The following is a 55,793-nucleotide window of genomic DNA, read 5'->3' on the forward strand; positions in this document are numbered from 1 at the left end:
CCATCCATTGCGGCGGCATTCCGATGTCGATCGGTGTGCAGACCGACATGTGCACCCCGGCGCTGGCCCGCTTCGGTTCCGATGAGTTGCGCGAAGAATTCCTTCGTCCGGCCATCAGCGGTGAGCAAGTCGGTTGCATCGGGGTCTCGGAAGTCGGTGCCGGTTCCGATGTCGCCGGCCTCAAGACCACCGCGCGCAAGGATGGCGACGACTACGTGATCAACGGCAGCAAGATGTGGATCACCAACTCGCCGAGCGCCGACTTCATCTGTCTGCTGGCCAACACCTCGGACGACAAGCCGCACATCAACAAGTCGCTGATCATGGTGCCGATGAACACGCTGGGGATCAGCCTCAGCTCGCATCTGGACAAGCTCGGCATGCGCAGCTCGGAAACCGCCCAGGTGTTTTTCGACAACGTGCGTGTGCCGCAGCGCAACCGCATCGGCCACGAAGGCGCCGGTTTCATGATGCAGATGCTGCAGTTCCAGGAGGAACGCCTGTTCGGCGCGGCGAACATGATCAAGGGCCTGGAATACTGCGTCGACAGCACCATCGCGTACTGCAAGGAACGCAAGACCTTCGGCAACGCGCTGATCGACAATCAGGTGATCCATTTCCGCCTCGCCGAATTGCAGACCGAAATCGAATGCCTGCGCGCGCTGGTCTATCAGGCCACCGAGCAGTACGTGAAAGGCCAGGACGTCACGCGCCTGGCGTCGATGGCCAAGCTCAAGGCCGGGCGTCTCGGGCGCGAAGTCAGCGACAGCTGCCTGCAATATTGGGGCGGCATGGGCTTCATGTGGGACAACCCGGTGGCCCGTGCCTATCGCGATGTGCGGCTGGTGTCGATTGGCGGCGGCGCCGACGAAATCATGCTCGGGATCATCTGCAAACTGATGGGCATCCTGCCGGGGAAAAAGAAATGAGCACCCTGCCCGACTGCCAGACTTTGCTGCTCGAGCAACATGGCGGCGTGTTGCACATCACCCTCAATCGCCCCGACAGCCGCAATGCGATGAGCCTGCAAATGGTCGCGGAACTGCGTGCAGTGTTCGCGGCAGTACGTGAGGAGCGGCGGGTTCGCGCCTTGGTGCTCAGCGGCGCCAGCGGCCATTTCTGTGCCGGCGGCGACATCAAGGACATGGCCAACGCCCGCGCTCAGGGCGCTGATGCCTACCGCGAATTGAACCGCGCTTTCGGCGCTCTGCTGGAGGAAGTGCAGCACGCGCCACAAGTAGTGATCACCGTGCTGCAAGGTGCGGTGCTGGGTGGCGGGCTCGGACTGGCCTGCGTCAGTGATATCGCCATCGCCGATCATCAGGCGCAGTTCGGCCTGCCGGAAACCAGCCTCGGTCTGCTGCCGGCGCAAATCGCACCGTTCGTGGTGCAGCGCATCGGCCTCACCGAAACCCGCCGACTGGCGCTGACCGCTGCGCGCTTCGACGGCCATCAGGCGCGGCGTCTGGGGCTGGTGCATTTTGTCGAACAGGATCCGCAGGCACTGGCCGAACGCCTCGATGAGGTTCTGCAGCATGTGTTGTGTTGCGCACCGGAGGCGAATGCCATGACCAAGAAGTTATTGCTGGCCAGCGCCGGGCAACCGTCGAGTGAATTGCTGGACGAGGCGGCGCAGTGGTTCAGCGAGGCGGTGACCGGGGCCGAGGGGGTCGAGGGCACCATGGCTTTTGTGCAAAAGCGTAAACCGAAGTGGGCCGTTTAAAGCATCGCGAGCAGGCTCACGCCTACAAGGGGATTTGCGTCGTTCACAAAACCTGTAGGAGTGAGCCTGATCGCGATGAGGCCAGCACATTCACCGCCACAATTTCAGGAACAAGACCATGCCCGCCATCCACAAGATCCTGATCGCCAACCGCGGTGAAATCGCCTGCCGCATCCAGCGCACTGCCCAGGCCCTGGGCTATCGCACCGTCGCCGTGTTCAGCGACGCCGATGCCCAGGCTTTGCACGTGCAGATGGCCGATCAGGCGGTGAACATCGGCCCGGCACCGGTGCAACAGTCCTACCTGAACATCCCGGCGATCCTCGACGCCGCGCGCCGTACTGGTGCCGACGCGATCCATCCCGGTTACGGTTTCCTCTCGGAACATGCCGGATTCGCCCGCGCCTGCGAAGAGGCCGGTCTGATTTTTATCGGTCCCAGTGCCGACGCGATCGAGCTGATGGGCAGCAAGCGTCTGTCGAAAATCGCCATGCTCGACGCCGGTGTGCCGTGCGTCGCCGGCTATCAAGGCGCCGCCCAGGACGACGCAACGCTGTTGCGCGAAGCCGAACGCATCGGCTATCCGCTGATGATCAAAGCCAGTGCCGGGGGCGGCGGACGCGGCATGCGTCTGGTGCACAGCAGCGACGAGCTGCCGGCGCAATTGCGCACGGCGCGCTCCGAGGCGTTGAACGGTTTCGGCAGTGACGAACTGATCCTCGAACAGGCGCTGATCGAACCGCGGCACGTCGAGGTGCAACTGTTCGGCGACTGCCATGGCAACCTGATCTATCTGGGCGAGCGCGATTGCTCGGTGCAACGTCGCCACCAGAAAGTCATCGAGGAAGCCCCCTGCCCGGTCATGACTCAGGCGTTGCGCCAGACCATGGGCGAAGCGGCGCTCAAGGCTGGCCGCGCGGTGAATTATGTGGGTGCCGGCACGGTTGAGTTTCTGCTCGATACCCGTGGGCAATTCTACTTTCTGGAAATGAACACCCGACTGCAGGTCGAGCATCCCGTCACCGAACTGATCACCGGGCTGGATCTGGTCGCCTGGCAACTGGCTGTCGCCGAGGGGCAGCGACTGCCATTGACCCAGGATCAGGTCACCCTCAACGGCCACGCCATGGAAGTGCGTCTGTATGCCGAAGACCCGACGCAGAATTTCCTGCCGCAGACCGGGCTTATCAAGGCCTGGGAACCGGCATTGAGCGCGGGGGCGCGGATCGACCATGGCTTGCTCGAAGGCCAGTCGGTCAGCCCTTTCTACGACCCGATGCTCGGCAAACTGATCGCCCACGGTGCCACCCGCGAGGAGGCGCGGCGCAAGCTGCTGCGTGCGGTGCAGGACAGCGTGCTGCTCGGCGTCCAGAGCAACCAGCGTTTGCTGGTCAGCCTGCTGCAACATCCGCAATTCATCCGTGGCGAATTCAGCACCGCGTTCATCGCCCAACACTTCACTGACCACCCTTGCCTGCACGCCTACGCCCCCGGCGCCGAGCAACTGGCCATTGCTGCCGTGCTGTTTTACCAGGCCGGAGCGCAGGCGCATCGCGCATCGCTCAAGGGCTGGCGCAACAATGCCGGGGTGCCGCTCAATTACCGCCTCGGCCTCGAAGATCAGGACTGGACGCTGCAACTGCTGGCGGGCAGCGATGGCCACTTCACCGTGACCGTCATGCAGCGCTCGCTGGCGTTGCAGGTTATCGATGGCGACGAGCGCTCGAGGACACTGGAAATCGACGGCCTGCGCCAGCGTCACGCCTATCGGCTGGAGGGCGAAGCGCTCTGGTTGTTCACCCATCCAGGCAACCTGCGGCTGGAGGATCGAACTCATGCACTGATCAGCAGTCAGAGCAGCGTCAGCTCCGGCACGCTGAAGGCGCCGATGGACGGTGCTATCGTCGACGTGTTGGTCAGCGAAGGCAGCCCGGTCAGCAAGGGTCAGTTGCTGGTGGTGCTGGAGGCAATGAAAATGGAGCACCCGCTCAAGGCCGGCATCGACGGCGTGCTCAAGCGGATGCAGGTCAAGGTCGGCGATCAGGTAAAAAATCGTCAGGTTCTATTGCAGGTCGAGTGAGTCGCCAGGCGCAAACGCAAGGTTTGACTACGCTCTGATCTATCAGGACGCGTAAATCAGGAAACCTGCGATGCCCCATTGGCTGGTGATTGATCTGGAGGCCACCACGGATGAAGGTGGCTGGCCGGTTACGGAAATGGAAATCATCGAAATCGGTGCCACGCTGGTCGATCGTGCCGGTCGCGAGCAGGATCACTTTCAACGCTTTGTCAAACCGACACGACGGCCGTTGCTGACGCCGTTCTGTCGTGAGCTCACGCACATCACCCAGGCCAATATCGACGCTGCGCAGCCGTTGACCGAGGTCTGGCCGGCCTTCGAACGCTGGCTCGCGCAACACCAGACGCGCCTCGAAGGCTGGGCCAGTTGGGGCGACTACGACCGCAAGCAGTTGCTCCAGGAATGGCAGCGCCTGCAACTCGACACCGTGTTAAGCCGGGTGCCACACATGAACCTCAAACAGCGCTTTGCCAAGGCCCGGCGATTGGACCGGCCGTTGGGGCTCAATGGTGCGCTGCAACTGGCTGGCATGCAGTTCAGCGGTCAACAGCACCGAGCACTGGAGGACGCACGCAATACCGCGCGGTTGTTGCCGTTGGTGTTGCCACTCTAGCGTCAGGGCGGGAACTCGCCGCAGGTGACGGCGCCAGGCGCCTTGTGCATACTGGCCAGCCTTTTTAACCCTTTTTTTGCCCTTTTCGAGAGGAATCGCCCATGTTCAAAGTCAACGAGTACTTCGACGGCACCGTCAAGTCGATCGCTTTTGGCACCGCTGAAGGTCCGGCGACCATCGGCGTCATGGCCCCGGGCGAATACGAATTCGGCACCGCTCAGCGTGAAATCATGCACGTGGTCTCCGGCGCACTGACCGTCAAACTGCCGGACAGCAGCGACTGGGAAACCTTCGCCGCCGGCAGCCAGTTCAACGTACCGGCCAACAGCAAGTTCCAGCTGAAAGTCGCCGTCGACACCGCTTACCTGTGCGAATACCGCGGCTAACGCTGCAGGTTTCCCCGGCGCAAAAAAATGCCCGTGTCCATGGACACGGGCATTTTCATTTCAGGAACGGTTACTCGAGGATTTCCACCGGCATTCCGACTTCCAACTGACCATTACTGTCATTGACCAGGTTCTGGCCGAACATCGCGCCATCGGCCTGGGCGCGGTATTTCTGCAAGGTTGCCAGCGGTTCGCGATCAGCACTGCGCTCGCCAGTCTGCGGATCGATGGTGGTCAGAATGCAGCGCGAGCAAGGCTTCACCACCCGAAACTCGACATCGCCGATACGGATCCGCTTCCAGCCATCTTCGGCGAACGCCGCGCCGCCTTCGATCACCAGATTCGGCCGAAAACGCAACATCTCCAGCGGTCGCCCGACCTTTTGCACCAGATCCTGCAACGACGCCTCGCCGATCAGCAACAGCGGGAAACCATCGGCGAACGCGACCTGATCGTCCTCATGGCCATAACCGGACTGAGTCATGCGGGCGCGGTTCAACGGTACCTGCACCAGCCGGGTAGGTTTGCCAATGAAATCGCTGAGCCAACGGGCCGCTGCGTGACCGGCATCCGGTACGCGCAAGGTGTCGCGCCAAATGGTCACGCCGCGCAGGTCGGTATCTTCCTCCGGCAACGGCACATCCAGTGCCACATGCCCGGGCGCGCTCAGGGTCAGCCCGCCCTGGGCATTCCACAGCGCCGACAGCTGACTCATTTTCGCCTCGGCCCGCTGCGTCAGAAAGCGCCCGCTGGCCTCGTCCACCAGCATCCAGCGTCGATCCCCTTCAAGGCCCAGCTTGTCCAGGCCAATCGATTGCAGAATCTCCGGCTTGCCGGATTTCAACGGGTAACGATAAAGCGCGCTCAGACGCAGCATGGCCAGCTCCCTGGTGCCTAAAAAAACTACCCTATACGAGCTTTATCTGTGAATCAAAGCCTGATGCACGCCCCTGCAAATATTGTTGTGGCGAGGGGATTTATCCCCGATGGATTGCGCAGCAGTCCCGCTTCGTTGATTCAAGTGGGGCCGCTTTGCAGCGCATCGGGGATAAATCCCCTCGCCACAGGGTTTCGTCAGGCCGGCACTTCATCCAGCATCAGACGCTGACGCACCACGTCGACCAGCTTGTCCGGCTGGAACTTGGAGAGGAAGTTATCGCAGCCGACCTTCTTCACCATCGAGTCGTTGAAGCTGCCGGACAGCGAGGTGTGCAACACCACGTACAGGCCACGCAGCCGTGGGTCGTTGCGGATTTCGGTGGTCAGGCGATAGCCGTCCATTTCCGGCATTTCCGCGTCGGTGAACACCATCAGCAGCTTGTCGGTCATGTGCACACCGGTATCGGCCCAGGCCTTGAGCATGTTCAGCGCCTTCAGACCATCGCTGGCAATGTGCATTTTCACCCCGAGCTGACCGAGGGTGTCGCGCAGTTGCGAGAGCGCAACATTGGAGTCGTCCACCAGCAACACTTCGCGGCCACGGGCACGTTCCAGCACCGGATCGTCGAGTTTGTCGCGCGAGACCTTGGCGTTGTACGGGACGATTTCGGCGAGGACTTTCTCGACGTCGATGATTTCCACCAGTTGCTCGTCGACCTTGCTGATCGCAGTCAGGTAATGCTGGCGACCGGCGCTGGTTGGCGGCGGCAGAATGGCTTCCCAGTTCATGTTGACGATGCGATCCACGCCACCGACGAGGAAGGCCTGCACCGAACGGTTGTACTCGGTGACGATGATGGTGCTGTTCGGGCCCGGCACCAGCGGACGCATGCCGATCGCCTGGGACAGGTCGATCACCGGCAGCGTCTGGCCACGCAGGTTGACCACGCCGCAGACAAACGGGTGGCGCTGGGGCATCAGGGTCAGCTTCGGCAGTTGCAGAACTTCCTGAACCTTGAACACGTTGATCGCGAACAATTGGCGTCCGGCCAGTCGAAACATGAGAATTTCCAGGCGATTCTCACCCACCAGTTGCGTGCGTTGGTCTACCGTGTCGAGAATGCCGGCCATCAATGACTCCTGGGCTTGTTCTGATGAATTCATTAAGAGGGGTTATCGGCTGTTTATGGCGAATCTTGATCCCCGCACAAATCACTATCAAAATGCCACACACGGGCATTGATGTCACATTAACATCATGCTTTACTGGCTCGGTGATTTCATCTGCTACATTCTCTTCTGGCGCGACCACGGTTTGCGCCACAGGTTCCCGCGCGTAAGGGAATCCCCTAGTAACAATCAGGCCTAACCTGATGTTCGCAATATCCAATAGCCATTAATGTGACGCCATTCTCATTGCATGAACGGAGTCAGGCTATTGTGTGCGATCGCAGTTCGGTGGAAACGCATCCTCTCGAAACCCTCAGCTTGTGCACTTGCACGCCGGGGCGCGATCTCGCGACGATTCACGATCGTCGACACACACGGCATTCCCTCATCAGACATGACGCTGTGGAGATAAGCATGCCAATCGACCGTAAAGACTGGGCGCAACGCTTTCCCGAATTTCTCGTCGAGGCAGAAACACTCCTGGCCAAATCCGAAGAATGCCTGAGCCACCTGCAACTGATCAGCAACGACAAGGACGCGATCGACTGCATGCTCAACACCCTGCTAAAACTCGCAGGCCGGGCTCAAGCGTTGGCGCTGGAAGCGGTTTCCGGGTTTTCCCTGCACATTCACAGCTTGCTCAACCATGCGCCGGATCATATCGATCTGCACGCTCAGGCACTGGATGCGCTCAAAGACTGCTTCACTCTGATGGCCTGGCAAATCGAACTGGTTGATCAGAACACCGGCCAGTTGAGCCTTGATGACAGCGAACAGACCTCTCTGATCGAAGCCTTTGCATTTCAGGTAGGCCAAAGCCAGTTTCAGCCGCCGCTCTCGACCCGATCGCTGTCGCTCACGCCCTACTCGGAGCGTCAGGCCTGATTGGCCACTGTTAATACGCAAACCGAGGCTGTGGATCCGAATCGCCGAATGTCGCAATTGAATAGTTCATACCTGCCAGCGACAAGGCGAATCAAATAATCACACCTGACCGAAGCGGATATTTTCCCGCAACCTCAGGGTTTTCCTGTGCCCGCATAACGAGCAACTTCGAGTGACATCGATATCTATCGAGCGCAACAAAGCGACTTTTTCCATTATGGAACTCGCGTCCAACAGGCGTCTTTCCTGACTCATTGGACATATATGGCAACGCGACCAACGGTATCTTAAGTGGTATTATGCCGGCCGTTAGTTGCTTTCAATTAATGGCACATTGATTCAATGACAGGTATCCACCGATACTTGGCGGTCAAGTATCGTTCACTGAACCTGGTTAAAATCAATAACATAATTGACAGCATTTTCAGACAGAGATCTGCCCGCCACCGGCCGGTCTGCCCGCAGCGAACATCCATTGGCTCCATCCGTTATGTACGCCAGTCTCAAGTCAATCAGCACATGGCCACCCTCCCGGGAAAATGCACGCCGGTTCACACTTATATTGTGTGTCATCGCAACCGTCGGCAGCCTGCTGACCTATGGTTTTTCAGCGCCACTGTCACTGGGTTTGCTGCTGTTGAATATCGCAGCCACTGCCTGTGTCTGGGTGCAATATCGACTGTCACGCAAATCGATCAAGTTCCAGCCTCAAGAACTCGCGGACCGTCTGCTCGAAGTCCAGGAGAACGAGCGGCACCGGCTCAGTCGCGAACTGCATGACGATATCGGCCAGTTGTTGACCGCTGCCAAGCTGCAAAGCGAATGGCTGAAGAGACGTCTGCCGCAAGACCTGCAAGAACAGTGCTCGACGCTTTGCGAAACGCTTGAAGAAACCCTCAACAAAGTGCGCGATGTTTCAGCCATTCTCAACCCGCGCCAACTGACCAGCCTCGGCCTGGAGGCCAGCCTGCGCGCGCACTTGCTCAAGACCCTGGCGAACACCCCGGTGCACTGGAGCCTCGATTGCCAGCAACGGCTCACTGGCATCCCGGAAGAAATGGCGGTCGCGGCCTTTCGCATTACCCAGGAAGCGGTCACCAACATTCTGCGTCACGCGCAGGCAAAAAACCTGCTGATTCGCGTACAACGCCTGCCGCAAGGTCTGACGTTGTTTATCAGTGACGATGGACTGGGATTTGCGCCTGCCGCCGATCCGGGCCGCGAAGGACAACGTGGCATGGCCGGGATGGCCGAACGAATCGAACAGTTGGGCGGCACGTTGAACGTCATCAGCGAGCCGGGCAAAGGCACTCAAATCGAAGCACTATTCCCCTGGGCGCCCCGTGCACTCGAGCGGGCCAGTACGAATAAGGTTATGCGTTGACTTGTAACTTACTTCTGGTGGATGACCACTCGCTGATCAGGGCCGGCGTACGCGCTCTGGTGCTCGATATTCCCGGTTACGCGGTCATTGGCGAAGCCAGCGATGGCTCGCAGCTGCTCGAAATGGTCGAGCAACTGACGCCCGACATCGTCTTGCTGGATATCTCGATGAAGGAAACCGGTGGCCTGGAAGCCCTGCAACGGCTCAAGCGGGTACGTCCACAAAGCAAGGTGCTGATCCTGTCGATGCACACCGACCCGGCGCTGATCATGCAGGCACTGGAGTCCGGTGCGCACGGTTATCTGCTCAAGGACACCACCGCCACCGAGCTTGAACATGCCCTTGAAGCGCTGCGTAACAACGAGCGCTACCTGAGCCCGGCGATCGCCCATACGGTGATCAACCAGGCGCTGACCCGCACGCAGAAAAACCAGCCGGAAGTGGCCGACTCGCACAACCTGACGGCCCGTCAGCTGGAGATTCTGCGATTGATCGTGCGCGGCAAATCCACTCGGGAAATCGCCAACGGCCTGGGCCTGAGCATCAAGACCGTCGAAACCCACCGCTCGCAGATCATGAAACGCCTGCAGATTTACGACGTGGCGGGTCTGGTGCTGTTCGCGGTGCGCGAACAGATCATCAGCCTCGACGACTGATCGACCGAGCACCGCCCAACAGCGGCGAGTGCTCCGGCAAATGCACCTGCAAAGCTGCCGGGCGCGCCTCGAAACGCAGGCTTTCACCCTCCAGCGGCTCGCCGTCAAGGTTGATGTAGAGCCCCTCGGCAACTTTGATTTCGACCCAGGGCAAGCGGGCTCGCACAAACATATTGTCGAGGCCGAAACCATCACTGAGCAGATTCTTCAGCGTGCCGACCAACTCTTGTGGCGCCGGCAGGATGCTGATATCCAACAGACCATCGTCGGCAAATGCCTGCGGACACAATACGTGTCCACCGCCGGCCTGGCGGCCATTGCCGATGCCCAGCGCCAGCAGTTCACCGCTCCAGTGAAAATCCGGCCCATGCAGTTCGCCGTAGGCCGCGTGCAACTCGCTGAACCGCGACAGGCCGGTGAACAGATAGGCGGCCCCGCCGAGCACTTTTTTCAGATCCTCAGACGTATTGGCCGTGACCTGGCTGCCGAAACCGCCCGTCGCCATGTTCAGGAAGATCTGCCCGCCGACTTCGCCCAGGTCGATGTCTCGCGGCGGCACATCCAGCAACTCAAGCGCCTCGGCCGGCTCCAGCGGGATCCCCGCTGCGCGGCAAAAATCGTTGGCGGTCCCCAGCGGCAACAGCACCAGGCTGGCCTGATGCGGATGCGCGGCGAGCGCTTCGGCGATATCGCGTAACGTACCGTCCCCGCCGCCGGCGATAATCTGCCTGTACCCGTCCGCCAATGCCTCTTGTACCAGACGCTGAGCGTCACCAGCCTCCCAAGTCAGGCGCACCGCCAACTCCCAGCCCTGCTTGCGTTTGCCTTCGACGGCGGCGCGAACCGCCTCATTGAGTGCCTGCTTGCCATGCAGAATCAACAGCGCCCTGCGTTCACTCATAACGATTACTCCCCACGGCTGAATCGGTCTGAAACATCTTGACCACTGGCGCACGCAAAAAAGCCGCAAGAATCACTTTTAATTCAAGCGACTGATCTGTTGCGTCCTACACAGCGGTATTTTTTCTTACAACATGTGAGGAATCGGCTCAATTGACCCGCCGCGATCATTGATTCACCGTGTGCAGGTGGTATCAATCTTCGATTTAACAACACAAGGATGTGCAGGTCATGAGTGGATACACCCTCGTAGCGGGTAACAGTTTGAATCATGGAGAGGTTAGCGAGCTTACATTTGAAACAGCCGACGGGCATTTCCATGCACAGCCATGAAGCCAGAATCTCAACCAGTCCGGTGGACTCTCTCACCGAAAGTCGCGTCAGTCACAAATCCGATTTCAAAAAGAGCGCCAGAACCACTGGAGAAGTTGATATGGAGCCGCGCGTGACCGAACTGGAAACCCACCTCAAATACATTCGCCGGGATATGGATGAAGTCCGCGGCGATGTCAAAACCATCAAGCACCGCCTCGCCTATTCGGCGGGTGCAACAGCGGTGGTATTGGGGCTGCTTGGGTGGGTCGCCAATAGCCGGTTCGATCAGTTGGTCACACTGATGAGCCATTGATTGGGGAATGCAGGCTTCGACGCTGATCGGTCGAGCCTGCACTTGGAGGGCGGGGATCAGCCGAGCAGATCACTCAGAGGAATGAAGACAACTCGATCCTCCTCGACCAGCGTGCGTCCTTCCAGCACTTCTACCAATCCATCTGCCCAGGCCGCGCTACGCAGTACTCCTGAACTTTGATTGCGGTAGACGATTGCTCGCCCCTGCTCGAGTCGACCGCGCAAGTATTCACGCCGATTGCCCGCGACAGGCCAGACGAAGCCGGCCGGAACCGTGAACTTCAGCGGTTCGACGTCCTGCACACCCTGACGCCGTAACAGGTAAGGCCGTGTGAGCAAAGCGAAGGTCACCAGCGTCGAGGCGGGATTACCGGGCAGACCGATGACCGGCACATTGCGAAAATGGCCGAACGTCAGCGGTTTTCCTGGTTTGATTGCCAGTTTCCACAGCGCCAGTTCACCTTCTTCCCTCAACGCGATGCCAAGAAAATCCGCTTCGCCAACCGAGACTCCTCCCGTCGAGAGAATCAGGTCGACATCCTGCAACTCGCCCAGACGTGCACGGGTGGTATCCAGATTGTCCGGAAGAATACCGGCATCGATCACCTCACAACCCAGGCGCTGCAACCAACTGCACAACACCACCCGGTTGCTGTTGTAGATCTGGCCTGGGCCCAACGCCTGGCCTGGCTCGACCAGTTCATCACCGGTTGACAGCACCGCCACCCGCACCTTGCGCACCACATTGAGTCCGGCGCAACCCAGCGACGCCGACAAACCTTGCTCGATCGGCCCCAACCGCGTCCCTGCCGGCAGGATCAACTCACCGACGGTGGTTTCCTGGCCCTGCGGGCGAATGTTCTGGCCAACGGTCATGGTTTCGGTAAAGCGCACCCGGCCATCGTCCTGAACCTCGGCGTTTTCCTGCATCTCCACGCAATCCGCTCCGGCAGGCACAGGTGCACCGGTGAAGATTCGTGCACAGGTGCCGGGTTTCAAAGGCTCGGGCGCCTGCCCGGCGAACACTTTCTGGCTGACCGGCAAAGGCTCGCCCGTCCAGTCAGCGAGATTCAGCGCATAACCATCCATGGCACTGTTTGGCCAGGGCGGCAGGTCAAGGGTCGAAATCAAGTCTTCGGCCAGCACTCGCCCTTCTACCTCAGCCAACGGCAGGAACTCACGCTCGACAATCTGTGCGGCGTCGGCCATTGCCAGCAGGCGGGCCAGCGCGTCTTCGACAGGCATCAGGCTGCCAGTCTTGCCCGGCTTACCCACGGGATTCACAAGGCGCCGCCTGTTTCAGGTGCGGTACGAAGTTGCAGGGACGATGCCGCGAATCCAGTTGCTCGGCCAGAATGCCGTCCCAACCGGTGCGTACTGCGTTGGTCGAACCTGGCAGGCAGCACACCAGCGTGCCATTGGCCAGCCCTGCCAGTGCCCGCGACTGCACGGTCGAGGTGCCGATGTCGGCCACCGATATCTGGCGGAACAATTCGCCAAAGCCGTCGACCTGCTTGTCGAGCAGACATGCCACGGCTTCCGGTGTGCTGTCACGCCCGGTGAAACCGGTGCCGCCGGTAATCAGCACGACCTGCACCACGTCCTCGGCAATCCAGTGGGCAACTTGCGCGCGGATCTTGTACAGGTCATCTTTGAGCAAGACCCGTTCGGCCAGTCGGTGGCCGGCAGCGGTCAGGCGGTCGACAAAGACCTGGCCTGAGGTGTCGGTTTCCAGGGTTCGGGTATCGCTGACAGTCAGCACCGCAATATTCAGCGGTACAAAAGGTACATCGGCCTTGGCTTTCATTAGGCTCGTCCAGTTGTAGGAGAAACAGCCCGGTGTTATATCACAGCGCCTGAATTTTTCGCCGCCCTGCTGGAGAGCTGCCATGACCTTGAACACGCCACTGCCCCCCTGCTCCATTCTGCTCCTGGCGGGCGGACGCGGCCCGCGCATGGGCGGCCAGGACAAAGGCCTGGTCGAATGGCAAGGTGAACCGCTGATTGCGCATTTGCAGCGCCAGGTACGGCCACTGACCGACGATCTGATCATCTCCTGCAATCGTAATCGCGAGCGTTATGCCGAATACGCCGACCAACTGGTGAGCGATGAGGAAGGCGACTTTCCCGGCCCGTTGGCCGGCATCCTCGCGGGACTCAAGGCCGCGCGTTTGCCGCACGTGCTGATCTTGCCCTGCGATGTGCCGCGCATCGACGCCGCGCTGTTGCACGACATGCGTGCAACAGCCGGCAAGTTTCCTGACAAACCTTTAATGTTGCGTCATGACGACCACTGGGAACCCCTGCTGTGCGTGATTCCGGTGGCCCTTTTGTCTGCGTTCGAAACCGCCTGGAACGCCGGCGAACGAAGCCCCGGCCGGGTCATGCGCAACCTCGGCGCCACTGCCCTGCAATGCCCGGACAATGACCCGCGACTGGCCAACCTGAACACCCCTGAACTGTTAAATGCGCATAACACTGTGTCAGACTGAAATCATTCAAGGAACTCTCACGCCTTGTATACGTCTCAAGCTTAGTAACCAAAAGTATTCCCATTCGGAGACACACCCATGACTCAACGGACCCTCGCCACTTTCATGCTCGCACTGGGCCTGGCAACTCTCGCAGGTTGCTCCTCGCCAACAGTGATCACCTTGAATGACGGTCGCGAAATCCAGGCCGTCGACACCCCTAAATATGACGAAGATTCGGGTTTCTACGAGTTCAAGCAACTGGATGGCAAACATACCCGTATCAACAAGGATCAGGTTCGCACCGTTAAAGAGCTGTAAGCTTTACGTCGACACCGGATACAGAAAAGCCCGCATTGCTGCGGGCTTTTTCATGGGCGCGGGAAAAGTAGGTGGCGTCACCACTGCAGGGTGATCTGGCTCTCGAATGACCGTTCTTCGCCCGTCACCGGGTCAACAAACCGCAACCCCTGCGCCAGCAGCTTCAATGGATTGGCGTAGTCATCCTCAACGTCTTTCAACACGTCAGGGTAAAACGGGTCGTTGCAGATACTCGCCCCGAGTGCGGTCATGTGCACCCGCAACTGATGCTTCTTGCCGGTCACCGGGTACAGCCCATAGCGCCACAGACCGCCGTTCTTTTCCCGGACCTCCACCGCCGTTTCGGTATTGGCGACACCGGCCCCTTCCTGCATGCGGAAGAACGGTTCGCCATCGATCAGACGACTTTTGTGCACCAGGGGAAATTCCAGTTCCGGCAGCGCACGGGCGATCGCTTCATAGCGTTTATCGATCTGCCGGGTCGGGAACAGCGACTGATAAGCCGAACGGGTCTGCGGATTGGCCGAGAAGATCACCAGCCCCGCCGTGTGCCGGTCGATGCGGTGCAACGGCACCAGGTGCGGATTGTCCAGGCGACGGATCAGTCTGCGCAGCAACGTTTGCTCGACATACTCGCCGGCCGGCGTCACCGGCAGAAAATGCGGCTTGTCCGCCACCACCAGATGTTCGTCCGCATAGAGTATCGACTCGAGCACCGGGATCGGTTTTTCATCCGGCACTTCACGGAAGTAGTGAATGCGCAGACCTTCCTTGTACGCCAGGTCCAGTGCAATCGGCTGGCCCTGACCATCCAGCCCCCGCCCCCGGGCGATCCGGTCCAGCCATTGCTCGCGACTGATCGCACTGAAATGCTCACACAGACAATCAAGCACGGTGAGCCAGGCGCCTGGCGGCAGATAAAGGGTGCTGGCCTGATTCTGAGCAGCGGAAAATGTTGGTGTGGACATACGGAAATTCGAACCCTCAATGCAGGTCGGCATTATCCAACACTGAACGATACGAACCTAGTGCAGATTCCGCCGCCAGCCTCAGGCCGGGATCGACTTGAGCGCTGCGGCTTCGGTGAACTCCTTGAGCCAACGCAGCACGTCGACCGCTTCCCAGCGCCCTGGGTCATACAAGGCGTACAGCAACCCCTGATAGCCGACAACATCCAGTTGTCTGTGATAACCGGCACGCTGGAACAGCGCTTCGATTTCGGCAAAACAGGTGTTGAAATGCAGCTTGTTGAATGGCGTCTTGCCCTCCGTGACCAGCCCGTCCAGACGCAGCTCAAGGACCGCCTCGCGCACCACGTCAACCGACATCCGGTTCACGCTGTTCTTCAACTGTTCGACATTGACCACGGTTCGTCCCTCTGACTGCCGGTTTCACCTGCTCAAGTCATGAAAAGCAGCAGGTCAACCCAATTACTGTATAGACATACAGTAACCGAATAAACCGCAGAGTGCCAAGGGTAGGATGCACGGTCGCGACCGGCGGAAAGCAGTGGTGCGTCACCGAAGAAACGGCTCAGCGCAAGAAAGCCACCACCTGGTCAGCATTGAACGGCCAGCCCAGCTCTGCTCCGGTATCGACCCGGCGCAGCAGCGGAATCCGCAGGCTGTAAGCCTCGAACCAGGATTCATAGTCGGCGATATCCACCAGTTCCACCAGCAGACCGTGCTCGACAAAAGGCATCAACTCGGCTTCTGCCAACTCACACAGATGGCATCCAAGCGTACCGAACAACTGACATTCAGGAGGCATGATCGCTCAACCGGAAAAATGAGAGTTCATTCTAGGCCCGCCTCGAAACCCCGTCGAGCCGCTACTGTCCAAAGGACCGGACGCGACACCAAATACGTAAACCCTGACGCAAATCAGTCCGCAGAAAAGCCAATCAGGCGATGCTCCCGCGCTTTTTGCCTCTACGCTTGAACAGCCAGAGCCTGACATCGGAGTGTCTTGTGTTTGCCAACCTGTTGATCATCCTCGCCTCATCCCTGGTGATGATTGCCCTGTTCCGCCGCCTGCGCTTGCCGCCAGTGCTGGGCTATCTCTGCGTGGGCCTGATGGTGGGGCCGACCGCATTCGACTGGGTCAACGAGAGCGAACACCTGCCTGACGTGGCCGAACTGGGCGTGGTGTTCCTGCTGTTTTCGCTGGGTCTCGAATTCTCCCTGTCGAAAATGATTGCGCTGCGCCAGGTGGTATTTCGTCTGGGTAGCCAACAGGTGTTGCTCAGCACCGGGTTGCTGGGGCTGGTGTTGATCCTGCTGGGCATGCCGGTGACTCCGGCCCTGCTGCTCGGCGCAGGGCTGTCGTTGTCCTCGACGGCGATTGTCACCAAGGAGTTGAGCAGCCTCGGCGAAGTGTTCAGTAGTCACGGGCAGAACGCGGTCGGCGTATTGCTGTTTCAGGACGTGGTCGCGGTGTTGCTGCTGACGCTGGTGCCGGTGTTCGCCGGCAGCAGCGCGCAAGCCTGGTACTGGGCACTGCCGCTGACCCTGGCGAAAACCGTGGTGCTGTTTTTCGGTTTGCTGCTGGCCAGCCGCTGGTTGCTGCCACGGCTGTTCCATGAAGTGGCCGCTTCGCGCTCGGCGGAATTGTTCGTGCTGCTGGCGCTGGTGATTGTGCTGCTCACTGCATGGCTGACGCACCTGTTGGGCCTGTCCCCTGCCCTCGGCGCATTTCTGGCCGGCATGTTGCTGGGCGAGAGCCACTATCGCCACCAGATCGAGGCCGACATCCGGCCTTTTCGCGACATTCTGCTCGGGGTGTTTTTCGTCAGCATCGGCATGCTGATCGATCTGCAACTGTTCGTCAGCCACAGCGTGCTGATCATCGGCCTGACCCTCGGCCTGATGCTGATCAAGGGCACGGTCGTGGCGCTACTGGTGAAGTGGCGCGGCAGCGATCACGAAACCGCCTGGCGCAGCGGCCTGGCCCTGGCGCAGGGCGGTGAGTTCTGTTTCGCGTTGATGGCACAGATGCAGCAAAACCAGATGCTGCCTGCCGAGCTGGGCGGCCTGCTGCTCGCAGCAACGTTCTGCTCGATGCTGCTGACCCCGTTGTTGCTGCGCGCGGCACCGAAGATTGCCTTGCGCCTGCACCGCAAGCCGAACCAGGAAGCGCAAATCGAAGAGATCAGCGCGCTCAACGCCGACCTCGACAAGCATGTGGTGATTTGCGGATACGGGCGGGTCGGCCAGTCCATCGGCCGCTTCATGCGCAATGCCAATCAGCCTTACATCGCACTGGACAACGATCCCGTGCGGATCCAGGAAGCCGCTGTCGGTGAAAGCAATGTGCATTACGGCGATTCCTCCCGCGCCGATCTGCTGATCGCCGTCGGACTGTTGCGCGCACGGCTGGTGGTGATCGCGGTGGATCAAGGCGAGGTTGCCCTGCGCATTCTCAAGGAAGCCCGCCGCCACAATGATCAGGTGCCAATACTGGTGCGCACCCGCGACGATAGCCAATGGGCGGAACTCAAGGCTGCCGGCGCCACCGAAGTGGTGCCGGAGCTGTTGGAATCGAGCCTGATGCTCGGCTCCCACGCACTGATCATGCTCGGTCTGCCGGCGCGCCAGGTACAAGAACGAGTCGATCAGGTGCGCAGTGACCGTTATCGCCTGCTGCACGGGTTTTACCCCGGCACCAACGATGAGGAAACCTAATCCTGACTCACCGCGCCGATCTTGTGCAGCGACAGGTCGGCGCCGTAATACTCTTGCTCCTGACTCAGGCGCAGGCCGTGCAACGCCTTGATCAAACCGTAGACGGCGAATCCGCCGATCAACGCGACCACTACACCCAGCGCGGTACCGATCAACTGGCTGATCAGGCTGACGCCCCCCAGGCCACCGAGCGCGCTCTGGCCGAAGATGCCGCAGGCGATCCCGCCCCACACCCCGCACAGTCCGTGCAGCGGCCAGACGCCCAGCACATCGTCGATGCGCCATTTGACTTGCGCCGCGGTAAAGCACCAGACAAACAGCGCACCGGCAATCGCGCCGGTGACCAAGGCCCCCACCGGATGCATCAGGTCGGAACCGGCGCAGATCGCCACCAGCCCGGCCAATGGGCCGTTGTGCAAAAAGCCCGGGTCGTTGCGCCCGACGATCAGTGCCGCCACCGTGCCGCCGACCATCGCCATCAACGAATTGACCGCGACCAGGCCGCTGACGCCCTGCAAGGTCTGCGCGCTCATCACGTTGAAGCCGAACCAGCCGACAATCAGAATCCACGAACCCAGCGCCAGAAACGGAATGCTCGACGGCGCAAACGCCACCAGACGCCCGTCGCGATAACGCCCGTTGCGCGGGCCGAGCAACAACACTGCCGCCAGCGCCAGCCAGCCGCCCATGGCGTGAACCACCACCGAACCCGCGAAATCATGGAACGCAGCGCCAAACCGCGCCGTCAGCCAGGCTTGCAGACCGTAGTTGCCGTTCCAGATCATGCCTTCGAAAAACGGGTAGATGAACGCCACGATCAGCGCCGTCGCGCACAGTTGCGGAACGAATCGTGCGCGCTCGGCGATGCCGCCGGAAATGATTGCCGGGATCGCTGCAGCGAAGGTCAGCAGGAAGAAAAACTTCACCAGCCCATAACCGTGATCGGCACTGAGTACCGCCGCCGGTTGCATGAAGGTCACCCCGTAAGAGATCCAATAGCCTATAAAGAAATAGGCCAGGGTCGAGACCGCGAAGTCGCTGAGAATCTTCGACAGCGCGTTGACCTGGTTCTTCTGGCGAACCGTGCCGACTTCAAGGAAGGCGAAACCGGCGTGCATCGCCAGTACCATCACCGCACCGATCAGAATGAACAACGTGTTGGAGCTGTGAACCAGCGTGTCCACAGCGCTTTGCAGATTTTCCATAAAGAGGCAGACCTGAAGGCTAAAAAGGCACCAAAGCGGTTCGCGCGGACAATTCATGCACCAAGTTGCGCCTTTGCGGGCACCGCGCTGGAGCTGCGATGAACCGCTTTGGCGCACACGGTCGATGTCCTGACACGAACCAGGATTATTTGAGTTAAGGTTTTCCTGCATCTACGCCCGCCAACAGCGCACGGCGGCAGCAAGACGCACCACGACATAGCAAAAGCTGTACCAGTCATTTGTACTGAACCTTCGCGCAAGGCTCATACTCGAACGCTTCAGACGTCACTTACGGAGATCCACCCATGCCCAGCATCAAGGCAAAGACCGCTCAAGAAATCCTGATGAACGACTTCCAGACTCTGGTCGCCGACACCGAACGGTTGCTCGAGCACACCGCGACGCTGGCGGGCGATCAGGCCGATGAGCTGCGCGAACAGATCCACGACAGCCTGCTGCGCGCCCGCGAAACCCTGAAGCTGACCGAAGACACTCTGCGTGATCGCGGCCAGGCCGCCGTCACCGCCACCGAAGACTACGTCTCGGCCAACCCTTGGCAGTCGGTGGGCATCGCCGCCGGGGTAGGATTTCTGATTGGCCTGCTGGCCACTCGGCGCTGATCATGTCGATCGGCGAATCCGGCCCGGGGTCGGGCACCACCTCCTCCACGCGGCGTCTGGGCGCCGCTGTTCTTGGTTTGCTGCACAGCCATGTCGAACTGTTCGGCATCGAGTTGCAGGAGCAGAAAGCACGCACCGTCAGCCTGTTGCTGTTTGCAGGTCTGGCGCTGGTGTTTGCGCTACTGTTGCTGGTCGGTCTGTCGACACTGGTGCTGATCGTGTTCTGGGACACCTACCGTCTCCCCGCCATCATCGGCCTGTGCGTGTTCTACACATTGGCGGCCGCTTTCTGTGGATTGCGTCTGAAGGCCGCGGTCTTCGATGAATCCTCGCCCTTCCACGGCACCCTGGAAGAGTTGGCCAACGATCGGGAGCGCCTGTTGCCATGAGCCTACCTGAACTGCCACACAACAGCTCGCGCCGGGAAATGCGCAAGGCGCTGATCCGCCTGCGCATGGAAATGCATCGCCAGGAAATCCGCCATGAAGCCGGACAAGTGCTGCAACCCCTGCAGCGCATGCGCGGCATGACGCAAAACCTGCAAGACGGTTTCGGCATCAAACACGCGCCGCTGTGGGGCGTGGCGGCGGTCACGCTGCTGGGTTTCATCACCGGCAAAGGCGCGAAAAGCGGTGGCGTCGGCGGTCTGACCCGGCTGATTCGTCTGGGCACCAGCCTCGGGCCGCTGATCAAACTGGTGATGCAAAGCTCAAGCAAACGCTGAGCCCGCGCATCTGGCTGCATTCTTGCAATACCCGCGGGATTGAACCGCTTTATCCGGAGGTTCAATCCCGCGCGCCTACCCGGTTGACGCGGTTCCCCCAGAACAAGAACGACTAAGGAGGCCCCGTGATCGACGGGCAACCGCTCGCCTGCTTTCAGCCTTTCATCGATACCGCCACCGGACGTATTGCCGGTGTCGAAGCGCTGGGACGCCTGCGCCAGGCTGACGGTCAACTGGCCTCGGTCGGCCCGCTGTTCGCCGACTCGCGCACACCCGCCATCGCCCTGCGGCGCCTCGACCGCCAGATCCGCGACAACGCCCTGAGCCGACTGCATGAAGCTCCCGCCGAGTGGTTTCTCAGCTTGAACATGTCGCCGCGCTGGATCAGTCGCCTGCGCGCGGATCAGCCCCTGCCCAGCTTCAAGCAGATGCTGCGCCACGGCGTCGATCCGCAACGCATCGTTTTCGAGATCACTGAACTGGGCGGCAACAGTCAGCGCCTGGCCGAAGTGGTCGCTCGTTATCGCGAGGCTGGTGCACGGATCGCCATCGATGATTTTGGTGCCGGTTATTCGCAGCTTGATCGGGTGCTGGCCTTGCAGCCGGACATTCTCAAACTCGACATGCGCCTGTTTCAGGCCGCAGCGTTGGGCGGGCCGAGCAGTGACGTGGTCAAGGCTCTCGCGCAAATGGCCGAGAAGACCGGTTGCTGGATCATTGCCGAAGGCGTGGAAACCGAGGCACAACTCAATTTCGCTCTGGAATGCGGGTCGCGTTACGTCCAGGGCTTTTTGTTCGCCCGGGCGCAGGAAGCCTTCTATCCGACTGACGCCTTCGTGCAGCGCTTTGCTGAACTGCGCCAGCGTTATGTGCGCCAAAAACTGGCCGAACGTGGGCGCTTGATGCAGATGCGCCAGCAACTCGGCGAGCTGATGGCGATCCTCCAGGCCTGGGCTCAGGCCCACGCACCACTCAGTGCGCTGCCACAGCTGGATGCTTTTCCGTGGCTGCTGCGGTTCTATCAGTGTGATCGCCACGGCACGCAACTGACGCCGAACCTTGAGTGGCGCCAGAGCGCCTGGGTGGCCGACAACCGTTACCTGGGGCACAACTGGTCATGGCGCCCGTACTTCTATCATTTGCTGGCCGAAGGCTGGGAGGAGCGCCGCCTGACCCTGTCCAACACCTACCGCGATGCCACCAGTAACCAGTATTGCCTGACCGCCGGCCAGTTCTTCGATAACGGCGAACGACTGCTGCTGATCGATATTGATGCCGCGGGTCTGTAGTTCCGCTTGCAGCTCAGGGCCCGAACCGGGAAGCTAGGGCAACAGTCATCCCAGTCACCGACGGAGAGAACCAGCCTTGGATTGGCAGACCCTGCTCAACCGCGAACGCCTTGGAAAACCGCTGCACAGCCCACAAGAGCTTGGCCGCAGCCCGTTCCACAAAGACCATGACCGCATCATCTTCTCCGGCGCCTTCCGGCGTCTGGGACGCAAGACCCAGGTGCATCCGGTGTCGAGTAACGATCACATCCACACGCGCCTGACCCACTCGCTGGAAGTCAGCTGCGTGGGTCGTTCGCTGGGCATGCGCGTCGGTGAAACCTTGCGCAGCGCCCTGCCCGACTGGTGCGATCCCAGCGACCTGGGCATGGTGGTGCAGTCGGCCTGCCTGGCCCATGACATCGGCAATCCACCTTTCGGCCATTCCGGTGAAGACGCGATTCGTCACTGGTTCCAGCAGGCGGCCGGGCGCGGCTGGCTCGACGCAATGAGCGAAGCCGAGCGCGGAGACTTCCTCAATTTCGAAGGCAATGCGCAAGGCTTCCGGGTACTGACTCAACTTGAGTATCACCAGTTCGACGGCGGCCCCCGCCTCACCTACGCCACTCTCGGCACCTATCTGAAATACCCGTGGACGGCCCGCCACGCCGACTCGCTGGGTTACAAGAAACACAAGTTCGGCTGCTACCAGAGCGAACTGCCGCTGCTCGAGCAGATCGCCCACAAACTCGGCCTGCCACAGCTGGAAGACCAGCGCTGGGCGCGTCACCCGTTGGTGTACCTGATGGAGGCTGCCGACGACATTTGCTATGCGCTGATCGACCTCGAAGACGGCCTGGAAATGGAGCTGCTGGAGTACGCGGAAGTCGAATCGCTGCTGCTCGGTCTGGTGGGTGACGATCTGCCGGAAACCTATCGTCAGCTCGGCCCGCTGGATTCACGTCGGCGCAAACTGGCGATCCTGCGCGGCAAGGCCATCGAGCACCTGACCAATGCCGCCGCCCGGGCATTCGTCGAGCAACAGGATGCGCTGCTGGCCGGTACCCTGCACGGTGACCTCGTCGAACACATGCACGGCCCGGCCAAACGCTGCGTGCTGAATGCCAAGGACATCGCCCGCAAGAAAATTTTCCAGGACAAGCGCAAGACGCTGCACGAAATCGGCGCCTACACCACCCTGGAAATCCTCCTCAATGCCTTCTGCGGCGCAGCGCTGGAGCAACATGGCGGTCGCACGCCGTCGTTCAAGAGCCGGCGTATTCTCGATCTGCTGGGCAACAATGCCCCCGATCCCCACGGACCGCTGCACACTTCATTTCTGCGCATGATCGACTTCATCGCCGGGATGACCGACAGCTACGCCAGTGACATGGCGCTGGAAATGACCGGGCGCTCCAGTCACTGACAGTGACGCTTTGCTCGACCGGCCAGCACGACTGCCCGGTCGAGCGGCTTGCCAATTAAACTGGTTCTGCAGTGTTTGATAATCCATTGAACAACGAATAAAAACTCAAACCAGCACGCTGAATACGCGACACTCGCAAGCGACTTAAAACATCCAGATAAACAAACAACCGCAACACTTCCTTACGCGGCACAGAGTTTGATCGTAGTAGATTTCTCTTTAGTGTGTAGGACTTATCCTATATTGCCGCTAGAGCCATACGAGTTCATGCGGCCGCTCATTTTTCTGAGCTAAGGTGCGCGCTTTATTCGCGCACGTATGGGATTTGATTATGAACTCCGTTTTTATTGTCGATGATCACCCCGTCATCCGACTCGCCGTTCGAATGCTGCTCGAACATGAAGGTTACAAGGTTGTCGGCGAAACCGATAACGGGGTCGATGCCATGCAAATGGTCCGCGAATGCATGCCTGACCTGATCATCCTCGATATCAGCATCCCCAAACTCGACGGCCTGGAAGTCCTCGCACGCTTCAACGCCATGGGCACGCCGCTCAAGACTCTGGTACTGACCGCGCAATGCCCTACGCTGTTCGGTATTCGCTGCATGCAGTCCGGCGCATCCGGTTATGTATGCAAGGAAGAAGATCTGAGCGAACTGGTGAGCGCCATCAAGGCTGTTCTTTCCGGTTACAACTATTTCCCCAGTCAGGCATTGAATCCGGTACGCAGCGATGACGCGCGTTATGCCGAACTGGAATTGTTCAAGTCTGTCAATGACCGCGAACTTATGGTCTTGCAGTTATTTGCACAAGGTCGCACCAACAAGGAAATTGCCAAGGGCATGTTTCTCAGTAACAAGACCGTCAGCACCTACAAAAAACGCCTGATGCAAAAACTCAAAGCCAGATCCCTGGTGGAACTTATCGAGATGGCCAAACGCAACGCGCTAGTGTGAGAGCCTGAATGCCCAGTCGTTTAAAGATCTATCTCGCTGGATTGTGCGCGAGCCTGTGCCTGACGAATCAGGTAAATGCCGAACTCGTTACGGCTCAAGATTACGTGCTGCGCAGCCGTTCGGGTCACGAAACGCTGTCCGTGTCCCTGGAACCGGCGCAACGCCAGTGGTTGCAGACTCGCAGCGAACTGGTACTGGGCACCTCCGCACCGGATTATCCGCCCTTCGACATGACCGCCAGCGGTCGCGATTACGAAGGCTTCACCGCCGACTACGCCGGCCTCCTAGGTCGGGCCATCGATCGGCCGATCCGGGTCATGCGTTTTGCCTCACGGGACGCGGCCCTGCGAGCGCTGGTAACAGGTCAGGTCGACATGCTCGGTACCGCCAACGGTTTCGAAGCGAGCAACGCAAAGGTCCTGCTTTCCATCCCCTACGCTATCGATCAGCCGGTACTGGTCACGCGCGAAGGCGAGACCCGCACACTCACCGAAGGCCTGGCCGGACTGCGGCTGAGCATGGTCTATCACTATTTGCCGCAGGATGAGGTCAAGGCGTTGTACCCCAAAGCCATCCTGACGTCTTACCCCTCTTATCAAAACGCGATCAACGCGGTGGCTTTCGATCAGGCCGACGTGTTTCTCGGCGACACCATCTCCACCCACTACATGATCAACAAGGGCTATCTGAATAACATCCGCATGGCCAATTTCGGCAAACAGGAAGCCCACGGTTTCAGCTTTGCCGTGCGTGCAGACAACTCGCAACTCCTGACCATCATCAACACCGTGCTCCGGGCCGTTCCGGCCAGCGAACGGGACAGCATCGCCAAACGCTGGAGCGCCGGCAGCGACATTCTGTTGACCGACCAGAAGCTGCAATTGACCCATCATGAAGAGCAGTGGCTCAAGCAACATCCGGTGCTGCGTGTCGTGGTGAACGAAGCGTTCGCCCCGATGACCTTTTTTGACAGCGACGGCAATCTGCGGGGCATCACCGCCGACCTGCTCGAATTGCTGCGCCTGCGCACCGGCATGCGTTTCGAACTGGTGCGCAGCCGCAGCGACGGCGACATGATCGAGCAGATCAATCAGCATCAGGCCGATCTGATCGCCGCGTTGCTCCCCAGCCCCCAACGCGAAAAGACGCTGCAATTCAGTCGGCCCTATCTGGAAAACTCGTTTGTCCTGCTGACTCGCAAAGCCGCCGACAGCCCGACGCATCCGACCCAGCTCAAGGACAAGTACCTGGCAATTGCTCAAGGCAATCCCATGGCCGATTACCTGCGCCGCGAGTTCCCCAATATTCACCTGACCGAAACCGCCGACACCTTTGGTGCCGCGACCCTGCTCGCCGAAGGCAAGGCCGATGGCGCCGTCACCTCGCTGGTGATCGCCAACTATCTGATTGCATCGCGGGTCTTCGAACACCCGTTGCAGATCACCACCACCCTGGGCACCCGCCAGGCTGCCTTTTCACTGGCCACCGCCCGCGACAACACCGAACTGGGGTCGATCCTCGACAAGGCGCTGCTGAGCATCACCCCCGAGGAGCTGGGGGTCATCAACAGTCGCTGGCGTGGTTTTTCCAACGCTGCGCAAGGCAACTGGAATCACTATCAACGACTGTTCTACCAACTGATTGGCGCGGCGTGTTTGCTGTTGGTGCTGTCACTGTTGTGGAACGCCTACATGCGGCGCCAGATCAAGCAGCGCCAGGCGGCCGAGCGGGCCTTGAACGATCAGTTCGAATTCATGCGCTCGCTGGTCAACGGCACACCGCACCCGATCTACGTGCGTGACCGTCGTGGCCTGCTGCAAAGTTGCAACGACAGCTACCTGGAAGCCTTCAATGCCAAACGCGAAGACGTGATCGGTAAAAGTGTCATGCAAGGCACCCTGAGCAATGCCTTCGAAGCGCAGGCCTATCAGGCCGATTACCAGCGGGTGGTGGCCGAAGGCACGCCATTGGTGCTGGACCGACCGCTGCACATCGGTGGCAGGCGTCTGACGATCTATCACTGGATCCTGCCGTACCGCGACTCCAGCGGCGATGTGCAAGGGATCATTGGCGGCTGGATCGATATCAGCGAGCGCCGCCAACTGTTCGATGAGTTGCGCACGGCCAAGGAACAGGCGGACAACGCCAACCGCGCAAAAAGTACTTTTCTGGCGACCATGAGCCACGAAATCCGCACACCGATGAACGCCATCATCGGCATGCTTGAATTGACACTCAAGCGCATGACGCAGCAACACCCGGACCGCACATCCATCGAAACTGCCTACTGTTCGGCCAAGGAACTGCTGGGCCTGATCGGCGATATCCTCGATATTGCCCGGATCGAGTCCGGACGCCTGAGCCTGAGTCCGGAGCGGGTCAATCTGGTCGAAACGGTGACGTCGGTGGTCAGGATCTTCGATGGCCTGGCCCGCCAGAAAAACCTCGCCCTGCCGTTGACCGTCACCCCTCCGGGTCTGGAAGCCGATGTGGAGCTGGACCCGTTACGCTTCAAGCAAATCCTCTCCAACCTGATCAGCAATGCCATCAAATTCACCGAGCGCGGACAGGTGCGGGTCACGCTGGACGTACTGCCCAGAGGGGCTGGCAGTTGTTCGCTTGTTCAGTTGACGGTTCAGGACACCGGCGTCGGGATCAGCATCGAAGATCAACAGCGTCTGTTCGAACCTTTCGCCCAGGCCGAAAACGGCCGTCAGCAGGCCCGCAGTGGCGCGGGACTGGGACTGGTCATCAGCCGCAACCTCTGTGAAATGATGGGCGGCCAGTTGCAATTGAGCAGCCAGCCCGGGATCGGTACTCAGATCAGCCTGTCACTGCCGCTGCAAACGCTACCGTGCAAGGTGGCCACAACGAAATCCGAGCCACCGATCCGCGCATCCTTTACGCCGCTGAATATTCTGGTGGTCGACGATCACCCCGCCAATCGTCTGCTGATGTGCCAGCAACTGGAGTTTCTCGGACACCGCTTCAGCCTTGCCGAGGAAGGTCGAAGCGGGTTTGAAAAGTGGCAGGCCGGCGAATTCGACCTGGTGATTGCCGACTGCAACATGCCGCTGATGAACGGCTACGAACTGACTGCCGCCATCCGCCAGCAGGAACAGCGCACCGGGCGCCCCCCTTGTACCGTGCTGGGTTTCACTGCCAACGCGCAGCCTGAAGAAGTGCAGCGCTGCAAGCAGGCCGGCATGAACGATTGCCTGTTCAAACCCCTGAGCCTCAGCGCGCTGAGTCAGTGGGTCAACGGGTTGCAGCCCGTAACGCCAGAGCCCGCATTCAATCTCCAGGGTCTGCATCAGTTGACTGGCGGCAATCCGCTTCAGGCCCGGCGCCTGCTCAGCGAATTGCTCAAGAGCAGCCGTCTTGACCGCCAGGAACTGTTGGCCCTGGCCCCGCACAATGACCGTGAAGCATTGGCAGTGGTTGCACACAAGATCAAGGGGGCTGCGCGGATCGCCCAGGCCTCGCGCCTGATCGCCTGTTGCGATGCCCTCGAACAAGCCTGCACGCCAACGTCCCCCATCCCCGTCATCGTACGCTGTGTCCAGGCCACTGACTGCGCCATGGTCGAACTGGAGCAGGCACTGCAGCAACAACTGGAGTCGTTTGAAAAAAGCACAATGACCGAGCCTTAACTATGCTTGGACGCTGAGCAGTGTGTTTATCTCAATGGAGAGTCAGCAATGCCCAGCCCACTGCGCCCGGATCAACGCCGGTTCCCGTTGCACGTGCATATCAGCGTCATGTTCACCTTTCTGCTATTGCTGACGGGCATCGTGCTGGGCCTGTTCAATTATCGCCAGACCACCAAAGTCATCCTGTCGAGCAGCGAAAACCTGTTCAATCGCATTGAACAGGACGTGCGCCTGGACCTGCATGCCACTTACCAACCGATCCGGCATTTGCTGAGCCTGCTGGCGGTCAACCAGGCGGCCGAGGCGGCGGATCTGCAACAGCGTCTGGCACTGCTCAAGCCTTTCAGTCAGTCGCTCAAGGACAACACCGACCTCGCCTCACTGTATCTGGGGTATGGCAACGGCGACTTCTTCATGGTGCGCCCCTTGCGCACCAGCGCCCTGAAAACACTGCTCAAGGCGCCGCCGACAGCGGCCTACCAAGTCTGGAGCATCGAGCACGATGCCAGCGGCACCGCGTCTTCACAGTCGTTGTTCTTCGACGAAGCGTTGAACCCGCTCGGTCGTCAGGACAACCCCGATGATCGCTACGACCCGCGCACCCGCAACTGGTACAGCAACGCCCTGCAACAAGGCGATCAGATCACCACCGAACCCTACGTGTTTTTCTCCACGCACAACGTCGGTACCACCCTGGCCCGACGCAGCAGCGAAAGGACGGTGATCGGTGCGGATCTGACTCTGGCCGCGCTCTCGGCCACCTTGACCAAACACGTGGTCACCCCCTCCACCGAAATCGTGCTGTTCGATGCCGATGGCAATGCCGTGGCCTACCCGGACAGCAGCCGGCTGATTGTCGACGACAGCAGCGCACGCCTGGCCAAGGCCGCCGACCTGAGCCCGACTCTGCGTGCATTGCTGTCCTCGGCGCACCCGGACAAGCGACTCGACGTTGATGGACGCCACTGGATCGTTGCCCGCAGTAACCTGCAGGAAGGTGGGCCAAAAGGTCTGCAGATGGCCCTGCTGGTGCCAGAGGACGAGTTGCTCGCCGACGCTTACCGCATGCGCTGGCAAGGTGCGCTGATCACCTTGGCAACATTGTTGTTGTGCCTGCCGCTGGGCTGGCTGATTTCACGGATTCTGGTCAAGCCGCTGCATGCGCTGGTCAAGGAAGCCGACGCGATCCGCAGTTTCGATTTCAACTTTCCGGTCACCCGCCGCTCGCCAGTGCTGGAGGTCGACCAGTTGAGCGTGTCGATGGCCCGCATGAAGGACACGCTTGCCAGTTTCTTCCGCATCACCGACAGCCTGTGCGCCGAAACCCGCTTCGTCCCGCTGCTGCAACGGGTGCTGTTCGAAACGGTGCAGATCGCCCAGGCCCAGGCAGGCTTGATCTATTTGCGCGAAAGCGATGGCAACCGGATGGAGCCCTACGGACTGGTGATCGATGGCGTCTCGCAGGAGCCGGATGAGTTCAATGTGCTGGGCCAGGATCTGCTGGCGGGACAGGGGCCGGGGTGGTTCCAGCAGTTGGCGCATGCCGACAACGTGGTGACCGGCCTTGGCTTCGAACAGGCCGCGGATCTGCAGAAAGTGCTGCTGGCGATGCAGTCACCGCGTATCCACTTGATCGGTATTCGCCTGCGCAACCGGCACAACGAAACCATCGGCCTGTTGATTCTGCTGGTCAACGACAGCGGCACCACACAAGACCTGGAGAAACTGCGCCCGGATCGCATCGCCTTCCTCCAGGCAGTCTCCGGCGCCGCCGCGGTGAGCATCGAAAGCCAGCGCCTGCAGGCGAAACAGAAGCAGCTGCTCGACGCGTTCATCCAGTTGCTGGCCGGCGCCATCGACGCTAAGAGTCCGTACACCGGCGGCCACTGCCAGCGCGTACCCGAACTGACCCTGATGCTCGCGCAGGCCGCTGCCGCCAGTCAGGCGCCGGCCTTCCAGAGTTACCAACCCAAAGAAGATGATTGGGAGGCGCTGCACATCGCCGCCTGGCTGCACGATTGCGGCAAGGTCACGACGCCGGAATATGTCGTCGACAAAGCCACCAAACTGGAAACCCTCAACGACCGCATCCACGAAATCCGCACCCGCTTCGAGGTACTCAAACGCGATGCCTGGATCAGCTACTGGCAGGCGCTGGCCATGGGCGGCAACGAGGCGCAACTGGGCGAACGGCGTGACGCCACACTGACCGAGCTGGACGACGACTTTGCGTTTGTCGCCCGCAGCAATCTGGGTGGCGAGGCCATGGCGCCGGCCGATCTGCAGCGCCTTGAGCGCATCGCCGAACGCCGCTGGACGCGCACCCTCGATGATCGTCTGGGCGTGTCATGGGAGGAAAACCGCCGGCAGCAGCGAACCCCGGCACCGACGCTGCCAGCCAGCGAACCCCTGCTGGCGGACAAGCCCGAACACCTGATCGAGCGCGCCGACAGCGAGCTGATTCCGGAAGACAACCCGTGGGGGTTCAAGCTGGATGTACCGCGTTACAAATACAATCGCGGCGAACACTACAACCTGAGCATTGCCCGGGGCACGCTGACCCGCGAAGAGCGCTACATCATCAATCACCACATGGTGCAGACAATCCTGATGCTCAGCCACCTGCCCTTCCCCGGACACCTGGACAGCGTCGCGGAAATCGCCGGTGGGCATCACGAGAAGATGGACGGCAGCGGCTACCCCAAACGCCTGAAACGCGAAGACATGAGCCTGCCGGCGAGGATGATGGCGATTGCCGATATTTTCGAGGCACTGACTGCCGCTGACCGGCCGTACAAGAAGGCCAAAACCCTGAACGAGGCACTGGGGATCATGGCCACCATGTGCCGCGAGGCGCACATCGATGCCGAACTGTTTGGGCTGTTCATCAATGACGGGGTGTACATGCAGTACGCCGCGCGGTTTCTCGACCCACGGCAAATCGATGCGGTGGAACCGGCCAGCCTGTTGCGCAAGGCTGGCTTGAGCGCCTGATCAGCAGTCGGTCAGACGCAGGAAGATCGCCGCCAGATGCTCGATACCGGCCTGATCGTGCGCAGCGAAACGCGCCAGTTTCGGGCTGTCGAGATCGAGCACGCCGATCAGCCGACCGTCCTTGACCAGCGGCACCACCAGCTCGCTGTTCGAGGCGCTGTCGCAGGCGATGTGCCCGGGAAACGCATGCACATCTTCGACCCGCTGGGTCTGCAGGCTGGCTGCCGCCGCGCCACACACGCCTCGCCCGAATGGAATGCGCACGCAGGCGATCTGCCCCTGAAACGGGCCAAGCACCAGCTCCTCGTTGCGATTGAGGTAGAAGCCAGCCCAGTTCAGGTCATCGAGCTGGTTGAACAGGAACGCCGAAAACTGCGCGGCGTTGGCGATGAAATCGCGCTCGTCCGCCAGCAGCGACTCCAACTGCGCAGCCAACATGCCATAGCCTTCGAGCCCCTGGCCGCTGTGTTGCAAATCAATCATGCCTTGTGCTCCAGCAATTTCAGTCCCACCCAGTAACGGGCGAATTGGTACGCGCAACGTCCGTTGCGATTGCCGCGCCCGGTTGCCCAGCGCACGGCGAGGATATCCAGCGCTTCGTCACGCTGCCAGCTCAAGCCGGCCTTGGCCGCCAACTGGCCGATCCAGTGTTCGACGACGTTGAGAAAGTGTTCCTGGGTAAACGGATAGAACGACAGCCACAGGCCAAAACGATCCGACAGCGCGATCTTGTCTTCCACCGCTTCGCTGGGGTGCAGTTCACCGTCGACGCGTTTCCAGTTTTCGTTGTCGCTTTCCTTCTCCGGCACCAGATGGCGACGGTTGGACGTGGCGTACAGCAAGACGTTTTCCGGGGCCTGTTCGAGCGAGCCGTCGAGCACGCTCTTCAGCACGCGGTAATCGCCTTCGCCGGACTCGAACGACAGGTCATCGCAGAACAGCACGAAGCGCTGTGGCAGTTTGGCGATCTGCTCCACTACTCGCGGCAGGTCTGCCAGGTGGTCGCGCTCGATCTCGATCAGACGCAGACCGACCTTGGCGTGCTCGGCCAGCAACGCCCGCACCAGCGAGGATTTACCGGTACCGCGCGAACCCCAGAGCAGCGCGTGGTTGGCCGGCATGCCGTCGAGGAACTGTTGGGTGTTGCGCCCCAGTTGTTCCAGTTGCCGGTCGACACCGATCAGGTCGGACAGGCGCATGTCGAGGCTGACGTCCAGCGGCAGCAGAAACCCGCTGCGCCCGTCGCGCTGCCAGCGCGCCGCCAGGCAGGTGTTCCAGTCAATAACGGGACGCGGGGCCGGCAACAGCGGTTCGATCCGCGCCAGAACCGACTCGGCGCGTTCAAGAAAAGCATTCAATCGGGAATCCACGTCTTCTCCTCGGGCACGTTCAAAGTGATGATGGTGCTTCAGCGACGACAATCAGATCAACAATCCCCGATCAGGCCTTGTTACAAGGCGATTCGGGAACCTCGGTATCCATACATGATCGACTATGCTTGAGCAGCGAAGGGAAACGGAAGTGGTTCAACACCCCATGGATATCAAATTCACCCACCGGCTGTCTTACAAGCAAGCCAGATTCACTGTGCTGGTCGGGTTCATTCTGGGCACGCTGCTCAGCCTGCTGCAAATCGGCATCGATTATGCCAGCGAAGACGCCTCCATCAACCGTGAAATCCTGTCTTTGCTGGAAATCAGCCACAATCCGGCGTCGCGGATCGCCTACAACATCGACGCGGAACTGGCTCAGGAACTGACCCTGGGCCTGTTGCGTTCGCCGGCGATCATCTCGGCGCAACTGACCGACAACAATGGCAACGTTCTGGCCAACGTCAAACGCCCGGAGCTGCAGAGCGGCTATCGGGTGATCAGCGACTTCCTGTTCGGCGCCAAGCGCGAGTTCGAAGACCGCCTGTACCTCGACCACCTGCCCAACGAATCGCTGGGCATTCTGAGCCTTGAAGTCGACACTTACGCGTTCGGCAGCCGGTTCCTGCGTCGAGCAGAGATCACCCTGCTCAACGGGTTTGCCCGCAGCCTGATCCTTACCGGGATCCTGCTGGCATTGTTCTACGTGATGCTGACCAAACCACTGGTGCGGCTGATCCGCGAACTCAGCGGCCGCGACGCACGCAGTGCAGAGCCGACGATGCTGGAATGTCCGGCCGGACACGCCAACGACGAAATCGGCGAACTGGTCCGGGTTGCCAACCAGCAGTTCGACAACATTGCCACGGAAATCCAGCAACGGCGCAACGCCGAAAACCGCCTGACCGACTACCTGGGGCAACTGGAGCACATCGTCTCCGCGCGCACCGCCGAGCTCAAGGCGATCAACGCCCGGCTCAGCCAGTCCAACCAGGAGCTGGAAGTGGCCCGCAGCACCGCCCTGGACATGGCTGAAGCGCGTTCGGCGTTCCTCGCCAACATGAGCCACGAGATCCGCACCCCGCTCAACGGCTTGCTGGGCATGATCGCCCTCTCCCTCGACGGGCCACTGAATGCCGAGCAGCAACAACAGCTGTCGATTGCCCATGACTCGGGCAAGGTCCTGGTGGAATTGCTCAACGATATTCTCGACTTGTCCAAGTTCGATGCCGGGCAGCTGGAGCTCGAACACATCCCGTTCGACCTCGGCTCGCTGATTGAGGACACCGCCAACCTGTTGTCGCAGAACGCAGCGCCCAGCGTCGAGCTGACATGCCTGATCGACCCGCACTTCCCGGCATTGGTGCTGGGGGATCCGACCCGGGTGCGGCAGATCGTCAGCAATCTTTTGTCCAACGCCCTGAAGTTCACCCGGTTCGGCCGGGTCGATGTGCGTCTGTCCGCCCACAAGGACGGGGTGCGTATCGAAGTCTGCGACACCGGCATCGGGATCGCCCAGGAAGCCCAGGTGAAAATCTTCCAGCCGTTCACCCAGGCCGGTGCCGGCATTACCCGTCAGTACGGCGGCACCGGCCTCGGCCTGGCGCTGACCTACAACCTGTGCGAAGCCATGCAGGGCCGGCTGACCATCAGTTCCGAAGCCGGTTTCGGCAGTCAGTTCTGTGCCGAACTGCCGCTGCCGTGTCACACCCGCGCGATCGCACCGCCACCGCTGCACGGCAAGGTCCTGGCGATTACCGCCGCCAGCAGCGGGCTGGCGGAGTTGCTCAAGACCTTACTGCCAGTGTGGGGCGTGACCTATGAACAGCGTTCGATGGACGACCCGTTGCTGGGCCTGTCCCCTGACCTGGTGATCACCGATTGCCCGGAATGCCTGTTCAGTCTGCGCCCGACCCTCAGCGCACCGATCCTGGTGGTGACCGCTTATGGCAGCTTCATGCCCGGTGAAGAAGCCGCCGCGCTGGCCCCGCTGCAACAACAGGCCCGGCCGCTGGCGCGCAACGCGCTGTATCAGACCCTGCGGCGCATCCTGCTGGCCGACCTCACCACGATCAACGACGCACGCCTCGAGAGCCTGCCGGTTCAGCGACGCGGCAAGGTGTTGCTGGTGGAGGACAATCCGGTCAACCAACTGGTGGCCAAAGGCATGCTCGGCAAGCTGGGCTGCGACGTGGTGGTCGCCGCCCACGGCGCCGAAGCGCTTGATCAACTGGAGCACGATGAGTTCGATCTGGTGCTGATGGACTGCAACATGCCGGTGATGGACGGTTACGAAGCGAGCCGGCAGATCCGCCAGAGCGGGCGCTGGCCACATCTGCCGATCGTGGCGCTGACCGCCAACGCCATGTCCGAGGAGCGTGAGCGCTGCCGTGCCGCCGGCATGAGCGATTACCTGGCCAAGCCGTTCCGCCGCGAAGAGCTGGCGGCCCTGCTCGACCAGTGGATCCCGACTACGACAGCGCTTTGATCTGCCCCAGCAGGTGATCGAGACCGTTGCGCAAATCGTTGAGCCGATCGAGGTCTACCCCGCTGTCGCACAACAATCGGGCCTTGAGCGGCCCGACCTGCTCGCGCAGCGCCTGCCCTTGCGCTGTCAGGCTCAGGTGGACTTCACGTTCGTCGCGCGCCGAACGCCGGCGCTGCACCAACTGCAGTTGCTCGAGGCGCTTGAGCAATGGCGTCAGGGTGCCGGAATCCAGCACCAAGCGCTCGCCCAGCGCCTTGACCGTCGGTTGCTCCGGCGCACTGTCCTGCCATTCCCACAGCACCAGCATCGCCAGGTACTGCGGGTAGGTCAGGCCGAGCTGATCGAGCATCGGCTTGTAGGCACGAATCACCGCCCGGGACGCGGCGTACAACTTGAAACACAACTGGCTGTCGAGCTTCAGCGAATCGACGGGCAGGCTGTTCATTTGAGCAATGCTTCGATCTCGCTGGTCAGGTCCTGCGGCTTGGTGGCCGGAGCGAAACGCTTGACCAGTTGACCATCCTTGCCGATCAGGAACTTGGTGAAGTTCCACTTGATGCCTTGGGAGCCAAGCAGACCCGGGGCGCGCTTTTTCAACTGCACGAACAGCGGATGCGCGTCGGCACCGTTGACGTCGATCTTCTTGAACAACGGGAAACTCACGCCGTAGTTCAGCTCACAGAACTCGCTGATTGCGCCCTCGTTGCCCGGCTCCTGCTTGCCGAACTGATTGCACGGGAAGCCCAGCACCACCAGGCCCTGATCCTTGTAGGTCTGCCACAGTTCTTCCAGACCTTTGTATTGCGGGGTGAAACCGCATTTGCTGGCGGTATTGACCACCAGCACCGCCTTGCCGGCGTATTCGGCAAGGGTCTTTTGCTCACCCTTGATGTTCGTGACAGGGATATTCAGCAGGTTGTCGCTCATGGGTCGGCTCCGCGGGTTATCGGGAAAGACCAAACATAGCGAGCAATTAAATTGCGTGCAATTTAATTATCCGAAAGGCGACCCGCAGGTCGCCCGTTCGATTACTCGCGTGGCTCGAGATTCAGGCACACCGAGTTGATGCAATAACGCAGGCCGGTCGGTGGCGGACCGTCAGGGAACACGTGGCCCAGATGCGCATCGCAGCGGGCACACTTGACCTCGGTGCGAATCATGCCGTGGGTAGTATCACGGATCTCGGTCATGGCGCTTTCGCCAATCGGCGCGTAGAAGCTCGGCCAGCCGCAGCCGGAATCGAATTTGGTCCCGGAGTCGAACAGCGCTTCATTGCAGCAGACGCAGTGATAGACGCCATCGGTTTTGGTGGCGTTGTATTTACCGGAGAACGGGCGCTCGGTGGCACTGAGTCGGCAAACGTTGTACTGCTCGGGGTCGAGCATCGCACGCCATTCTTCCAGGGTTTTTTCCAACTTTTCCATCATCACACCTCAGTGGCTGAAAAAGCCCGATCTGTATCTTTTCCACGGATCGGGTGGCACGTATGATTGCGCCTCGTCACACGCCAGTCTGGCAGCCAGACCGGGCGCATTCAAACGGATTCTCGGCGCCACGGCGCAAGACTCCGCCTGTGCGAAGACGCAGGAATCCCAGCACGGTTGGCCATCCACCGTCTGGATCGTTCATTTTCGGGATCACATCGCCATGCAGTTCAGCAAATCGAACAAGCTCGCCAACGTCTGCTACGACATTCGCGGCCCGGTGCTCAAGCACGCCAAACGTCTGGAGGAGGAAGGCCAGCGCATCCTCAAGCTGAACATCGGCAACCCGGCACCGTTTGGTTTCGAGGCGCCGGACGAAATTCTCCAGGACGTGATCCGCAACCTGCCGACCGCCCAGGGCTACAGCGACTCCAAAGGTCTGTTCAGCGCCCGTAAAGCGGTGATGCAGTACTACCAGCAAAAAAATGTCGAAGGTGTCGGCATCGAAGACATCTACCTGGGCAACGGCGTGTCCGAACTGATCGTGATGTCGCTGCAGGCGCTGCTCAACAACGGTGACGAAGTGCTGGTGCCAGCGCCGGACTACCCGCTGTGGACCGCCGCCGTGAGCCTGGCCGGCGGTAACGCCGTGCATTATCTGTGCGACGAAGGTGCCGGCTGGTTCCCCGATCTGGACGACATCAAGGCCAAGATCACCCCGAACACCAAAGCCATGGTGATCATCAATCCGAACAACCCGACCGGCGCGGTGTATTCGAAGGAAGTGCTGCTGGGCATGCTGGAAATCGCCCGCGCGCACAACCTGGTGGTGTTCTCCGACGAGATCTACGACAAGATCCTCTACGACGACGCCGTGCACATCTGCACCGCTTCGCTGGCCCCGGACCTGCTGTGCCTGACCTTCAACGGTCTGTCCAAATCCTACCGCGTGGCCGGTTTCCGTTCGGGCTGGATCGCTATCTCCGGGCCGAAACACAATGCCCAGAGCTACATCGAAGGCATCGACATGCTGGCCAACATGCGCCTGTGTGCCAACGTGCCGAGTCAGCACGCGATCCAGACCGCCCTGGGCGGTTATCAGAGCATCAATGATCTGGTGCTGCCGCAGGGTCGCCTGCTGGAACAGCGCAACCGCACCTGGGAGTTGCTCAACGACATTCCGGGCGTGAGCTGCGTCAAGCCGATGGGCGCGCTGTACGCGTTCCCGAAGATCGACCCGAAGGTCTGCCCAATCCACAACGACGAGAAGTTCGTGCTTGACCTGCTGCTCTCCGAGAAGCTGCTGGTGGTGCAAGGCACAGCGTTCAACTGGCCGTGGCCGGATCACTTCCGGGTGGTCACCCTGCCGCGTGTCGACGACCTGGAGATGGCCATCGGACGCATCGGCAACTTCCTCAAATCCTACCGCCAGTAACCGGTCAACAGTGCGCAACGGCCCGAACGTTGCGCACTGTCTGATTCAGCAACACTTCTGCCCTCCCCGCCTCGCCGCGCCTTCTACACTTGCGATTCATGTGGCTTGCACGCATCTGACGTAATGCTGGCGGGTGGCGGCTGTCTGTCATCCCTTTCGGTTTCGCTCGTGGGGAATGACCTGCAGGCCACGGAATCCGCTGTAGGACACAGTTTGAAATAGTCACTCGGTTGAATCACCCGGTGCCGCACCTTATATACCCCGCAGTACGCTACATCTTTAGCTTGAGGAGATTTCTACAACCATGATGCGCATCCTGCTGTTTTTGGCCACTAACCTGGCGGTCGTGCTGATAGCCAGCATCACCCTGAGCCTGTTCGGCTTCAACGGGTTCATGGCGGCCAACGGGGTTGATCTCAACCTCAGTCAGCTGCTGGTTTTCTGTGCGGTCTTTGGTTTCGCCGGTTCGCTGTTCTCGCTGTTCATCTCCAAGTGGATGGCGAAGATGAGCACCAGCACCCAGATCATCAGCCAGCCACGTACCCGGCATGAGCAATGGCTGCTGCAAACCGTCGAGCAACTGTCCCGCGAAGCCGGGATCAAGATGCCCGAAGTCGGTATTTTCCCAGCCTACGAAGCAAACGCCTTCGCCACCGGCTGGAACAAGAACGACGCACTGGTTGCGGTCAGCCAGGGCCTGCTCGAGCGCTTTTCGCCGGACGAAGTGAAGGCCGTACTGGCCCACGAAATCGGTCACGTGGCCAACGGTGACATGGTCACCCTGGCACTGATCCAGGGCGTGGTGAACACCTTCGTGATGTTCTTTGCGCGGATCATCGGCAACTTCGTCGACAAGGTGATCTTCAAGAACGAAGAAGGCCAGGGCATCGCCTACTACGTGGCAACCATCTTCGCCGAACTGGTACTGGGCATCCTCGCCAGCGCCATCGTCATGTGGTTCTCGCGCAAACGCGAATTCCGTGCCGACGAAGCCGGCGCACGCCTGGCCGGTACCAACGCGATGATCGGCGCCCTGCAACGCCTGCGCGCCGAACAGGGCCTGCCGGTGCACATGCCGGACACCCTGAACGCCTTCGGCATCAACGGTGGCATCAAGCAGGGCTTTGCCCGCATGTTCATGAGCCACCCGCCGCTGGAAGAGCGTATTGACGCCCTGCGTCGTCGCGGTTGATCGGTTTGATGCAGTAAAGAAAAGGCCCGCAGCGATGCGGGCCTTTTTTATGCTCGGGATTATGCGGCGCCTGTTCTGGCCTCTTCGTGAGCAAGCCCCCTCCCACAGTGTTCTGTGGCGCCCACGCACTTCGCGACTCACCACGAATCATTGTAGGAGTGAGCCTGCTCGCGATAGGGCCGGCGCTGCCAGCAAAAATCTATCGAGCAGAAACGCGGTAAACCCGCTCCTCCAGCCGCGTCACACCCGCCTGAAGAAACTTCCAGCTCTCCCCCAGCACATCCTGCTCTTCCAGCTTCTGCACCTGCCAGACACCACCCAGCAAACGCTGCACCTCATCATCACCCACCGCAAACGGCGGCCCGGACATCTGCGCCTGATCGTAATCCAGCGTGATCAACAACCCTTGCACAGTCGGCGGCAGGATCCGCTGCAGCTGCGCCGCGTAACGCTCACGCATCGGGGGCGGCAAGGCAATCAGTGCCGCCCGGTCATACAGCGCCGCGCAATCGGCCACATCGTCTGCGGTCAATGCGAAGAAATCACCGCACCACAACTCGATGGCGTCAGCGTGATAGACCTTGAACGGCCCTTTGTCGCTGACCCGTGGCGTTACCTGATGCTCGTTGAAAAAGTCCTCGATGGCCTTCTGCGACAACTCAACCCCCAGCACCGGATGACCACGCCCGGCCAGCCACAGCAGATCCAGACTTTTGCCACACAACGGCACCAGCACTCGCGCCTGGGTCGGGAGGGTCAGTTGCGACCAATGGCGCTGCAGATACGGGTTCACTTCTGGCAAATGAAAGCCGATCTGATTGGATTCCCACTTCTTGTGCCAAAACTCAGGCTGCATGTATCCCTCCAATAAATTCGATCAAAAGGCGTTAAAACTTATATTAGATTTAGATCAATGATCTGACTGAAGATGAAGCCATCTTACCGCTCAGGAACCCATCATGTTTCCCAGCCTGTTTATTTCCCATGGCTCACCCATGCTTGCTCTGGAGCCAGGCGCCAGTGGCCCGGCCCTGAGGCGTCTGGCGGCCGAGCTGCCCCGACCGCAAGCCATCGTGATCGTCTCCGCACATTGGGAAAGCCACGATCTGGTGGTCAGCAGCCACCCGCAACCCGAAACCTGGCACGACTTCGGCGGCTTCCCGCGCGCCCTGTTCGACGTGCAATACCCGGCACCGGGCGATCCGCAACTGGCGGCCGAAGTCGCCCAATTGCTGCAAGCTGCCCATCTGCCAGCACGCCTCGATCCGCAACGACCGTTCGATCACGGCGTGTGGGTCCCGCTGTCACTGATGTATCCGCAGGCGGATATCCCGGTGGTGCAGGTGTCGCTGCCGAGTCGCGGCGGCCCAGCGCTGCAAACCCGTGTAGGGCAAGCGCTGGCGAGTCTGCGCGATCAGGGCATTTTGCTGATTGGCTCGGGCAGCATTACCCACAACCTGCGTGAACTGGACTGGCACGCCGGCCCGGAAAGCGTCGAGCCGTGGGCACGGGACTTCCGTGACTGGATGATCGAGAAGCTGGCGGCCGACGATGAGGCGGCACTGCACGATTATCGTCAGCAGGCGCCGAACGCGGTACGCAGCCATCCGAGTGACGAGCATTTGCTGCCGTTGTATTTTGCGCGCGGTGCCGGGGGGGAGTTCAGCGTGGCGCACCAGGGGTTCACCATGGGGGCGCTGGGTATGGATATTTATCGTTTCGGCTGACGCATTCGCGAGCAGGCTCGCTCCCACAGGGGGGGTGTGGCAACCCAAAAGGCAGGCAAAAAAATCCCCGAACCAGTCGGGGATTTTTTATGTTCGATCAATCAGCCCGGGGGCGGATCAATCTTCGCGGTAGCGACGCAGTTTCAGCTGCTTGCCAGCGACACGAGTGTCCTTCAGCTTGGTCAGGAGTTTGTCCAGACCATCTTCCGGCAGCTCGACGAGGCTGAAGCTGTCACGCACCTGGATGCGACCGATCGCTTCACGGGCCAGACCACCTTCGTTGAGGATGGCGCCCAGCAGGTTTTTCGCGGCGATACCGTCACGCGCACCCAGCGCGGTACGGCAACGGGCACGACCTTCGCCCAAAGGCATTGGTGCGCGACGCTCGCGGTCACCACGATCAGGACGATCACCGGTGCGCTCAGGACGGTCGCCACGCGGTGCGTTGTTCGGCACCAGTGGACGCTCCTTCTCGATCGCTGCCAGGTTCAGCGCTTGACCGTTGGTAGCCTTGCGCAGCAGAGCAGCAGCCAGAGCACGCGGAGTGCAGCCGATGTCTGCAGTCAGACGATCGAGCAGTTCGCCGTGAGTCGACTCGGCATCAGCGACCAGCGGCGACAGGCTGTTGGTCAGTTTCTTGATGCGTGCATCGAGAACAGCCTGGGCGTCCGGCAGACGAACTTCAGCCACTTTCTGACCGGTTACACGCTCGATCACTTGCAGCATGCGGCGCTCACGTGGAGTCACCAGCAGCAGTGCACGACCTTCGCGACCGGCACGGCCAGTACGGCCGATACGGTGAACGTAGGACTCTGGGTCGTACGGCATGTCAACGTTGAACACGTGAGTGATGCGCGGAACGTCCAGACCACGAGCAGCAACGTCGGTCGCCACAACGATGTCCAGACGGCCATCTTTCAGCGAGTCGATAACGCGCTCACGCTGGTTCTGGGCGATGTCACCGTTCAGCGCCGCGGCTTTGTAGCCTTTGGCGTCGAGGGCGCTGGCCAGATCCAGGGTCGCTTGCTTGGTGCGTACGAACATGATCAGCGCGTCGAAGTCTTCCACTTCCAGCAAGCTGAGAACCGCCGAAGTCTTCTGGTCAGCGTGAACCAACAGGTGAGCCTGTTCGATCGCGGTAACGGTCTGGGTCTTGGTCTGGATCTTCACGTGTTGCGGATCGCGCAGGTGGCGTTCGGCAATGGCGCGGATCGACTGCGGCAGGGTAGCCGAGAACAAAACGGTCTGACGGGTCGCTGGCAGAGCCTTGAAGATGACTTCAAGGTCATCCATGAAGCCCAGCTTCAACATTTCGTCAGCTTCGTCGAGAACCAGGTGGTTCACGGTCGACAGAACTTTCTCGTCACGACGCAGGTGGTCGCACAGACGGCCCGGAGTGGCGACAACGATCTGTGCGCCATTACGGATTGCTTTCAGTTGCGGGCCCATCGGCGCGCCGCCGTAAACGGCGACAACGGTGACGCCAGGCATTTGCTTGGCGTAGGTTTCAAAAGCGGTTGCTACTTGCAGCGCCAACTCTCGAGTTGGCGCCAGGATCAGGGCTTGCGGTTCGCGCTTGGCAGGATCGATGCGGTGCAGAATAGGCAGTGCGAACGCGGCGGTTTTACCGGTACCGGTTTGCGCCTGGCCAATCATGTCCTGGCCGGCCATGATGATCGGGATCGATTGCTGCTGAATCGCCGAAGGCTCTTCGTAGCCGGTCGCTGCGACGGCTGCAAGAATATTCGGGTTAAGATTAAAAGCGGCGAATCCGCCGGTTTCCTGGGTCATGGGTCTGCCTCTAAGTGCATCCGCAAAGACCCATGCTCCAAAGCTGCGCATGCCGTGTTGAGACTCAAGAGTCGCCCTGGCAGCTTTGTCGGCGGGGATTTGCGAAAACGAATGAATGAAAAAAAGAATCGTCCGGGAAGAGCCCGCAATGCGGACGTGCAGCCGAAGCTGACTTCGGGAAATTGCGCTACCTAAACGCGGCCCGGTTAAAGGCCGGCGCGCACTATACCGGATTTTGCCCAAAAAGGGAGCTTTTTTTATCGTCTGAATCCGTGTGTCACCGCGGTGTAACGGGGTTTTGCGGATAATCGTGCGAAGGTCTATTTTTCAAAGGCCCGGCCCTGCGAGCGATGACGCTTAAACGATTCACCGATGTGCGGCATACCGTCGCTGCACCCGCCCTTCCCGCCCGAGGATTTCCCATGAATCAGCCCTGCCCCGGCCGCGTCAGCCGTGAACGTCGTGGTCATGTCCACCTGATCGGCCTCGACCGGGCCGCCAAACGCAACGCGTTCGACCTCGACCTGCTCAACGAGCTGAGCCTGGCCTACGGTGAATTCGAGGCCGACAGCGAGGCGCGGGTGGCCGTTGTATTCGGGCATGGCGAGCACTTTACCGCCGGTCTGGATTTGGTGAATGCAAGTTCTGCGCTCGCCGAGGGCTGGCAGGTTCCGACCGGTGGTTGCGACCCGTGGGGCGTTTTCGTCGGGCCACGGGTCAGCAAACCGGTGATTGTCGCCGCGCAGGGTTACTGCCTGACCATCGGTATCGAGTTGATGCTCGCAGCGGATATCAACCTGTGCGCGAGCAATACCCGCTTCGCGCAGATGGAAGTGCAACGTGGGATTTTTCCGTTTGGTGGCGCGACGTTACGTTTTCAACAAATCGCCGGCTGGGGCAATGCAATGCGCTGGTTGCTGACCGGCGATGAGTTTGATGCGCACGATGCGTTGCACCTGGGATTGGTACAGGAAGTGATGGCCAGTGAGGATCTGTTGCCCCGGGCGATTGAATTGGCTGAGCGGATTGCCCGGCAGGCCCCGTTGGGCGTGCAGGCGACATTGATGTCAGCGCGGCAGGCAAGGTATGAGGGTGAGACAGCGGCGGCGCAAGGGTTGCCGGCGCTGGTGAAGAAGTTGTTGGCGAGTGAAGATGCGAAGGAAGGGGTGCGCTCGTTGGTGGAGCGGCGACCTGGCATTTTCAAAGGGATCTGAAATATTTGCTGGTTATAAGGTCCTCTTCGCGAGCAGGCTCGCTCCCACAGGGAAAATGCATTCCAATGTGGGAGCGAGCCTGCTCGCGAAGGGGCCGTCACTGACGACTCAAGTCGCCGGGCGAATCGCGTTGATCAACGACTGCAACGAGTACCCCAACTTCGGCGCCAGCGCTTCAGCACGGGCCGTCAGAGCCTGCATGTCCAGCGCCTGATCGAGATCCGCCGGCACAATCAGAATCACATTGCCCTCCTTCACCGGCAGCTCCCAGTAATGTCGGTGGTAGAGCCCGCGCAACAACGCGGCACCCAGTGGTTTGCCGTCATCGGTGGCCCACTGGTTGATCACCAGCCAGCCGCCCGGATTCAGGCGTTTCTGACAGTCACCGAGGAAACTCCAGGCCAGATGCCCGACACCTGGACCGACATCAGTGTACAGGTCGACAAAGATCAGATCCGCAGGCTCGGCCGTCGGCAGCAGTTCCAGCGCATCGCCGACGCGAATATAGAGGCGCGGATCGTCATCCAGCCCGAGGTATTCGATGGCCAGCCGTGGTACATCAGGGCGCAGTTCGATGGCTTCGACGTCTTCCAGCGGCAGGAACTTGAGGCAGGCCTGGGTCAGCGTGCCGGCACCGAGGCCGAGAAACAACGCACTCTCCGGCTGTTCATGGCACAACGCACCGATCAGCATCGCCCGGGTGTAGTCGTATTCCAGCCAGCTCGGATCGGCGGTAAACACGCAGCTCTGCTCGATCGCATCGCCGAACTCCAGAAAGCGGTAATCGGCCACTTCCAGCACGCGAATCACGCCGTACTCATCCTGTACCTCGGCGAGCAACAGCTCGACGCGCTCCTCAGTCATTTCGTCTCCTGATGGTCACCGGGCGCGGTGACGCGATGGCACCGCTCAGGCGCCGTGGCAAAGCGGCGATTGTCGGCGATGGGGCGGGAGCAGGTCACGCACTAATTGCTGCTACCATGGGCTTCCCGTGCGTAGAACCAATTAGAGACCGTGATGAGCCAACCGTGGAGCCCTGACAGCTGGCGCGCCCTGCCGATCCAGCAGCAACCCCAATACCCCGACGCTGCGCATCTGCGCCAGGTCGAGCAGACCCTGGCCAGCTACCCGCCGCTGGTGTTTGCCGGCGAAGCGCGCGAGCTGCGTCGACAGTTTGCCGAAGTGACTCAGGGCCGGGCATTCCTGCTACAGGGCGGCGATTGCGCGGAAAGCTTCGCCGAGTTCTCCGCAGCGAAGATTCGCGACACGTTCAAAGTGTTGCTGCAGATGGCGATCGTCATGACCTTCGCCGCCGGCTGCCCGGTGGTCAAGGTCGGGCGCATGGCCGGCCAGTTCGCCAAACCGCGCTCGGCCAACGACGAAACCATCGACGGCGTGACCCTGCCGGCCTACCGTGGCGACATCGTCAACGGCATCGGTTTCGACGAAAAAAGCCGCGTGCCGGATCCTGAGCGTCTGCTGCAGTCGTATCACCAGTCCACCGCCACCCTGAACCTGTTGCGCGCCTTCGCCCAGGGCGGTTTTGCCGACCTGCATCAGGTGCACAAGTGGAACCTGGATTTCATCGCCAACTCAGCGCTGGCCGAGAAATACAGCCACCTGGCCGACCGCATCGATGAAACCCTGGCGTTCATGCGCGCCTGCGGCATGGACAGCTCGCCGCAACTGCGCGAAACCAGTTTCTTCACCGCCCACGAAGCGCTGCTGCTGAACTACGAAGAAGCCTTCGTGCGCCGCGACAGCCTGACCAACGATTACTACGATTGCTCGGCGCACATGCTGTGGATCGGCGACCGCACCCGTCAGCTCGACGGCGCCCACGTCGAATTCCTGCGTGGGGTGAACAACCCGATTGGCGTCAAGGTCGGCCCAAGCATGAACCCGGACGACCTGATCCGCCTGATCGACGTGCTCAACCCGGACAACGATCCGGGCCGTTTGAACCTGATCGCGCGGATGGGCGCAAACAAGGTCGGCGATCACCTGCCGGCGCTGATCCGCGCAGTGCAGCGTGAAGGCAAGCAGGTGCTGTGGAGTTCCGACCCGATGCACGGCAACACCATCAAGGCCAGCAGCGGCTACAAAACCCGCGACTTCGCGCAGATTCTTGGCGAAGTGAAGCAGTTCTTCCAGGTGCACGAAGCCGAAGGCACCTATGCCGGCGGGATTCACATCGAGATGACCGGGCAGAATGTCACCGAGTGCATCGGCGGTGCGCGGCCGATCACTGAAGACGGATTGTCGGACCGTTATCACACCCACTGCGATCCGCGGATGAATGCCGATCAGTCGCTGGAACTGGCGTTTTTGATTGCCGAGACGCTGAAGCAGGTTCGCCGCTAGACCGCGTCGCTTCTTTCACGAGCAGGCTCGCTCCCACACTGGATCTGTGTCGTATACAAACCCATGTGGGAGCGAGCCTGCTCGCGAAGGCGTCCGCTCAGACGACCTCAATTTTCGCCAATGCCACCCGCAACCGCCCCGCACTCTCGCGCTGACAATTGAGCTGCACCCGCGCAAGCCCCAGCCAATCGGCCATACGCCGCAAATTCAGCGCCAGCGCCAGCATTCCCTCATCCTCCAGTCCCGGCTGTTCCTCGTGGACCGCATGCACCGCCAGACGTCCCGACGCCCGCTCGGCGCGCAGATCGACCCGCGCGGCAATCCGCTCGTTGTGCAAAAACGGCAGCACGTAATAGCCGTAGACCCGTTTGTCCTGTGGCGTGTAGATCTCCAGTCGATAGCGGAAATCGAACAACCGCTCGGTGCGACTGCGCTCCCAGATCAACGAATCGAACGGCGACAGCAACGCACTGGCGGCGACCTTGCGCGGCACTTTCGGCTCCGGCAGGCAGTAGGCGATCTGCCGCCAGCCAGCGACTTCGCAAGTCTGCAACTGCCCGTCCTCGACCAGTTCCGCCAGACGCGGTCGGGCATCAGCCGGATTCAAGCGAAAATAATCCCGCAGATCCTTCTCCACCCCCACGCCCAATGCCTGGGCTGCGTGCAGCAGCAAACCGCGCTGGGCCTCTGCTTCATCCGGCAGCGGCTGCTGCAGAATCGGCGCAGGGATGACCCGCTCCGGCAAATCATACAAACGCTCAAAGCCGCGACGCCCGGCCACGGTCACTTCACCGGCAGCAAACAACCACTCCAGCGCATGCTTCTCCGCGCTCCAGTCCCACCATGGTCCGGCCTTGTCTTCGCGGGTCGACAGACTGCCGGCGCCCAATGCACCCTGCTCCTCGACCGAGGCCAGAACCCGACGAACCGTCTCCTGTTGCTCGCGCCCGAATTTAGCCAATTGCTGGTAGATGTCCTCGCCACGTCTGGCGCGCTGCATCCGCCAACCCAGCAACGGATACATCGACAGCGGCAGCAACGACGCTTCATGGCCCCAGTATTCGAACAACGTGCGACGTCGCCCCGAACTCCAGGCGGCCTGGTCGAGCAAATCAGCGGAATAGAAACCCAGACGGGAAAACAGCGGCAGGTAGTGCGAGCGCACCACGGCGTTGACGGAGTCGATCTGCAGCAGGCCCAGCCGTTCGATCAGCCGGTTGAGCTGCGGCGCCTTGACGGTTGGCGGCTGGCGCCCGTTGAACCCTTGGGCAGCCAGCGCCAGGCGTCGCGCCTGTTTGAGGGAAAAGGCCAGAGTCGCGGGCATGAACATCTCCTTGTCTGCTCGCAACCTACCTCACTTGAAAGTGGTTTGTGTAGTAAGGCCCTGATCATTTATGCATCGGATCGTCCCAGAACGGCCGGATGGCCTCATGTTCGACGTCGGCCCGGCTGACCCCGATGTCCTTCAGCGCTTCATCGCTCAGACTGGCGAGCAACTCGCGTTCACGGTGCAATTCATACCAGCGGCTAAACTTGTGCAGCAGGTCGGAAACGATATGGCCGTGGCCGGAAAATTTTGTGTCGTCTACATACTCTCTTTGACCTTTCATCGTGTTGCCCTCCTTGTGGATGGCTCAAGTCTCGCGCTGGCGCTAAGATCAATCCAACGAATGTTTCTGATGGCATTCATCACGGAGATTCATCAATTGTCGGCCTACCCCAGTATCGATACCGATGTCCTGCGCACCTTCGTTGCGATTGCCGATCAGGGCGGGTTTACCCGCGCCGGCGAAATGGTCAACCGCACGCAATCGGCGGTGAGCATGCAGATGAAGCGTCTGGAAGAAGACGTGCTGCAGCGCCAGTTGTTCGAGCGCGACGGCCGTCAGGTACGCCTGACCGCCGAGGGCCAGGTGCTACTGGGTTACGCGCGGCGCATCCTCAAGTTGCACAGCGAGGTATTCAACACCCTGCGCGAGCCGCACATGGTCGGTACCGTGCGCATCGGTACGCCGGATGATTACGTGATGCGGTTTCTGCCGGGGATTCTGTCGCGGTTCGCCCAGTTCTATCCGCTGATCCAGATCGAAGTGCATTGCGAATCCAGCAAGCAGTTGTTGCAACGCACCGACCTGGACTTGTCGATCGTCACCCGCGAACCGGGCAACGAGATAGGCCAGTTGCTGCGCAAGGAGCGTTTCGTCTGGGCCGAAGCGCAAAACTTCAGCGCCCACGAGCAGACGCCGCTGCCGCTGGCGATGTTCAACAGTGATTGTTTCTGCCGCCTGTGGGCCTGCAATGCGCTGGACGCGATGGGCCGCGACTACCGCATCGCCTACAACAGCACCAGCCTGTCGGCACTGATGGCGGTGGTGAGCGCGGGGCTGGCGATCACCGCGCAACTGGAAAGCCTGATCACCCCGGACATGCGCATTCTCGGCGCCAACGAAGACCTGCCGCTGCTGCCCGAGGCCAGCATCATGCTGATCCGCAACCTGAACAATCCGTCGCCGATCACCGAATGCCTGGCCGAGCACATCGTCGAAGGCTTCAAACTTTAAGGGCGAGCATTACCGCGCACAGCACCAGAAAACCGCAGAACAGCCCGCGCAGCAGCCTTTCCGGCATGGCGTGGGCAACTTTCACGCCCCAACTGATGCTCGCCAGACCGCCGATGGCCAGCGGCAGGCCGATCATCCAGTCCACCTCGTGATGCACCGCGTACGTCACCAGCGTCACGCCGGTGCTCGGCAACGCCAAGGCAAGCGACAGGCCCTGGGCGACTACTTGGGTGGTGCCGAACAGGCTGGTCAGCACTGGCGTCGCCACCACCGCCCCGCCGACACCAAACAGACCGCCCATGGTCCCGGACGCCGCGCCGAGCACGCCGAGCCAAGGCCAGGAATAACGCATCTCGGAAGTCGCAGCGGGTTGCTTGCCGAACATCTTCAGCAGGTTGTACGCCGAGAGCACCACGAGAAAAGCGACAAACCCGATGCGCATGGTTTGCGCATCGATGCCCACCGCCCAGATCGAACCGATCCAGGCGAAGCAGAAGCCCATGAGCGCCAACGGCAATGCATGACGCAGCTCGATGCGATTGCGCTGGTGATAGCGCCACAGCGCCAGCATCACGTTCGGCACGACCATCACCAGCGCCGTGCCTTGGGCGATCTGCTGATCAAGGCCGAACCACACGCCCAGCAGCGGGATCGCGATCAAGCCACCGCCGATGCCGAATATGCCGCCCAATGTGCCAAGGGCGGCGCCAAACAGCAGGTACAACAAAAACTCGATCACAGCAATTTCCTCATCCGTCAGGCGATTCATCCTACGCAGTCGAGGCTGGCGGGGAAACGCATAGCAACGCACAATGGCTATGCCAACTTCGCACAAGCACTGAACATTCATGAATCCCGATCAATTGACCGACCAGCTCGGGCTGTTTCTCGATGTCTTGGAAAGCGGCAGCTTTTCTGCGGCTTCGCGCCGTCATCCGCTGACACCCTCCGCCGTGGCACGACGCATCGACAGCCTGGAAAGCGCGGTCGGCAGCCAGTTGTTCGTCCGCAGCACCCACGCCGTGCGCGCCACGCCGGCCGGTCTGGCCTTTGCCGAACGCGCGCGGCGCATCGTTGCCGAGCTGCAACTGGCCCGCGCTGAAGCGGTGTCGCTGAGCAGTGCGCCGGAAGGCTTGATCCGCGTCGACGCCCCGGCTGCTTTCGGTCGGCGGCATCTGGCACCGGTGATTGCCGATTTTCTGGTGCTGTATCCGGGGCTCGACGTGCAGTTGCACCTGATCGACAGTTTCATCGACATGCAGGGTTCGAACCTGGGCAAGGTTGATCTGGTATTACGTGCCGGGCAAATGGCCGATACGCGGCTGGTCGCCACCCCGCTGGCAAGCATGGTGCGCATCGCCTGCGCCAGCCCCGAATACCTTAAACGCCGTGGCACGCCAAACCATCCCGGACAGTTGAATGACCATGACGGACTGGATTGGGAAGGCCTTGCCCCGCCCTTCGCCTGGCGCTTCGAACGGGACGGGCAGATGCAACTGCATCGCCCCTCGCGTATCCGCATGAGCGCCAACAATGCCGAGGCGCTGGTATGCGGCGCATTGGCTGGGCTGGGCATCGCGCATTTGCCGACCTGGCTGGCCAGTGAATACCTGCTGCGCGGCGAGCTGTTGCCGCTGTTCTGCGAGAACGGCCTGCCACAACCGGAGACCACCGGCATCTATGCGCTGCGCATGGAACAGCAGACAAACTCGCGCAGTCGCTTGCTCCTGGAATACCTCAAGACCCGTTTCAGCCCGGTGCCACCATGGGATCTGGCGCTGCAACGCGAGCTGGGCCGGCACTAGATTCAGGATAATTATCTGGCGCATTAAACATTCGGGCGCTAGATTCAAGCCCATCATCGAACAAGGCTTTGCCATGACCACCGAACGCGACACCACCGACAACTGCGATCACCTGCGGCTGGACAACCAGGCCTGCTTCGCCCTGCATTCCACTTCACTGATGATGACCAAGGTCTACAAACCGCTGTTGCAAGCGCTGGGCCTGACCTATCCGCAGTATCTGGCGATGATGGTGCTGTGGGAAAAGGACGGTTTGACCGTGGGCGAAATCAGCACCCGGTTGCTGACCGATCCGGGATCGCTGACACCGTTGCTCAAGCGCCTGGAGGGTGAAGGTTTGCTCAGCCGCACCCGCAGTCGCGAGGATGAGCGGGTGGTGATCGTCGAACTGACCGCACAGGGCCGCGCCCTGCGTGACCAGGCCAAGAGCGTTCCGCAATGCATCCTTGGCGCCAGCGGTTTTACCGTCGAGCGCCTGCAGAATCTGCAATCGGAGCTGCAAGCCCTGCGCAGTCATTTGCAAGACAGCCTGCCCGGATAACAACGCTGCCCCTTGCAGGAGTGAGCCTGCTCGCGATAGCGGTGGTTCAGTCGGCTTGCGTATTGCCTGTCCCACCGCTATCGCGAGCAGGCTCACTCCTACAAAGGATCGATTCACCAGGAAAAATATTCTTCAGCCCCCGGCCCCCACCATCCGCTCTAAATCTTCACTTTCAAGCTGATCGACAGTGCCTTTACAGGACTGAGATTCAGCTTTCTCAAAAAATTATATTGCGCACTAAACATTAGCGAGCTACAGTCATCTCGTACTTACTTAGCGCGCAAACAATTAGCGCAAAATAAACACCCGACGAGGCCCTTACCATGCAAACTCTCTACACCGCAATCGCAACCTCCACTGGCGGCCGTGACGGTCGTGCGATCTCCAGCGACAACATCCTCGACGTCAAACTCGCCACCCCGAAAGAACTTGGCGGTGCCGGTGGTGCAGCGACCAACCCTGAGCAACTGTTCGCTGCCGGTTACTCGGCCTGCTTCATCGGCGCGCTGAAATTCGTCGCCAGCCAGACCAAACGCAAGATCCCCGACGACGCCTCGATCACCGCGCACGTCGGCATCGGCCAGATCCCTGGCGGTTTCGGTCTGGACATCGACCTGTACATCAGCCTGCCGGGGCTGGAACAGGCAGATGCACAGAGTCTGGTCGACGCGGCGCACCAGGTTTGCCCGTACTCCAACGCGACCCGTGGCAACGTTGATGTGCGCTTGCACACCACCGTTTGAGATCAACGCCAAACCACTGTGGGAGCGGGCTTGCTCGCGAAGGCGTCCTGACAGTTAACACTTCACTGGATGGCCCACCGCATTCGCGAGCAAGCTCGCTCCCACAGGGTTCAGCGGTGAATATGAAATCGCAGGCACAAAAAAGCCCGACTCAATGGTCGGGCTTTTTCTTTCCGCGAAAAGCAGTGCTTATTTGGCACGGCCTTTGTAGGAACCGCCTTCGCGGGTGTCGATCTCGATCTTGTCACCGATTTCGATGAAGTCAGCAACCTGCAGCTCAGTACCGTTGCTCAGCTTGGCTGGCTTCATGACTTTGCCGGAAGTGTCGCCGCGAGCCGAACCTTCGGTGTAGTCAACTACGCGCACGATGGTGGTCGGCAGCTCTACGGAAACCAGACGCTCTTCGAAGAAGATCGCTTCGCAAACATCGGTCATGCCTTCTTCAACGAAAGGCAGAACGGCTTCGATGTCTTCAGCGTTCAGCTCGTACATGGTGTAGTCAGTGGTGTCCATGAACGTGTAGGTGTCGCCGCTGATGAAGGACAGGGTCGCTTCTTTGCGGTCGAGGATTACGTCGTCCAGTTTGTCGTCAGCGCTGTAAACGATCTCGGTCTTGTAACCGGTCAGCAGGTTTTTCAGCTTGGTCTTCATGATCGCGCTGTTACGGCCCGATTTGGTGAATTCAGCTTTCTGAACCAGCCAAGGATCGTTTTCGAGACGGATCACGGTACCGGGTTTCAGTTCTTTACCAGTTTTCATTGCGAATATCCGAATTTGGATGGGATTTACAAAAATCTAGGCCGCGTATCATATCCAATTTAGGTAAAACTGTACCAGCGCCGTGGCAAGATCCGCCTGCAAGCCTTGTTCCAGACACCATTGCTCGGCGTTTTTCTGCAGTTCCGACCAGTGTTTACGGGCCTCTAGCCAGTGCTCGCTGATCGGTTGCCCGGCACTCCAGGCTCGCCACAGACCGTTCATCGCCTCGGCAGCTGCCGACGAAAGACCTTTCGTATACAGCGCAAGGAAAGCGTCGAGCTTATCCAGATGGATGTCTTCGTCCTGCTGATAGATGTGCCAAAGCATCGGCCGCCCGGCCCACTGCGCCCGCACGAACGAGTCCTCTCCACGCACCGCATTGAAATCGCAGCACCAGAGCAATTGATCGTATTGATCCTGACGGACGAACGGCAGCACCTGCACCGTCAGCGCCTGACGTACGTTCAGGTCGCCGACCGCCAGCGAATCGACCCCAAGCCAGCGCGCGACATCGCCAAGAATCCGCCCTTCCGGCACCAACAGATGGGTTGGTTTGTCATCGGCGGCCAGCACATCCAGCCAACTGGCGAGACCGGCGTTCTCGTAGGCAAACAGTGAAATCAGCTGTGCGCCCGGAGCGCGTTCGATGCCCAGACTTTCCAGAAACTGACGCTGCGCAACGGCATCCCGTTGAAATTGCCGACGCCTCTCCAGCAAACCGCTTTCACGCAGCAAGCCCCCCGTCCCCGGTTGAAACCCAGGAAAGAAGAAGAACTTCTGCACCGATTGGTATTTCACCGAGGGCAAGCCGTGACAACCGCTGACCCAGTCTTCGGCGCTGAGGTAATCGAGGTTCATCCACAGCGGCGGCTGTTGGCGCTCGGCCATGGCGTCCATGTACGCCGGAGGCAACTGACAGGCAAACGCGGCGATCACCACGTCCGCGGCTTCCGTCTGCGCCCAGTCGCTCGGCCAGTGCCGCACCTCGACACCCTGCTGCGATTGCTGCGCAAGGTTGATATCGATCTCAGGGCAGATGCGCTCGAAGGCGCGCAGGTCATCGACCCACAGGCGCACCGTCAGTGAATGCTCGGCCACCAGTTGCCGGGCCAGACGCCAGGTCACGCCGATGTCGCCATAGTTGTCGACCACGGTACAAAAAATATCCCAGCGGGTTTTCAATACCGGCATGCAAGACTCCCGTTGGCAAAAGCGCTGATTGTCCGCATAAATGACGTCGTGCAGAAGAGCCGACGGCGATTAATCTTCGTGCGACAATCGCCACTTGCCCGCAATCATCCGCCAGGAGGCAGCCATGCCCTATCGCCCCAACCCGCGTCGTCCGTTGCCTGTTCAGCTTAGCGCGCTGCGCCTGACCGGTAGCATTGCCCTGGGCATGTGGCTGGGCTTTCTGGCCATCGCGCTGACCTGCTGGCTGCTCTCGCGCCTTGTGTTCACCGCACAACTGGCGCCTGTCGCCCAGGCTGTGCAGCAACTGGCCAAGCCGCCGGCGGCGGTCCAGGTACAACCGGACATTCCACCACAGAGCCCGCTGTTCGAGCAGTACGAAGAGAACCTGCGCAAGAACGAGCAGCAGGCACGGTTGGATCAGGCGCGCAGCAGCACGCGCAATCAGTCGAACCCCAAGTGCCAGTTCTGGCTGCAACAGGATCAGACCGCGCCAAGCGAGAAGAGCCGCGCCAACGTTTTGCAATTCTGCGATTGATCATGAACAAGCACACCGTCCACCAATTGATCCTCGACAAACTGCGTGTCGATCTCGACATCGCCGAGCGCGCCGCGCAGACCGCTTACGAAACCGCGACCCACGAAGAGAACATCGCCGAGAACAAGTACGACACGCTCGGGCTTGAGGCGTCTTATCTGGCGGCGGGTCAGGCGAAACGGGTCGAGGAAATCCGTCAGTCACTGGCGCTGTGCCAGAACCTGACGCTGCGCGCCTACGATGAAAATCGCGGTATCGAGATCGGCGCCCTGCTCGGTCTGGAAGACGAAAAGGGTCGCGAGCAATGGCTGTTCCTGGCGCCGGATGCAGCAGGCCTGAAAGTCGATGTGGTGGGTCAGCCGATCACCGTCATCACCCCGCGCTCGCCGCTGGGCAAAAGCCTGCTGGGCAAGCTCGAAGGTGATGAGGTGGAGATTCTGGTGGCGGGCACCCGGCAACAGTTCGCTGTCACCGAGGTGCTCTGAGGCAGGGTCTTAGTGGACCGGCAGTTCGACGCCGTCGAACAGCTCTTCCAGCTCTTGCTTGTTGTGGCACTGGATGGCTTTGGCCATCACTTCGCGGGTCAGGTGCGGTGCGAACTTCTCGATGAAGTCGCACATGAAGCCACGCAGGAAGGTGCCGCGACGGAAACCGATCTTGGTGATGCTCGACTCGAACAGCTCGCTGGCATCCAGCACCACCAGGTCGTTGTCGAGTTTGGTGTCGACCGCCATCTTGGCGACGATGCCCACGCCCAGACCGAGGCGCACGTAGGTTTTGATCACGTCGGCGTCGGCAGCGGTGAACACCACTTTCGGCGTCAGGCCACGATGGCTGAAGGCTTCGTCGAGTTTCGAACGGCCGGTGAAACCGAACACGTAAGTCACGATCGGGTATTCGGCCAGCGCTTCCAGGGTCAGCTTCGGCAGCTTGGTCAGCGGGTGGCCCTGCGGCACCACCACGCAGCGGTTCCAGCGGTAGCACGGCATCATCACCAGATCACCGAACAGCTCCAGCGCTTCGGTGGCGATGGCGAAATCGACGGTGCCGTCAGCGGCCATTTCGGCGATCTGCATCGGCGAACCCTGGTGCATGTGCAGCGCCACGTCCGGATATTGCTTGATGAAGTTGCTGATCACCGGCGGCAGTGCATAACGCGCCTGGGTGTGGGTGGTGGCGATCGACAGGGTGCCTTTCTTCTCGTTGGAGAACTCCTGGGCAATCTGTTTGATGCTTTCGACTTTGCGCAGGATCTCGCCAGCAGTGGTGATGATGCGCTCGCCGGCCGGAGTGACGCGGGTCAGGTGCTTGCCGCTGCGGGCGAACACTTCAACGCCAAGTTCATCTTCCAGCAGGCGGATCTGTTTACTGATGCCCGGTTGCGAGGTGTAAAGGCTTTGGGCTGTAGCGGAAACGTTGAGGTCGTGGTGCGCCACTTCCCAGATGTAGCGCAATTGTTGAAGCTTCATATGTATCCCTCAAAGCAGGTAGACGCCACGGGCATCAGCGACGGTATATAACTATATTAATGGTTTGATTAATAAATCTAGAACTTTTTTATCAAAACGCCATTATTCCCGCTTCAGCGATCCCCCAGGCGCCGACGCTCCACCAACGGCACCAGATAGACCGGTACCTTGGCTAATTGCAGGACTCGCGTGGCCGTGCGCCCCAAAGGGGTTTCCGCCCCCACACCGTGGCTATGCGTGCCGACGATCAGCAAATCCACCGAGAGTTTCTGCACCTGGTCGAGAATCACCTGCGCCGGATCGCCCTGCAGTACCCGAACCGCGCGAATCCGCTGCAGATCCTGCTCGCCCTCCTCCCCCAGCTCTTCGCGAAAACTGTCCAGGACCCGCTGCTCGATACTGGCGATGACAGTTTTCAGACCCTGACTGTGGAATTCGTTCAATGCCTGTTCGTCGAGATAGCTTTGCAACACCGACTCGGCAAACAGTCCCATGGGCTCCACCGCATGCACCACATACAAGTCGGCATTGAATGTTCGCGCCAACGCCAGGGCATGC

The 55,793-nt window shown here is 60.5% G+C and carries 56 protein-coding genes (2 of these 56 only partly in view); 32 read left to right on the forward strand and 24 right to left on the reverse strand.

The window, feature by feature from the left end; translation table 11 throughout:
- From atuD to PseAD21_RS00260, 5 genes are all read left to right on the forward strand, one after another.
- Positions 1 to 929, forward strand: the 3' portion of a protein-coding gene (gene atuD / locus PseAD21_RS00240) for a citronellyl-CoA dehydrogenase (protein ID WP_102353992.1). 229 nt of this gene lie to the left of the window's left edge; the window shows 929 of its 1,158 coding nt (coding positions 230-1,158); its start codon lies off the left edge, out of view; its stop codon occupies positions 927 to 929.
- Positions 926 to 1,723, forward strand: coding sequence for an enoyl-CoA hydratase/isomerase family protein (locus PseAD21_RS00245; RefSeq protein ID WP_102353993.1), 798 nt, complete (start codon positions 926 to 928; stop codon positions 1,721 to 1,723). Before atuD ends, PseAD21_RS00245 begins: the two co-directional genes overlap by 4 nt.
- 118 nt (positions 1,724 to 1,841) lie before the next feature.
- Complete coding sequence (locus PseAD21_RS00250) at positions 1,842 to 3,803, forward strand: acetyl/propionyl/methylcrotonyl-CoA carboxylase subunit alpha (protein WP_102353994.1); 1,962 nt, start codon at positions 1,842 to 1,844, stop codon at positions 3,801 to 3,803.
- Positions 3,804 to 3,873: 70 nt separating this feature from the next.
- The gene (locus PseAD21_RS00255; RefSeq protein ID WP_102353995.1) at positions 3,874 to 4,416 is read left to right on the forward strand and encodes an exonuclease domain-containing protein; all 543 of its coding nucleotides are present in this window, start codon (positions 3,874 to 3,876) and stop codon (positions 4,414 to 4,416) included.
- 101 nt (positions 4,417 to 4,517) lie between these two features.
- Complete coding sequence (locus tag PseAD21_RS00260; protein WP_003226701.1) at positions 4,518 to 4,802, forward strand: pyrimidine/purine nucleoside phosphorylase; 285 nt, start codon at positions 4,518 to 4,520, stop codon at positions 4,800 to 4,802.
- 70 nt (positions 4,803 to 4,872) lie between these two features.
- Here PseAD21_RS00260 and PseAD21_RS00265 read toward each other — a convergent pair whose 3' ends face one another.
- Positions 4,873 to 5,679 (reverse strand): MOSC domain-containing protein, encoded by an 807-nt coding sequence (locus tag PseAD21_RS00265; RefSeq protein WP_102353996.1) that lies wholly within the window; start codon positions 5,677 to 5,679, stop codon positions 4,873 to 4,875.
- Positions 5,680 to 5,876: 197 nt separating this feature from the next.
- Complete coding sequence (locus PseAD21_RS00270; RefSeq protein WP_102353997.1) at positions 5,877 to 6,812, reverse strand: chemotaxis protein CheV; 936 nt, start codon at positions 6,810 to 6,812, stop codon at positions 5,877 to 5,879.
- A 453-nt stretch (positions 6,813 to 7,265) separates the two neighbouring features.
- Between PseAD21_RS00270 and PseAD21_RS00275 the strand changes: the two genes are divergently transcribed.
- From PseAD21_RS00275 to PseAD21_RS00285, 3 genes are all read left to right on the forward strand, one after another.
- On the forward strand, positions 7,266 to 7,736 hold the full coding sequence (locus tag PseAD21_RS00275) for a hypothetical protein (protein ID WP_102353998.1): 471 nt from the start codon (positions 7,266 to 7,268) through the stop codon (positions 7,734 to 7,736).
- Positions 7,737 to 8,226: 490 nt separating this feature from the next.
- The gene (locus tag PseAD21_RS00280; protein WP_102353999.1) at positions 8,227 to 9,120 is read left to right on the forward strand and encodes a sensor histidine kinase; all 894 of its coding nucleotides are present in this window, start codon (positions 8,227 to 8,229) and stop codon (positions 9,118 to 9,120) included.
- Complete coding sequence (locus PseAD21_RS00285; RefSeq protein ID WP_025113176.1) at positions 9,117 to 9,776, forward strand: response regulator transcription factor; 660 nt, start codon at positions 9,117 to 9,119, stop codon at positions 9,774 to 9,776. Before PseAD21_RS00280 ends, PseAD21_RS00285 begins: the two co-directional genes overlap by 4 nt.
- Here the strand turns inward: PseAD21_RS00285 and yegS are convergent.
- Positions 9,760 to 10,677 carry a lipid kinase YegS gene (gene yegS, locus PseAD21_RS00290; protein ID WP_102354000.1) on the reverse strand — a complete coding sequence of 306 codons (918 nt, stop codon included), beginning with the start codon at positions 10,675 to 10,677 and terminating at the stop codon, positions 9,760 to 9,762. The two genes, PseAD21_RS00285 and yegS, sit on opposite strands and share 17 nt — an antisense overlap.
- Before the next feature lie 318 nt (positions 10,678 to 10,995).
- Between yegS and PseAD21_RS29700 the strand changes: the two genes are divergently transcribed.
- Complete coding sequence (locus PseAD21_RS29700; RefSeq protein ID WP_178082074.1) at positions 10,996 to 11,304, forward strand: hypothetical protein; 309 nt, start codon at positions 10,996 to 10,998, stop codon at positions 11,302 to 11,304.
- A gap of 56 nt (positions 11,305 to 11,360) precedes the next feature.
- Here PseAD21_RS29700 and glp read toward each other — a convergent pair whose 3' ends face one another.
- Positions 11,361 to 12,587 (reverse strand): gephyrin-like molybdotransferase Glp, encoded by a 1,227-nt coding sequence (gene glp / locus PseAD21_RS00300; RefSeq protein ID WP_102354001.1) that lies wholly within the window; start codon positions 12,585 to 12,587, stop codon positions 11,361 to 11,363.
- Entirely contained in the window at positions 12,571 to 13,110 is a 540-nt protein-coding gene (gene moaB, locus PseAD21_RS00305) for a molybdenum cofactor biosynthesis protein B (protein WP_102354002.1), read from the reverse strand. Before moaB ends, glp begins: the two co-directional genes overlap by 17 nt.
- 82 nt (positions 13,111 to 13,192) lie before the next feature.
- Here moaB and mobA point away from each other — a divergent pair, with 82 nt between their 5' ends.
- Positions 13,193 to 13,795, forward strand: a complete 603-nt coding sequence (gene mobA / locus PseAD21_RS00310) for a molybdenum cofactor guanylyltransferase MobA (protein ID WP_102354003.1) — start codon at positions 13,193 to 13,195, stop codon at positions 13,793 to 13,795.
- A gap of 78 nt (positions 13,796 to 13,873) precedes the next feature.
- On the forward strand, positions 13,874 to 14,095 hold the full coding sequence (locus PseAD21_RS00315; protein ID WP_102354004.1) for a YgdI/YgdR family lipoprotein: 222 nt from the start codon (positions 13,874 to 13,876) through the stop codon (positions 14,093 to 14,095).
- A 77-nt stretch (positions 14,096 to 14,172) separates the two neighbouring features.
- Here PseAD21_RS00315 and PseAD21_RS00320 read toward each other — a convergent pair whose 3' ends face one another.
- The 3 genes from PseAD21_RS00320 to PseAD21_RS00330 form a co-directional block, all read right to left on the reverse strand.
- A complete protein-coding gene (locus PseAD21_RS00320) occupies positions 14,173 to 15,063 on the reverse strand; it encodes a pseudouridine synthase (protein WP_102354005.1) in 891 nt (296 codons plus the stop codon).
- An 81-nt stretch (positions 15,064 to 15,144) separates the two neighbouring features.
- Positions 15,145 to 15,462: a transcriptional regulator gene (locus PseAD21_RS00325; RefSeq protein WP_095189592.1), complete on the reverse strand. Its 318-nt coding sequence runs from the start codon at positions 15,460 to 15,462 to the stop codon at positions 15,145 to 15,147.
- 166 nt (positions 15,463 to 15,628) lie between these two features.
- Positions 15,629 to 15,865: a glutaredoxin family protein gene (locus tag PseAD21_RS00330; RefSeq protein ID WP_102354006.1), complete on the reverse strand. Its 237-nt coding sequence runs from the start codon at positions 15,863 to 15,865 to the stop codon at positions 15,629 to 15,631.
- Between the two features lie 200 nt (positions 15,866 to 16,065).
- Between PseAD21_RS00330 and PseAD21_RS00335 the strand changes: the two genes are divergently transcribed.
- Positions 16,066 to 17,778, forward strand: coding sequence for a monovalent cation:proton antiporter-2 (CPA2) family protein (locus PseAD21_RS00335; protein ID WP_102354007.1), 1,713 nt, complete (start codon positions 16,066 to 16,068; stop codon positions 17,776 to 17,778).
- On the opposite strand, the gene PseAD21_RS00340 is transcribed toward PseAD21_RS00335, so the two are convergent.
- A complete protein-coding gene (locus tag PseAD21_RS00340) occupies positions 17,775 to 18,983 on the reverse strand; it encodes an ammonium transporter (RefSeq protein WP_102354008.1) in 1,209 nt (402 codons plus the stop codon). The two genes, PseAD21_RS00335 and PseAD21_RS00340, sit on opposite strands and share 4 nt — an antisense overlap.
- A gap of 305 nt (positions 18,984 to 19,288) precedes the next feature.
- Here PseAD21_RS00340 and PseAD21_RS00345 point away from each other — a divergent pair, with 305 nt between their 5' ends.
- The 8 genes from PseAD21_RS00345 to PseAD21_RS00380 all read left to right on the forward strand — a co-directional run bounded on the left by PseAD21_RS00345 (position 19,289) and on the right by PseAD21_RS00380 (position 30,626).
- Positions 19,289 to 19,603: a YqjD family protein gene (locus tag PseAD21_RS00345; protein ID WP_102354009.1), complete on the forward strand. Its 315-nt coding sequence runs from the start codon at positions 19,289 to 19,291 to the stop codon at positions 19,601 to 19,603.
- A 2-nt stretch (positions 19,604 to 19,605) separates the two neighbouring features.
- Positions 19,606 to 19,992, forward strand: a complete 387-nt coding sequence (locus PseAD21_RS00350) for a phage holin family protein (RefSeq protein ID WP_102354010.1) — start codon at positions 19,606 to 19,608, stop codon at positions 19,990 to 19,992.
- Positions 19,989 to 20,327 (forward strand): hypothetical protein, encoded by a 339-nt coding sequence (locus PseAD21_RS00355; RefSeq protein WP_102354011.1) that lies wholly within the window; start codon positions 19,989 to 19,991, stop codon positions 20,325 to 20,327. The genes PseAD21_RS00350 and PseAD21_RS00355 overlap by 4 nt, the downstream gene beginning before the upstream one ends.
- 125 nt (positions 20,328 to 20,452) lie before the next feature.
- Positions 20,453 to 21,616: an EAL domain-containing protein gene (locus PseAD21_RS00360; RefSeq protein ID WP_102354012.1), complete on the forward strand. Its 1,164-nt coding sequence runs from the start codon at positions 20,453 to 20,455 to the stop codon at positions 21,614 to 21,616.
- 76 nt (positions 21,617 to 21,692) lie between these two features.
- Positions 21,693 to 23,021: a deoxyguanosinetriphosphate triphosphohydrolase gene (locus PseAD21_RS00365; RefSeq protein WP_102354013.1), complete on the forward strand. Its 1,329-nt coding sequence runs from the start codon at positions 21,693 to 21,695 to the stop codon at positions 23,019 to 23,021.
- Between the two features lie 331 nt (positions 23,022 to 23,352).
- The gene (locus tag PseAD21_RS00370; RefSeq protein WP_102354014.1) at positions 23,353 to 23,979 is read left to right on the forward strand and encodes a response regulator transcription factor; all 627 of its coding nucleotides are present in this window, start codon (positions 23,353 to 23,355) and stop codon (positions 23,977 to 23,979) included.
- Positions 23,980 to 23,987: 8 nt separating this feature from the next.
- Positions 23,988 to 27,632 (forward strand): transporter substrate-binding domain-containing protein, encoded by a 3,645-nt coding sequence (locus tag PseAD21_RS00375; protein WP_102354015.1) that lies wholly within the window; start codon positions 23,988 to 23,990, stop codon positions 27,630 to 27,632.
- Positions 27,633 to 27,680: 48 nt separating this feature from the next.
- Complete coding sequence (locus PseAD21_RS00380; RefSeq protein ID WP_102354016.1) at positions 27,681 to 30,626, forward strand: HD domain-containing phosphohydrolase; 2,946 nt, start codon at positions 27,681 to 27,683, stop codon at positions 30,624 to 30,626.
- Here PseAD21_RS00380 and PseAD21_RS00385 read toward each other — a convergent pair whose 3' ends face one another.
- Both PseAD21_RS00385 and PseAD21_RS00390 read right to left on the reverse strand, forming a co-directional pair.
- Complete coding sequence (locus tag PseAD21_RS00385; RefSeq protein ID WP_102354017.1) at positions 30,627 to 31,109, reverse strand: GAF domain-containing protein; 483 nt, start codon at positions 31,107 to 31,109, stop codon at positions 30,627 to 30,629.
- Entirely contained in the window at positions 31,106 to 31,996 is an 891-nt protein-coding gene (locus PseAD21_RS00390; RefSeq protein WP_102354018.1) for an ATP-binding protein, read from the reverse strand. Before PseAD21_RS00390 ends, PseAD21_RS00385 begins: the two co-directional genes overlap by 4 nt.
- Before the next feature lie 166 nt (positions 31,997 to 32,162).
- Between PseAD21_RS00390 and PseAD21_RS00395 the strand changes: the two genes are divergently transcribed.
- Positions 32,163 to 34,484, forward strand: coding sequence for a response regulator (locus PseAD21_RS00395; protein WP_102354019.1), 2,322 nt, complete (start codon positions 32,163 to 32,165; stop codon positions 34,482 to 34,484).
- Here PseAD21_RS00395 and PseAD21_RS00400 read toward each other — a convergent pair.
- The 3 genes from PseAD21_RS00400 to msrB all read right to left on the reverse strand — a co-directional run bounded on the left by PseAD21_RS00400 (position 34,468) and on the right by msrB (position 35,908).
- A complete protein-coding gene (locus tag PseAD21_RS00400; RefSeq protein WP_102354020.1) occupies positions 34,468 to 34,929 on the reverse strand; it encodes a MarR family winged helix-turn-helix transcriptional regulator in 462 nt (153 codons plus the stop codon). The two genes, PseAD21_RS00395 and PseAD21_RS00400, sit on opposite strands and share 17 nt — an antisense overlap.
- Positions 34,926 to 35,411 (reverse strand): glutathione peroxidase, encoded by a 486-nt coding sequence (locus PseAD21_RS00405; RefSeq protein ID WP_102354021.1) that lies wholly within the window; start codon positions 35,409 to 35,411, stop codon positions 34,926 to 34,928. Before PseAD21_RS00405 ends, PseAD21_RS00400 begins: the two co-directional genes overlap by 4 nt.
- A 101-nt stretch (positions 35,412 to 35,512) precedes the next feature.
- Positions 35,513 to 35,908, reverse strand: a complete 396-nt coding sequence (msrB, locus tag PseAD21_RS00410; protein ID WP_102354022.1) for a peptide-methionine (R)-S-oxide reductase MsrB — start codon at positions 35,906 to 35,908, stop codon at positions 35,513 to 35,515.
- Between the two features lie 223 nt (positions 35,909 to 36,131).
- On the opposite strand from msrB, the gene PseAD21_RS00415 reads away from it, so the two are divergent.
- Both PseAD21_RS00415 and htpX read left to right on the forward strand, forming a co-directional pair.
- The gene (locus PseAD21_RS00415; RefSeq protein ID WP_102354023.1) at positions 36,132 to 37,343 is read left to right on the forward strand and encodes a pyridoxal phosphate-dependent aminotransferase; all 1,212 of its coding nucleotides are present in this window, start codon (positions 36,132 to 36,134) and stop codon (positions 37,341 to 37,343) included.
- A 304-nt stretch (positions 37,344 to 37,647) separates the two neighbouring features.
- Positions 37,648 to 38,535, forward strand: coding sequence for a protease HtpX (gene htpX, locus PseAD21_RS00420; RefSeq protein WP_007964827.1), 888 nt, complete (start codon positions 37,648 to 37,650; stop codon positions 38,533 to 38,535).
- Between the two features lie 199 nt (positions 38,536 to 38,734).
- Here the strand turns inward: htpX and PseAD21_RS00425 are convergent, their stop codons facing one another.
- A complete protein-coding gene (locus PseAD21_RS00425) occupies positions 38,735 to 39,391 on the reverse strand; it encodes a thiopurine S-methyltransferase (protein ID WP_102354024.1) in 657 nt (218 codons plus the stop codon).
- Between the two features lie 103 nt (positions 39,392 to 39,494).
- Here PseAD21_RS00425 and PseAD21_RS00430 point away from each other — a divergent pair, with 103 nt between their 5' ends.
- The gene (locus tag PseAD21_RS00430) at positions 39,495 to 40,262 is read left to right on the forward strand and encodes a class III extradiol ring-cleavage dioxygenase (protein WP_102354025.1); all 768 of its coding nucleotides are present in this window, start codon (positions 39,495 to 39,497) and stop codon (positions 40,260 to 40,262) included.
- A 117-nt stretch (positions 40,263 to 40,379) separates the two neighbouring features.
- Here the strand turns inward: PseAD21_RS00430 and PseAD21_RS00435 are convergent, their stop codons facing one another.
- A complete protein-coding gene (locus PseAD21_RS00435) occupies positions 40,380 to 42,053 on the reverse strand; it encodes a DEAD/DEAH box helicase (protein ID WP_008088238.1) in 1,674 nt (557 codons plus the stop codon).
- A gap of 422 nt (positions 42,054 to 42,475) precedes the next feature.
- On the opposite strand from PseAD21_RS00435, the gene PseAD21_RS00445 reads away from it, so the two are divergent.
- Positions 42,476 to 43,267 (forward strand): crotonase/enoyl-CoA hydratase family protein, encoded by a 792-nt coding sequence (locus PseAD21_RS00445; RefSeq protein ID WP_102354026.1) that lies wholly within the window; start codon positions 42,476 to 42,478, stop codon positions 43,265 to 43,267.
- 108 nt (positions 43,268 to 43,375) lie between these two features.
- Here the strand turns inward: PseAD21_RS00445 and PseAD21_RS00450 are convergent, their stop codons facing one another.
- Positions 43,376 to 44,131, reverse strand: coding sequence for a spermidine synthase (locus tag PseAD21_RS00450; RefSeq protein WP_102354027.1), 756 nt, complete (start codon positions 44,129 to 44,131; stop codon positions 43,376 to 43,378).
- 153 nt (positions 44,132 to 44,284) lie between these two features.
- Here PseAD21_RS00450 and PseAD21_RS00455 point away from each other — a divergent pair, with 153 nt between their 5' ends.
- Entirely contained in the window at positions 44,285 to 45,631 is a 1,347-nt protein-coding gene (locus PseAD21_RS00455; RefSeq protein WP_007964815.1) for a class II 3-deoxy-7-phosphoheptulonate synthase, read from the forward strand.
- 97 nt (positions 45,632 to 45,728) lie between these two features.
- Here the strand turns inward: PseAD21_RS00455 and PseAD21_RS00460 are convergent, their stop codons facing one another.
- Both PseAD21_RS00460 and PseAD21_RS00465 read right to left on the reverse strand, forming a co-directional pair.
- A complete protein-coding gene (locus PseAD21_RS00460) occupies positions 45,729 to 46,955 on the reverse strand; it encodes a winged helix-turn-helix domain-containing protein (RefSeq protein WP_102354028.1) in 1,227 nt (408 codons plus the stop codon).
- 64 nt (positions 46,956 to 47,019) lie between these two features.
- Complete coding sequence (locus tag PseAD21_RS00465; protein ID WP_007964812.1) at positions 47,020 to 47,241, reverse strand: DUF1127 domain-containing protein; 222 nt, start codon at positions 47,239 to 47,241, stop codon at positions 47,020 to 47,022.
- Between the two features lie 96 nt (positions 47,242 to 47,337).
- On the opposite strand from PseAD21_RS00465, the gene PseAD21_RS00470 reads away from it, so the two are divergent.
- Positions 47,338 to 48,192, forward strand: coding sequence for a LysR substrate-binding domain-containing protein (locus PseAD21_RS00470; protein WP_047295460.1), 855 nt, complete (start codon positions 47,338 to 47,340; stop codon positions 48,190 to 48,192).
- Here PseAD21_RS00470 and PseAD21_RS00475 read toward each other — a convergent pair.
- On the reverse strand, positions 48,182 to 48,931 hold the full coding sequence (locus PseAD21_RS00475) for a sulfite exporter TauE/SafE family protein (protein WP_102354137.1): 750 nt from the start codon (positions 48,929 to 48,931) through the stop codon (positions 48,182 to 48,184). The genes PseAD21_RS00470 and PseAD21_RS00475 overlap by 11 nt on opposite strands.
- A gap of 109 nt (positions 48,932 to 49,040) precedes the next feature.
- On the opposite strand from PseAD21_RS00475, the gene PseAD21_RS00480 reads away from it, so the two are divergent.
- The 3 genes from PseAD21_RS00480 (at position 49,041) to PseAD21_RS00495 (ending at position 51,281) form a co-directional block, all read left to right on the forward strand.
- Positions 49,041 to 49,997: a LysR family transcriptional regulator gene (locus PseAD21_RS00480; protein ID WP_102354029.1), complete on the forward strand. Its 957-nt coding sequence runs from the start codon at positions 49,041 to 49,043 to the stop codon at positions 49,995 to 49,997.
- Positions 49,998 to 50,070: 73 nt separating this feature from the next.
- Positions 50,071 to 50,538 (forward strand): MarR family winged helix-turn-helix transcriptional regulator, encoded by a 468-nt coding sequence (locus tag PseAD21_RS00485; RefSeq protein WP_102354030.1) that lies wholly within the window; start codon positions 50,071 to 50,073, stop codon positions 50,536 to 50,538.
- A gap of 323 nt (positions 50,539 to 50,861) precedes the next feature.
- On the forward strand, positions 50,862 to 51,281 hold the full coding sequence (locus PseAD21_RS00495) for an organic hydroperoxide resistance protein (RefSeq protein WP_102354032.1): 420 nt from the start codon (positions 50,862 to 50,864) through the stop codon (positions 51,279 to 51,281).
- A 189-nt stretch (positions 51,282 to 51,470) separates the two neighbouring features.
- Here PseAD21_RS00495 and PseAD21_RS00500 read toward each other — a convergent pair whose 3' ends face one another.
- Together PseAD21_RS00500 and earP are read right to left on the reverse strand one after the other, a co-directional pair.
- Positions 51,471 to 52,040, reverse strand: a complete 570-nt coding sequence (locus PseAD21_RS00500; RefSeq protein WP_028619992.1) for an elongation factor P — start codon at positions 52,038 to 52,040, stop codon at positions 51,471 to 51,473.
- Between the two features lie 48 nt (positions 52,041 to 52,088).
- Entirely contained in the window at positions 52,089 to 53,231 is a 1,143-nt protein-coding gene (gene earP, locus PseAD21_RS00505; protein WP_102354033.1) for an elongation factor P maturation arginine rhamnosyltransferase EarP, read from the reverse strand.
- A 124-nt stretch (positions 53,232 to 53,355) separates the two neighbouring features.
- Between earP and PseAD21_RS00510 the strand changes: the two genes are divergently transcribed.
- Together PseAD21_RS00510 and PseAD21_RS00515 are read left to right on the forward strand one after the other, a co-directional pair.
- A complete protein-coding gene (locus PseAD21_RS00510; RefSeq protein ID WP_102354034.1) occupies positions 53,356 to 53,766 on the forward strand; it encodes a hypothetical protein in 411 nt (136 codons plus the stop codon).
- A 2-nt stretch (positions 53,767 to 53,768) separates the two neighbouring features.
- Positions 53,769 to 54,251 carry a GreA/GreB family elongation factor gene (locus PseAD21_RS00515; protein WP_027613452.1) on the forward strand — a complete coding sequence of 161 codons (483 nt, stop codon included), beginning with the start codon at positions 53,769 to 53,771 and terminating at the stop codon, positions 54,249 to 54,251.
- Between the two features lie 9 nt (positions 54,252 to 54,260).
- Here the strand turns inward: PseAD21_RS00515 and cysB are convergent, their stop codons facing one another.
- Together cysB and PseAD21_RS00525 are read right to left on the reverse strand one after the other, a co-directional pair.
- Entirely contained in the window at positions 54,261 to 55,235 is a 975-nt protein-coding gene (gene cysB / locus PseAD21_RS00520) for an HTH-type transcriptional regulator CysB (RefSeq protein ID WP_007908591.1), read from the reverse strand.
- Positions 55,236 to 55,348: 113 nt separating this feature from the next.
- Positions 55,349 to 55,793, reverse strand: partial view of a universal stress protein gene (locus PseAD21_RS00525; protein ID WP_102354035.1) — the 3' portion only. It continues 59 nt past the right edge of the window; only the last 445 of its 504 coding nucleotides appear in the window; the start codon falls outside the window, past its right edge; it ends in the stop codon at positions 55,349 to 55,351.

The sequence above is a fragment of the Pseudomonas sp. AD21 genome, assembly GCF_002878485.1.
Lineage (GTDB): Bacteria > Pseudomonadota > Gammaproteobacteria > Pseudomonadales > Pseudomonadaceae > Aquipseudomonas.

Excerpts from the sequence above, each read along its gene's own strand:
- PseAD21_RS00245 (WP_102353993.1), top strand. The coding sequence starts at position 926 with ATGAGCACCCTGCCCGACTGCCAGACTTTGCTGCTCGAGCAACATGGC.
- PseAD21_RS00250 (WP_102353994.1), top strand. The coding sequence starts at position 1,842 with ATGCCCGCCATCCACAAGATCCTGATCGCCAACCGCGGTGAAATCGCC.
- PseAD21_RS00255 (WP_102353995.1), top strand. The coding sequence starts at position 3,874 with ATGCCCCATTGGCTGGTGATTGATCTGGAGGCCACCACGGATGAAGGT.
- PseAD21_RS00260 (WP_003226701.1), top strand. The coding sequence starts at position 4,518 with ATGTTCAAAGTCAACGAGTACTTCGACGGCACCGTCAAGTCGATCGCT.
- PseAD21_RS00265 (WP_102353996.1), bottom strand. The coding sequence starts at position 5,679 with ATGCTGCGTCTGAGCGCGCTTTATCGTTACCCGTTGAAATCCGGCAAG.
- PseAD21_RS00270 (WP_102353997.1), bottom strand. The coding sequence starts at position 6,812 with ATGGCCGGCATTCTCGACACGGTAGACCAACGCACGCAACTGGTGGGT.
- PseAD21_RS00275 (WP_102353998.1), top strand. The coding sequence starts at position 7,266 with ATGCCAATCGACCGTAAAGACTGGGCGCAACGCTTTCCCGAATTTCTC.
- PseAD21_RS00280 (WP_102353999.1), top strand. The coding sequence starts at position 8,227 with ATGTACGCCAGTCTCAAGTCAATCAGCACATGGCCACCCTCCCGGGAA.
- yegS (WP_102354000.1), bottom strand. The coding sequence starts at position 10,677 with ATGAGTGAACGCAGGGCGCTGTTGATTCTGCATGGCAAGCAGGCACTC.
- PseAD21_RS29700 (WP_178082074.1), top strand. The coding sequence starts at position 10,996 with ATGCACAGCCATGAAGCCAGAATCTCAACCAGTCCGGTGGACTCTCTC.
- moaB (WP_102354002.1), bottom strand. The coding sequence starts at position 13,110 with ATGAAAGCCAAGGCCGATGTACCTTTTGTACCGCTGAATATTGCGGTG.
- mobA (WP_102354003.1), top strand. The coding sequence starts at position 13,193 with ATGACCTTGAACACGCCACTGCCCCCCTGCTCCATTCTGCTCCTGGCG.
- PseAD21_RS00315 (WP_102354004.1), top strand. The coding sequence starts at position 13,874 with ATGACTCAACGGACCCTCGCCACTTTCATGCTCGCACTGGGCCTGGCA.
- PseAD21_RS00320 (WP_102354005.1), bottom strand. The coding sequence starts at position 15,063 with ATGTCCACACCAACATTTTCCGCTGCTCAGAATCAGGCCAGCACCCTT.
- PseAD21_RS00330 (WP_102354006.1), bottom strand. The coding sequence starts at position 15,865 with ATGCCTCCTGAATGTCAGTTGTTCGGTACGCTTGGATGCCATCTGTGT.
- PseAD21_RS00340 (WP_102354008.1), bottom strand. The coding sequence starts at position 18,983 with ATGGAAAATCTGCAAAGCGCTGTGGACACGCTGGTTCACAGCTCCAAC.
- PseAD21_RS00345 (WP_102354009.1), top strand. The coding sequence starts at position 19,289 with ATGCCCAGCATCAAGGCAAAGACCGCTCAAGAAATCCTGATGAACGAC.
- PseAD21_RS00350 (WP_102354010.1), top strand. The coding sequence starts at position 19,606 with ATGTCGATCGGCGAATCCGGCCCGGGGTCGGGCACCACCTCCTCCACG.
- PseAD21_RS00355 (WP_102354011.1), top strand. The coding sequence starts at position 19,989 with ATGAGCCTACCTGAACTGCCACACAACAGCTCGCGCCGGGAAATGCGC.
- PseAD21_RS00370 (WP_102354014.1), top strand. The coding sequence starts at position 23,353 with ATGAACTCCGTTTTTATTGTCGATGATCACCCCGTCATCCGACTCGCC.
- PseAD21_RS00375 (WP_102354015.1), top strand. The coding sequence starts at position 23,988 with ATGCCCAGTCGTTTAAAGATCTATCTCGCTGGATTGTGCGCGAGCCTG.
- PseAD21_RS00380 (WP_102354016.1), top strand. The coding sequence starts at position 27,681 with ATGCCCAGCCCACTGCGCCCGGATCAACGCCGGTTCCCGTTGCACGTG.
- PseAD21_RS00385 (WP_102354017.1), bottom strand. The coding sequence starts at position 31,109 with ATGATTGATTTGCAACACAGCGGCCAGGGGCTCGAAGGCTATGGCATG.
- PseAD21_RS00395 (WP_102354019.1), top strand. The coding sequence starts at position 32,163 with ATGGATATCAAATTCACCCACCGGCTGTCTTACAAGCAAGCCAGATTC.
- PseAD21_RS00400 (WP_102354020.1), bottom strand. The coding sequence starts at position 34,929 with ATGAACAGCCTGCCCGTCGATTCGCTGAAGCTCGACAGCCAGTTGTGT.
- PseAD21_RS00405 (WP_102354021.1), bottom strand. The coding sequence starts at position 35,411 with ATGAGCGACAACCTGCTGAATATCCCTGTCACGAACATCAAGGGTGAG.
- msrB (WP_102354022.1), bottom strand. The coding sequence starts at position 35,908 with ATGGAAAAGTTGGAAAAAACCCTGGAAGAATGGCGTGCGATGCTCGAC.
- PseAD21_RS00415 (WP_102354023.1), top strand. The coding sequence starts at position 36,132 with ATGCAGTTCAGCAAATCGAACAAGCTCGCCAACGTCTGCTACGACATT.
- htpX (WP_007964827.1), top strand. The coding sequence starts at position 37,648 with ATGATGCGCATCCTGCTGTTTTTGGCCACTAACCTGGCGGTCGTGCTG.
- PseAD21_RS00425 (WP_102354024.1), bottom strand. The coding sequence starts at position 39,391 with ATGCAGCCTGAGTTTTGGCACAAGAAGTGGGAATCCAATCAGATCGGC.
- PseAD21_RS00430 (WP_102354025.1), top strand. The coding sequence starts at position 39,495 with ATGTTTCCCAGCCTGTTTATTTCCCATGGCTCACCCATGCTTGCTCTG.
- PseAD21_RS00435 (WP_008088238.1), bottom strand. The coding sequence starts at position 42,053 with ATGACCCAGGAAACCGGCGGATTCGCCGCTTTTAATCTTAACCCGAAT.
- PseAD21_RS00445 (WP_102354026.1), top strand. The coding sequence starts at position 42,476 with ATGAATCAGCCCTGCCCCGGCCGCGTCAGCCGTGAACGTCGTGGTCAT.
- PseAD21_RS00450 (WP_102354027.1), bottom strand. The coding sequence starts at position 44,131 with ATGACTGAGGAGCGCGTCGAGCTGTTGCTCGCCGAGGTACAGGATGAG.
- PseAD21_RS00455 (WP_007964815.1), top strand. The coding sequence starts at position 44,285 with ATGAGCCAACCGTGGAGCCCTGACAGCTGGCGCGCCCTGCCGATCCAG.
- PseAD21_RS00460 (WP_102354028.1), bottom strand. The coding sequence starts at position 46,955 with ATGCCCGCGACTCTGGCCTTTTCCCTCAAACAGGCGCGACGCCTGGCG.
- PseAD21_RS00465 (WP_007964812.1), bottom strand. The coding sequence starts at position 47,241 with ATGAAAGGTCAAAGAGAGTATGTAGACGACACAAAATTTTCCGGCCAC.
- PseAD21_RS00480 (WP_102354029.1), top strand. The coding sequence starts at position 49,041 with ATGAATCCCGATCAATTGACCGACCAGCTCGGGCTGTTTCTCGATGTC.
- PseAD21_RS00485 (WP_102354030.1), top strand. The coding sequence starts at position 50,071 with ATGACCACCGAACGCGACACCACCGACAACTGCGATCACCTGCGGCTG.
- PseAD21_RS00495 (WP_102354032.1), top strand. The coding sequence starts at position 50,862 with ATGCAAACTCTCTACACCGCAATCGCAACCTCCACTGGCGGCCGTGAC.
- PseAD21_RS00500 (WP_028619992.1), bottom strand. The coding sequence starts at position 52,040 with ATGAAAACTGGTAAAGAACTGAAACCCGGTACCGTGATCCGTCTCGAA.
- earP (WP_102354033.1), bottom strand. The coding sequence starts at position 53,231 with ATGCCGGTATTGAAAACCCGCTGGGATATTTTTTGTACCGTGGTCGAC.
- PseAD21_RS00510 (WP_102354034.1), top strand. The coding sequence starts at position 53,356 with ATGCCCTATCGCCCCAACCCGCGTCGTCCGTTGCCTGTTCAGCTTAGC.
- PseAD21_RS00515 (WP_027613452.1), top strand. The coding sequence starts at position 53,769 with ATGAACAAGCACACCGTCCACCAATTGATCCTCGACAAACTGCGTGTC.
- cysB (WP_007908591.1), bottom strand. The coding sequence starts at position 55,235 with ATGAAGCTTCAACAATTGCGCTACATCTGGGAAGTGGCGCACCACGAC.